The sequence below is a fragment of the Streptomyces sp. NPDC057900 genome (assembly GCF_042887885.1).
Lineage (GTDB): Bacteria > Actinomycetota > Actinomycetes > Streptomycetales > Streptomycetaceae > Streptomyces.
Window position 1 is genome coordinate 1 of the sequence record NZ_JBHVOI010000021.1, and the last position, 41,119, is coordinate 41,119.

At 71.6% G+C, this 41,119-nt stretch carries 34 protein-coding genes and 4 pseudogenes; 9 read left to right on the forward strand and 29 right to left on the reverse strand.

Translation table 11 applies throughout. The features are described from left to right. The 10 genes from ACFVQ0_RS36095 to ACFVQ0_RS36140 form a co-directional block, all read right to left on the reverse strand. On the reverse strand, positions 1 to 875 hold an 875-nt coding region (locus ACFVQ0_RS36095), incomplete at its 3' end, for a homocysteine S-methyltransferase family protein (RefSeq protein ID WP_390093428.1). Between the two features lie 132 nt (positions 876 to 1,007). Then, on the reverse strand, positions 1,008 to 2,216 hold the full coding sequence (gene metK / locus ACFVQ0_RS36100) for a methionine adenosyltransferase (RefSeq protein ID WP_390093429.1): 1,209 nt from the start codon (positions 2,214 to 2,216) through the stop codon (positions 1,008 to 1,010). 80 nt (positions 2,217 to 2,296) lie between these two features. Then, positions 2,297 to 4,423 (reverse strand): condensation domain-containing protein, encoded by a 2,127-nt coding sequence (locus ACFVQ0_RS36105; RefSeq protein WP_390093430.1) that lies wholly within the window; start codon positions 4,421 to 4,423, stop codon positions 2,297 to 2,299. Between the two features lie 182 nt (positions 4,424 to 4,605). Further along, a complete protein-coding gene (locus ACFVQ0_RS36110; RefSeq protein ID WP_390093431.1) occupies positions 4,606 to 5,457 on the reverse strand; it encodes a 4'-phosphopantetheinyl transferase family protein in 852 nt (283 codons plus the stop codon). Positions 5,458 to 5,515: 58 nt separating this feature from the next. Next, positions 5,516 to 7,273: an acyl-CoA dehydrogenase gene (locus ACFVQ0_RS36115; RefSeq protein WP_390093432.1), complete on the reverse strand. Its 1,758-nt coding sequence runs from the start codon at positions 7,271 to 7,273 to the stop codon at positions 5,516 to 5,518. Between the two features lie 264 nt (positions 7,274 to 7,537). Beyond that, positions 7,538 to 7,792: an acyl carrier protein gene (locus tag ACFVQ0_RS36120; RefSeq protein WP_390093433.1), complete on the reverse strand. Its 255-nt coding sequence runs from the start codon at positions 7,790 to 7,792 to the stop codon at positions 7,538 to 7,540. 249 nt (positions 7,793 to 8,041) lie between these two features. Continuing rightward, positions 8,042 to 8,998 carry an aromatase/cyclase gene (locus ACFVQ0_RS36125; protein WP_390093434.1) on the reverse strand — a complete coding sequence of 319 codons (957 nt, stop codon included), beginning with the start codon at positions 8,996 to 8,998 and terminating at the stop codon, positions 8,042 to 8,044. A gap of 25 nt (positions 8,999 to 9,023) precedes the next feature. Beyond that, positions 9,024 to 9,806: a 3-oxoacyl-ACP reductase FabG gene (fabG, locus tag ACFVQ0_RS36130; RefSeq protein WP_390093435.1), complete on the reverse strand. Its 783-nt coding sequence runs from the start codon at positions 9,804 to 9,806 to the stop codon at positions 9,024 to 9,026. Positions 9,807 to 9,808: 2 nt separating this feature from the next. Continuing rightward, the gene (locus ACFVQ0_RS36135) at positions 9,809 to 11,494 is read right to left on the reverse strand and encodes an FAD-dependent oxidoreductase (protein WP_390093436.1); all 1,686 of its coding nucleotides are present in this window, start codon (positions 11,492 to 11,494) and stop codon (positions 9,809 to 9,811) included. Positions 11,495 to 11,566: 72 nt separating this feature from the next. Next, a complete protein-coding gene (locus tag ACFVQ0_RS36140) occupies positions 11,567 to 13,144 on the reverse strand; it encodes a class I adenylate-forming enzyme family protein (protein WP_390093437.1) in 1,578 nt (525 codons plus the stop codon). Positions 13,145 to 13,293: 149 nt separating this feature from the next. Here ACFVQ0_RS36140 and ACFVQ0_RS36145 point away from each other — a divergent pair, with 149 nt between their 5' ends. Both ACFVQ0_RS36145 and ACFVQ0_RS36150 read left to right on the forward strand, forming a co-directional pair. After that, positions 13,294 to 13,797, forward strand: coding sequence for a nuclear transport factor 2 family protein (locus ACFVQ0_RS36145; RefSeq protein ID WP_390093438.1), 504 nt, complete (start codon positions 13,294 to 13,296; stop codon positions 13,795 to 13,797). A gap of 58 nt (positions 13,798 to 13,855) precedes the next feature. After that, on the forward strand, positions 13,856 to 14,314 hold the full coding sequence (locus ACFVQ0_RS36150) for a nuclear transport factor 2 family protein (protein ID WP_390093439.1): 459 nt from the start codon (positions 13,856 to 13,858) through the stop codon (positions 14,312 to 14,314). Between the two features lie 7 nt (positions 14,315 to 14,321). Here the strand turns inward: ACFVQ0_RS36150 and ACFVQ0_RS36155 are convergent, their stop codons facing one another. The 6 genes from ACFVQ0_RS36155 to ACFVQ0_RS36180 are packed head-to-tail and all read right to left on the reverse strand — an operon-like array spanning position 14,322 to position 19,793. Further along, positions 14,322 to 15,251: an MBL fold metallo-hydrolase gene (locus ACFVQ0_RS36155; protein WP_390093440.1), complete on the reverse strand. Its 930-nt coding sequence runs from the start codon at positions 15,249 to 15,251 to the stop codon at positions 14,322 to 14,324. Next, positions 15,251 to 15,514 carry an acyl carrier protein gene (locus tag ACFVQ0_RS36160; RefSeq protein WP_390093441.1) on the reverse strand — a complete coding sequence of 88 codons (264 nt, stop codon included), beginning with the start codon at positions 15,512 to 15,514 and terminating at the stop codon, positions 15,251 to 15,253. The genes ACFVQ0_RS36155 and ACFVQ0_RS36160 overlap by 1 nt, the downstream gene beginning before the upstream one ends. A 54-nt stretch (positions 15,515 to 15,568) precedes the next feature. Continuing rightward, on the reverse strand, positions 15,569 to 16,825 hold the full coding sequence (locus ACFVQ0_RS36165) for a ketosynthase chain-length factor (protein WP_390093442.1): 1,257 nt from the start codon (positions 16,823 to 16,825) through the stop codon (positions 15,569 to 15,571). Continuing rightward, positions 16,822 to 18,087, reverse strand: coding sequence for a beta-ketoacyl-[acyl-carrier-protein] synthase family protein (locus ACFVQ0_RS36170; RefSeq protein ID WP_390093443.1), 1,266 nt, complete (start codon positions 18,085 to 18,087; stop codon positions 16,822 to 16,824). Before ACFVQ0_RS36170 ends, ACFVQ0_RS36165 begins: the two co-directional genes overlap by 4 nt. Positions 18,088 to 18,128: 41 nt before the next feature. Further along, positions 18,129 to 18,929 (reverse strand): thioesterase II family protein, encoded by an 801-nt coding sequence (locus ACFVQ0_RS36175; protein ID WP_390093444.1) that lies wholly within the window; start codon positions 18,927 to 18,929, stop codon positions 18,129 to 18,131. Between the two features lie 42 nt (positions 18,930 to 18,971). Then, on the reverse strand, positions 18,972 to 19,793 hold the full coding sequence (locus ACFVQ0_RS36180) for a BTAD domain-containing putative transcriptional regulator (protein WP_390093445.1): 822 nt from the start codon (positions 19,791 to 19,793) through the stop codon (positions 18,972 to 18,974). Between the two features lie 423 nt (positions 19,794 to 20,216). Here ACFVQ0_RS36180 and ACFVQ0_RS36185 point away from each other — a divergent pair, with 423 nt between their 5' ends. The 5 genes and pseudogenes from ACFVQ0_RS36185 to ACFVQ0_RS36205 form a co-directional block, all read left to right on the forward strand. Beyond that, complete coding sequence (locus ACFVQ0_RS36185; RefSeq protein WP_390093446.1) at positions 20,217 to 20,501, forward strand: peptide deformylase; 285 nt, start codon at positions 20,217 to 20,219, stop codon at positions 20,499 to 20,501. A gap of 402 nt (positions 20,502 to 20,903) precedes the next feature. Next, positions 20,904 to 21,299 carry a PPOX class F420-dependent oxidoreductase gene (locus tag ACFVQ0_RS36190; RefSeq protein WP_390093447.1) on the forward strand — a complete coding sequence of 132 codons (396 nt, stop codon included), beginning with the start codon at positions 20,904 to 20,906 and terminating at the stop codon, positions 21,297 to 21,299. A gap of 70 nt (positions 21,300 to 21,369) precedes the next feature. Beyond that, a pseudogene (locus ACFVQ0_RS36195) lies at positions 21,370 to 21,606 on the forward strand (transposase family protein); the annotation flags it as partial. A gap of 109 nt (positions 21,607 to 21,715) precedes the next feature. Beyond that, on the forward strand, positions 21,716 to 22,174 hold the full coding sequence (locus ACFVQ0_RS36200) for a transposase family protein (RefSeq protein ID WP_390093460.1): 459 nt from the start codon (positions 21,716 to 21,718) through the stop codon (positions 22,172 to 22,174). A 147-nt stretch (positions 22,175 to 22,321) separates the two neighbouring features. Then, a pseudogene (locus ACFVQ0_RS36205) lies at positions 22,322 to 22,614 on the forward strand (site-specific integrase); the annotation flags it as partial. A gap of 66 nt (positions 22,615 to 22,680) precedes the next feature. Here ACFVQ0_RS36205 and ACFVQ0_RS36210 read toward each other — a convergent pair. The 5 genes and pseudogenes from ACFVQ0_RS36210 to ACFVQ0_RS36230 form a co-directional block, all read right to left on the reverse strand. Then, positions 22,681 to 23,628 carry an alpha/beta hydrolase family protein gene (locus tag ACFVQ0_RS36210; protein WP_390093448.1) on the reverse strand — a complete coding sequence of 316 codons (948 nt, stop codon included), beginning with the start codon at positions 23,626 to 23,628 and terminating at the stop codon, positions 22,681 to 22,683. A 76-nt stretch (positions 23,629 to 23,704) separates the two neighbouring features. Further along, entirely contained in the window at positions 23,705 to 24,445 is a 741-nt protein-coding gene (locus ACFVQ0_RS36215; protein ID WP_390093449.1) for a TetR/AcrR family transcriptional regulator, read from the reverse strand. Between the two features lie 126 nt (positions 24,446 to 24,571). Further along, positions 24,572 to 25,863: pseudogene (locus ACFVQ0_RS36220) on the reverse strand (transposase); the annotation flags it as partial. Positions 25,864 to 27,182: 1,319 nt separating this feature from the next. Then, entirely contained in the window at positions 27,183 to 28,202 is a 1,020-nt protein-coding gene (locus ACFVQ0_RS36225; RefSeq protein ID WP_390093450.1) for a 3-oxoacyl-ACP synthase III family protein, read from the reverse strand. Continuing rightward, positions 28,199 to 28,963, reverse strand: a complete 765-nt coding sequence (locus tag ACFVQ0_RS36230; protein ID WP_390093451.1) for a thioesterase II family protein — start codon at positions 28,961 to 28,963, stop codon at positions 28,199 to 28,201. The genes ACFVQ0_RS36225 and ACFVQ0_RS36230 overlap by 4 nt, the downstream gene beginning before the upstream one ends. A gap of 209 nt (positions 28,964 to 29,172) precedes the next feature. Between ACFVQ0_RS36230 and ccrA the strand changes: the two genes are divergently transcribed. Beyond that, a complete protein-coding gene (gene ccrA, locus ACFVQ0_RS36235) occupies positions 29,173 to 30,525 on the forward strand; it encodes a crotonyl-CoA carboxylase/reductase (protein WP_390093452.1) in 1,353 nt (450 codons plus the stop codon). Continuing rightward, positions 30,522 to 32,270 (forward strand): 3-hydroxyacyl-CoA dehydrogenase family protein, encoded by a 1,749-nt coding sequence (locus ACFVQ0_RS36240; RefSeq protein ID WP_390093453.1) that lies wholly within the window; start codon positions 30,522 to 30,524, stop codon positions 32,268 to 32,270. The genes ccrA and ACFVQ0_RS36240 overlap by 4 nt, the downstream gene beginning before the upstream one ends. 69 nt (positions 32,271 to 32,339) lie before the next feature. Here the strand turns inward: ACFVQ0_RS36240 and ACFVQ0_RS36245 are convergent. The 8 genes and pseudogenes from ACFVQ0_RS36245 to ACFVQ0_RS36280 all read right to left on the reverse strand — a co-directional run. Then, positions 32,340 to 34,844 (reverse strand): annotated as a pseudogene (locus tag ACFVQ0_RS36245) (AAA family ATPase); the annotation flags it as partial. Then, on the reverse strand, positions 34,790 to 35,620 hold the full coding sequence (locus ACFVQ0_RS36250; RefSeq protein ID WP_390093454.1) for a 4'-phosphopantetheinyl transferase family protein: 831 nt from the start codon (positions 35,618 to 35,620) through the stop codon (positions 34,790 to 34,792). The pseudogene ACFVQ0_RS36245 and the gene ACFVQ0_RS36250, both read right to left, overlap by 55 nt. Then, the gene (locus ACFVQ0_RS36255; RefSeq protein WP_390093455.1) at positions 35,617 to 37,509 is read right to left on the reverse strand and encodes a polyketide synthase; all 1,893 of its coding nucleotides are present in this window, start codon (positions 37,507 to 37,509) and stop codon (positions 35,617 to 35,619) included. Before ACFVQ0_RS36255 ends, ACFVQ0_RS36250 begins: the two co-directional genes overlap by 4 nt. A 28-nt stretch (positions 37,510 to 37,537) precedes the next feature. Further along, a complete protein-coding gene (locus ACFVQ0_RS36260; protein ID WP_390093456.1) occupies positions 37,538 to 38,365 on the reverse strand; it encodes an acyl carrier protein in 828 nt (275 codons plus the stop codon). 28 nt (positions 38,366 to 38,393) lie between these two features. After that, the gene (locus ACFVQ0_RS36265) at positions 38,394 to 39,083 is read right to left on the reverse strand and encodes a ScbR family autoregulator-binding transcription factor (RefSeq protein WP_390093457.1); all 690 of its coding nucleotides are present in this window, start codon (positions 39,081 to 39,083) and stop codon (positions 38,394 to 38,396) included. A 16-nt stretch (positions 39,084 to 39,099) separates the two neighbouring features. Continuing rightward, positions 39,100 to 39,930 carry a BTAD domain-containing putative transcriptional regulator gene (locus ACFVQ0_RS36270; protein WP_390093458.1) on the reverse strand — a complete coding sequence of 277 codons (831 nt, stop codon included), beginning with the start codon at positions 39,928 to 39,930 and terminating at the stop codon, positions 39,100 to 39,102. 268 nt (positions 39,931 to 40,198) lie between these two features. Then, positions 40,199 to 40,828, reverse strand: a complete 630-nt coding sequence (locus ACFVQ0_RS36275) for a ScbR family autoregulator-binding transcription factor (RefSeq protein ID WP_390093459.1) — start codon at positions 40,826 to 40,828, stop codon at positions 40,199 to 40,201. A gap of 76 nt (positions 40,829 to 40,904) precedes the next feature. Then, positions 40,905 to 41,119, reverse strand: a 215-nt coding sequence (locus ACFVQ0_RS36280) for a carboxyl transferase domain-containing protein (protein ID WP_390092877.1), incomplete at its 5' end; no start/stop codon positions are given.

The window sequence follows — 41,119 nt, forward strand, 5'->3', positions numbered from 1 at the left end:
CCGATCAGCGACAACCCGTAGTCGGTCACGAAGGCCTCCTGCGCATCCGCCAGACCCTCGGGACCCAGCGGGAAATGCGCCCCGTCCTTCGTCAGCACCGGCAGGCCCGCGTTCGGCATACAGAGCAGCGGAATCCGGGAGTGCCGGGCGAGATAGCGCAGATGCTCGTTCATCTCCGCCGGGCCCGTGGAGCAGTTCAGGCCGATCAGGTCGACACCGAGCGGCTCCAGAGCCGTCAGCGCCGCCCCGATCTCCGAGCCGAGCAGCATCGTGCCGGTGGTCTCGAAAGCCAGCGACACCAGCAGCGGCAGATCGCTGCCCAGGGCCTCCAGCGCGCGCCGAGCCCCCAGAATGCCGGCCTTCGTCTGAAGGAGGTCCTGCGTCGTCTCGACGATCAGCGCGTCCGCGCCGCCCGCGATCAGCCCTTCGGCGTTCTGCTGGAACCCGTCGCGGAGCTTCACGTACGGGGCGTGGCCCAGTGTCGGCAGCTTCGTGCCGGGGCCCATGGAGCCCAGGACCCAGCGCTGCTGTCCGGTCGAGGCCGTGAACTCGTCCGCGACCTCACGGGCGATACGCGCACCCGACTCCGAAAGCTCGTACACCCGCTCGGGGATGTCGTACTCACCGAGCGCCGCGGTGTTGGCCCCGAAGGTGTTCGTCTCCACGCAGTCCACGCCGACCGCGAAGTACTCCTCGTGCACCGAACGCACGATGTCGGGCCGGGTGAGGTTCAGGATCTCGTTGCAGCCCTCAAGGTTCTCGAAATCCTCAAGCGTGGGGTCCTGCGCCTGGAGCATGGTGCCCATCGCGCCATCGGCCACCACCACCCGGGTGGCGAGTGCCTCACGGAGTGCTGCGGCTCTGGTGCCCGTCATGACCGGTGGTCCGGGGCAGGTGTGAACAGTCCGGCCGCGTCCGCGGCGACGGAACCGGTGACAACGATGCGCACGTCGGGCTCTCCTCGAAAGTACGGAGCACGAAGGACGGAGGACGAGGGGGCCGGCCGGTCAGAGACCGGCTGCGGCCTTCAGCTGCTGGGCGCGGTCGGTCCGCTCCCAGGTGAAGTCGGGCAGTTCGCGTCCGAAGTGGCCGTAGGCGGCGGTCCGGAAGTAGATCGGCCGCAGCAGGTCGAGGTCCCGGATGATGGCGGCCGGGCGCAGGTCGAAGACCTCCTTGATCGCCTGCTCGATGCGATTCTGGGCGACGGCGCCGGTGCCGAAGGTCTCGACGAACAGGCCGACCGGCTCGGCCTTGCCGATGGCGTACGCGACCTGGACCTCGCACCGGTCCGCGAGGCCCGCCGCGACGACGTTCTTGGCGACCCAGCGCATCGCGTAGGCGGCCGAGCGGTCCACCTTCGACGGGTCCTTGCCCGAGAAGGCGCCGCCGCCGTGGCGGGCCATGCCGCCGTAGGTGTCGATGATGATCTTGCGGCCGGTCAGACCGGCGTCGCCCATCGGGCCGCCGATCTCGAAGCGGCCGGTCGGGTTGACCAGCAGCCGGTAGTCGTCGGACTCCAGCTTGATGCCGTCCTCGGCGAGTTCGGTCAGCACGTGCTCGACGACGTGGTGGCGGATGTCGGGGCTCAGCAGGTTGTCGAGGTCGATGTCGGAGGCGTGCTGCGAGGAGACGACGACGGTGTCGAGACGGACCGGGCGGCTGCCGCTGTACTCGATGGTGACCTGCGTCTTTCCGTCGGGACGGAGGTAGGGGACGGTGCCGTCCTTGCGGACCGCGGTCAGCCGGCGTGACAGCCGGTGGGCCAGGTCGATCGGCAGCGGCATCAGGGACGGGGTCTCGTTCGTGGCGTAGCCGAACATCAGGCCCTGGTCGCCGGCGCCCTGCTTGTCGAGTTCGTCCTCGTCGCCCTCGACGCGCTTCTCGTACGCGGTGTCGACGCCCTGCGCGATGTCCGGCGACTGCGCGCCGATGGACACCGAGACTCCGCAGGTGGTGCCGTCGAATCCCTTGGCGGACGAGTCGTAGCCGATGCCCAGAATCGTCTCGCGGACGAGACCGGGGATATCGGCGTACGCCTTGGTCGTCACCTCACCGGCGATGTGCACCTGGCCGGTGGCGATCAGCGTCTCGACGGCGACCCGGGAGGACGGGTCCTGGCTCAGCAGGGCGTCGAGGATCGCGTCGCTGATCTGGTCGGCGATCTTGTCGGGGTGGCCCTCGGTCACGGATTCCGAGGTGAACAGACGGCGGGACATGGCTCTCCAGAGGTGTGAGGTCCGTTGAACGGTCGAGCGTCGGCGCGGCCGGCCGACCGGGTGGTCGTCCGGCGTGTACGTCATCCGGCGCGTGCGGCGGCGGATTCGAGCAGCCGGGCGAGATCGCCGGCGGACGTCGCGGTGCCGGTGAGCACGATGAGTGGCGGCCGGCCGCCGTTCGCCGCGATGAGCCGGGTGATGCGGTACGCGGCGACTCCGCAGCCGGAGAATCCGCCGAGCACGAGATGCCCACCCGTTTCGACGAGCGGCCTGAGCGCGTCGTACCCGGCTCCGTCATCGAGCGCGGGCCCCAGCAGTACGAGGGCTTCGGGCCCCTGGTACGAGCGCGCGAGCAGTTCGTAGCAGAAGCGGGGGGTGCCGTGCGACGGTACGAGGCAGACGGTGCCGGCGCCGGGGTTCCGGGCCGGTCGCAGGGTGATGAGCGCGGGTGCGTCGGCGTCGGCCGGACCGTCCACCGATGTGGTCGGGGGCGTACCGGTGGCCGTGGCCGTGCTCGCGTCCGTCTCCCCGTCCCCGTCCCCGTCCCCGTCCGTCTCCGTGTCAGCCAGCAGTGCCAGCACCTCGGAGATGGTGGTGGACTCGCCCGCCACACGCGGGAGTTCGTCCAGCAGGAATGCGGCGTGTGCCAGGACGCCGCCGATTCCGGTGGGCTGGGTGTGGTCGTAGGAGACGGTCACGATGAGCCCGCCGTCGCCGTCGCGGTGGGCGACGAGCGTGAGCGGAAAGGCCGTCCGGGCGCCGAGCGTCTCCGGCGGGTCCACCCGGACGCCCTGCGCGGCGAGTTCCCGGACGAGATCTTCCGGGCCGTCCGGCCCGCCCTCGAAGGCGACCAGGCTGCCCACCGCGTCGGGCAGCTCGGCCCGGTCCCCGGTCCAGGCACGGATCTGACCCGCCGAGACCCATTCGTACGCGGCCATGTCCAGGGCCCGGTCACGGAGCAGGCCGAGCAGCTCCGGCACGCTCCCCCGCGGGTCGACGACGACGGACATCGGCAGCGGGTTACGGAGAGCGCCCGGCAGGCGCTCCACTCCGTCGAAGAAGATCCCGCGTCCGGACACCGTCACGCTGAAGCGGACCGGCTCCGCGTCGGCGGTTCCGGCGGCCCGGTAGAGCAGCAGGGCCCAGACGGCTTGCAGCGCACCGCTCTCGGTGCTGCCCCAGCCGGCCGCCCAGGCGCCGAGCCGTGCCGTCTGCACGGCGGTCAGCCGCAGCCGGGTGCGCCCGGTCCCGGACGGGGTCCCGCCGGGCACCGGAGCGGAGGCGTCGGCCACGGGCAGGGGCGAATGCGTGACGTCGGGCGGCGGGACGGCATCCGTCCAGAACGTGCGTGCGGGCCCGGTCCCCTGCTCTGCGAGCCACTGCGCGTAGTCGCCCATGTCGGGGCGGCGTTCACCGCCCGGCAGGCAGCCGCCGGCCAGGTAGGCGCGGTAGAACTCGCGCAGCAGCAGGCGCGCGCTCCAGCCGTCGAGCAGCGCGTGGTGGAAGGTGAGCAGCACCCGGGTGGGCTGGGCCGTGGCCGATACGACGGGGTCGCCGCCCAGTACGGTCACGCGCAGCGGTCCGGGGCGGCGCGGGTCGAGGCCGCGGCACCGGTCGTACTCGACCACCGAGGCCCAGTCCCCGGCGCTGTGCGGCAGCCGTACCACTTCGGCCCTGACCCGGTCGTGCACCACGATCTGCGGCTCGGGGCCGTCGGCGAAGGCGGAACGCAGCACGCTCTCCCGGTCGAAGAGTGACTGCCAGGCCGCGGTGAAGCGTTCGGGGTCCAGCGGCCCGTGCCAGACCCAGCCGAGCTGTTCGACCTGGCGGCCGGTGCCCGGGTGGGCGTCGGCGTCCGCGAGCAGCTCGTGCTGGAGCGGGCTCGGCGTGACGGCGCATACCGATCGGCCGGCCGGCGGCGGGTCCGTGAGCAGGTCGGCCAGGAGCCCGGCCGGGAACTCGCCGGGGGCGCTCATGGTGAGGGCCAGGGTGTGCAGGCCCGGCCCGTGGGGTCGGAGCCGGTGCTGCCAGGCCGGTCCGTCCGGCCGTCCTGCGGCGATCCGGTCCAGCGCGGATTCGAGGCGCCGGGTGTCCAGGGGACCCCGGATCTCCAGGAACGGCGGGACCTCGTAGGGAGGTTCCCCGGGATCGACGACTACGGTGATCGGTCCGTCCGGTGACCTACGTGAGCGATGATCGGCGGTCATGGTGTGTTCGGGGCGCGCACCCCCTCCCTCCCCTCTCTGCGAGCACGGAGCGCGTACGCGAGGCCCGCCCATACGGACCTGATACGACGCTCGGAACCGTCATCCGGCACGTTAGCCGCGCAGGAGAGCGAGGCCGGATTTCTCCACCGGCTCTGGACGGATCCGCGAACGTGGCGGCGGTGTCATCCGTGGTCTAGGAGTCCGGCGACGGCCCCCATGAACCCTCCGTCGAGCATGGTGCGGGCCGCCGTGTCGCGTGAGGTGTCCAGTCCGGAGTCGTGGCAGGCCACGCTGATCAGGTAGCGGCCCAGCACCAGGCGGGTGGTGAACGCCCATTCGTCGCGGGCGGCCGGTGTTCCGTCGGGGGCGAGCAGGCCGCCCGCGCCGACGCCGAAGCCGAATTCGGTGAAGCCGAGGCGCAGTCCCTGGCCGAGCGCCTTGGTGTAGGCCTCCTTCAGGGTCCACAGCCGGAGCAGCTGAGCCCTCTGTTCGGCCTCGGGCAGCGCGGCGAGATCGGCGCGTTCGGCGGGTGTGCAGACGTGGTCCTGGAGGAGCTCGAACGACATGTGCCGCTCGGCGGGTTCGGCGTCGACGCCGATCCTGCCGCTGCGGCTGATGCCGACGGCGATCAGGTCGTCGGTGTGGGTGAGGCTCACGTCGATCTGGTCGAGCCCTCGCAGATAGGGCCGTCCGCCGATCTTGTACGCGAGGTCGAGTTCGGCGGGCCGGGTGCCCAGCGCGGCCGCGGCCGTGAATTTGGTGGCCAGCCTGGAGGCGACGAAGCGGTAGCGGATGGTGGGGTCGGTGGTGCGGCGGTAGCGCTGCCAGTCCCGGCCGAGCAGCGGGCGCAGCGAGGGGTCGGCGACGGCTCCGGTGAGCCACTCCCCCCAGGTGGTGTGCACCACGGCGTTGCCGCGCAGGTCCATGCCTTCGCGCACCAGGTCCCACGGCCCGTCGGGGCCGCTGACGTGGATCGGCTCGGTGATACGTATGGTCGCGCCCGGTGCCGCGGTCATCTGCTCCGTCTGCGTCAACGGTCTTTCCTTCCCTGCGTCGTTGCCCGCCTGGTCCTCGGGCGTGGGTGCCGCTGTCTCACTGGGCGAGGGTGATGCCGTCCAGGTCGCAGCTGCGGCCCGTCCGGAAGCGGCGGACCAGTTCTTCCATGACCTGTGCCAGGCAGCCGTCGGGCAGTTCGGGCACGGGGATGGCGAGCCGTTCGCCGAGGCGGGACAGCGCGAGCAGTGCCCAGGCCGGATTGGCGAGGAACGGGTCCCGGCCGTCCTGGCCCTCCCACACGCCGAGTACCGCGGCGGCCGCGACGATGAGGCTGTAGCGGTCGCTGAGTACGCAGACGGCGGGGTCGGCGAGCGCCGTGGTGCCGTACGCGGGCAGCCGGCGGCACTCCTCGCGCAGGGCGCGGAGTTCGGTGACGAAGCCCTCGGCCAGTGCGGCGAGCACGGCGATCTGTCCGCCGAGGCCTCGGTACGAGGCGAGGCGGTCGGCGGAGCCGACGAGGGAGGCGGCCATGAAGTCGCCGCCGCCCGCGAGGCCCAGCAGCCGGTAGTCCAGTACCGGGAGTTCGGCTCCCTCGCGGAACAGCTCCGGCGGTGGTTCCTCCTCCTGGAACCAGGAGTGTTCGGCCAGGCCGCGCAGCTGGGGGACGATCACGGACTGGCAGGAGGCGGTTCCGGCGTGGCCGAGTCCGGCGACCGGCAGGTCCCGTACGAGCTTGCCGAGCGCGCCGTACTCCGGGCTGTCGTGCTCGTAGCCGCGCGCTCCCAGGACGGTGGCGAGCTCCTCCAGGTTCTCGCGCAGCAGGTCGGGCACGACGTACTTGACTGCGGCGGCGAAGACATGGGCCCGGTCGGGCAGCAGGCTCAGGGCGCGCAGGACGACGGTGGCCATGCTGTCGCAGGCCAGCAGGTCGGCGAAGACGCCGGCCAGCGGCTTGTGCCAGCGGCGCGCGATGGGAGCGCTGCGGCCGGTGGTCGCCGCCCGTACCGCGGAGTGCAGGACGGTGTCCGCGGCCGCGGTGACGACACCGCAGATGAGGCTGCGGTTGACCTGGAAGGTGCGCAGGGCGAGGGCCACGCCCTCGCCCGTGCTGCCGACGCGAGCGTCGCCGGGGACGGTGTGGTCGGTGAACTCCAGCCCGGAGAAGAGCGCGCCGCGCATGCCGGGGGTGGTGACGCGCGGCAGGTGCCGCACGGCCGGGGTGTCCTGCCGGGCCGGGTCCAGGAGCAGCACCGAGTGGCTGTGCGGTCCGCGGGCCGGGTCGGTGCGGGCGTAGACGACCTGGGCGTCGGCGCGCGCGGCGTTGATGATCACGTCCTTGCGCCCGTTCAGCCGGTAGCCGTCGGGGGTGGTGCCGGCGGTGAACTCGTGCCGCAGGATGGCGTTGGAGTGGGCCAGTTCGTGGTGGAGGATCGTGGCCCGGCCGCCGCCGAGCAGCAGGTCGGCGGTGTTGCGCCGCTGCGCGGGGGTGCCTGCCGCCCAGATGGCGCCGGTGGCGAACAGCGAGGTGATGCCGTAGCCGAAGCCGAGGGCGACGTCACGGCGGAAGACCGGTCGCAGGACGCGGGCGAGCAGGTCGGCGCGGGTGAGCCGGCCGCCGTACTCGACGGGTACGAACTCGGCGCCCAGGTCCGTACCGGCGAGGAGCTCCTCCGTGGCGGCGGGCGGGGCGCTCCGGGCGTCGGCGGCGAACAGGGCGCGCAGCCCGTGCGGGTTCGCGGGGTCGTAGGGGTCGCCGAGCAGCGCTTCGAGCCGGGACGCCCGGGTGCGCGCGTCGGACTCCCACCAGCTGTGACCGGTGGCCGTGGTTCCGGTGATATCGGCGGTGGTGGTCATGGCAGCGGGAGTCAGCTCCGTCGTCGCAGGGTGCGCGCCAGATATCGCGCCGGTAGGCACGACTCTGACGGGCACGCCTCGTGCGGCACCGGAGCCGTACTCGACGGATCGTCTGCCATTCCTCGATCGTTCACCGAGTCACCCGGAGCCGGATCCCAGCTGGTTCCCGGCTCACTTCCGAGCGTGGCTCAGGTACGGCTCAAGCCGGATTCGAGCGGATCCCAGAAGTATTCGGGTGACGCCCCGCGGCTCCACCGGTCCCTCCTACCCCGGGACCGGGACGGACAGCTTGCGGGTGACGAACGCGTCGAGGGCCGCGATGGAGCAGAAGTACTCCAGCTCCAGGTCCTCGTTCTCGACGGTGATGCCGAACTCGTGCTCCACGAAGGAGACGAGCCGCATCGCGAACACCGAGCTGACGAAGCCGAGCTCGAAGATGTCGTCGTCCGCCTTCAGGTCCTGCACCGGGAAGAAGCGGGACAGGTATTCCGCGATCCGGGCTCTGTTGTCCGTGCTCATCTCTTCATCCGTCCTGATGTCATGGAGCGCGACGCCGGGTGGCCGGCCGGTGGGTCAGTGGTGAGTACACGCACCACTGGCCCGCCGGCCGGCCGAGGAGAGGTCCGGCGCGCCACCGCTGCCGCCCCGGTCCCCTCCGGGGGAAGTCCGTCGCGGCAAGCCTCACAGCGGCGGCTGGAGCGGGACCGGAGCAGCGGTGGACGTCGGACCGCGGCGGGCGGTCAGTCAGGATTCGGCAGGAGGATCCGGTCACAGCACGTGGATCGCGGACTCCGCGTGCCGTTTGGCCAGGTTGAGGGTGGCCGTCGAGTTCCGGCCGAGCGCCTCGCGCACGTAGCGGCGGGCCTGGGCCAGGTCGGCGCCCTCACCGAGCACGCTCTCGATGGCCTCCTCGCGCAGCACCACACTGTGCTGGGAAATGACCGTCACACCGGACTCGTCGGGCAGCACCGACCACTCGCCGGTGTGCGCGTCCATCAGCGCGGGGGTGGTGGTCTGCTTGTAGACGATGCGGCCCGCCTGCGGGAAGCAGACCCGTACCGACTCCGTGGTGTGGGTCGAGCCGTCCGCGGTGCGGGTATCCATCGCCATGACCTGGACGCCGGGGGTGTCCTCCGTCAGTTCGAGGCGGGCCACGTGCGGCACCAGCTCCGGCCAGTCGCTCACCCGGTACAGGAAGTCGTAGACCAGCTCGGACGGGCCCTTGACCCGTACGGCGTCCTCGAAGGACAGGACGAGTTCGTCGAGCCTCGGCCAGCGCTCGGCCAGCCGCTTCACATGGTCCAGCTCCGCCACCGAGTTGGTGTCGATCGCCAGCTCCACCCAGGCCACGTCCTCCGGCCGGTCACCGGTCACCGTGAAGTCGTGCAGCAGGGTCAGCACACTGGTGCCGCCCGCCCGCTCCTCGACGGTCCAGGTCCCGTTCATCGTCTCGACCGGGGCCTGCGGGTGCTGCTGGCGGAAGTCGATCCGCCGCGCCTGCGGGTCCTGGACGCGCCGTGAGATCCACGACCGGACCTGCCCGTTGGCCGTCGCCCACATCCGCAGCCGCTCGTTCTGCCCGTCGAAGTCCAGCCGCTCCACATGGACGTTCGGCGGGAGGAACAGCGGCCACTGCACCGCGTTCGAGATCAGCCCGTACGCGACCCCCGCCGGTGCGGCCACCTCGACCGAATGCGCCGTGCGGTACACACGCTCACTCGACACCACACATCACCTCTTCCTCACAGATTCAGAAATTGCCAAGTCCGCCACAGACGTTGAGCGCCTGTGCGGTGATCGATGCGGCGGACGCGGAGGCCAGATAGCCGACCAGTCCCGCGACCTCTTCCGGTGTCGAGTAGCGGCCGAGCGGGATCTTCGCCTCGAACTGCTCCTGCACGACGTCCTCCGTGGTGTCCCAGGCCGCCGCGTACCCCTGGCGCACCCGCTGCGCCATCGGCGTCTCGACGTAGCCGGGACAGACCGCGTTGACCGTGACGCCCGAGGGGGCCAGCTCCCTGCCCAGCGCCTTGGTGAAGCCGACGACACCGTGCTTGGAGGCGCTGTACGGGGCGCCGAGCAGCACGCCCTGCTTGCCGGCCGTCGAGGCGATGTTGATGATCCGCCCGTGTCCGGTGTCCGTGAGGCCGCCGTTCTTCAGCACCTCGCGCGTCACCAGGAACACGCTGTTGAGGTTGGTGTCGATGACGTCGTACCAGAGCTCGTCGGCGATGTCGGCGGTCACGCCGCCGCCGCTGCGCCCGGCGTTGTTGACCAGCACGTCGACGCGTCCGTATGCCGCGACGGCGGCGCTCACCAGCTCGGCCACGGACTCCCGGGAGCGGACGTCGGCCGCCAGTCCGTCGGCCGCCAGGCCCTCGTCCCGGAGGTCCTCGACGGTCTGCTTCACGTCCTGTTCGGTGCGCGCGCACAGGAAGACGCGGTGTCCGGACCGGCCGAGCTGACGGGCCACCGCAAGTCCGATGCCGCTGGTGGCTCCGGTGATCAGGGCTACGGGTTCGTTGTCGGACACGGTCAGTGCTCCTTCAGCCGGTGGGTGGGGGCGGGGAGGACGAGTCCCGGTTCGGGCCGGGCCGCGTCGGCGAGCAGGTCCGCCGGCCGCAGCGGGGCGAGCGCCCGGCCCAGGGCGGCCCTGGTCAGGACGTCGGCCCGCGCGGCGGTGTAGCCGTCGGGGCGCACCAGCAGCCAGTTGCCGGGTGCCAGGGCGAGCGCCGCGCGCAGCCGCCCGTCCGGGTCGGCGAGCGGGGCGGGCCCGTCGGGGCCGGTGCCGCCGACGGTGCGCACCGACAGCCACTCGGAGTACTGGGCGGCGGCCGTGATGGCCACGCCCACCGGGACGTCCCCGGGGCCGGTGCCGCCCGCGGCGAGCAGCAGGGACCAGCGGGGGTCGCGGAGTTCGGCGCGCAGTCCGGCGCAGCCGGAGTCGTCCGGGTCGTGGACCTGGGCCTGGGTGACCCGCTCGCCGGGTCCGGGCACCTGGGCGGGTCCGGCGCCGGTGGTCAGGGCGGAGTCGCCGTAGCCGATGCGCAGCCCGGACATGCCGCCGAGCACCTTGCGCTGAACGGCCCGGCGCAGCGGGGTCACGTTCCGTACGAAGGTGAAGACGACGGGCAGCGCCACAGAGGCGAACATGTTCTTCAGCTGGACGAGGAAGGTGGCGGCCCGGGTGGAGCCGAGCAGGGCCCGGCCGATCGGCACCCGTTCCTGGCTGTAGGTGTCCAGGAGTTCCGGGCCCGCGTGGCCGTGCTCGACCATGGCCAGCTTCCAGCCGAGGTTGTACGCCTCCTGGATGCCGGTGTTCATGCCCTGCCCGGAGGCGGGGCTGTGCACGTGTGCGGCGTCCCCGGCGACGAGGACGCGACCCTCGCGCATCCGTTCCACCATCCGCTGCTGGAAGGTGAAGACCGAGGTCCACTCGCTCTCCCCGACCCGGACCCGGCGGCCGAGCCCGGCCGACAGCTTCTCGGTCAGCCGCTCCTCGACGGGGCGCGGGTCGGTGCCCCGCCCGGCGGGTGCGGTGTCCAGCAGCCGCCAGTGCCCGTCCCGGGCGTAGGGCACCATCATCAGTGCCTGTCCGCCCGTGTGGGCCCAGTAGATGGTGTCGGGCGGCAGGTCGGTCTCGACCGGTGCGTCGGCGAGCATCCAGGTCTCGCCGGCTCCGCCGAGCAGTTCGAGCCCGAGCAGTTTGCGTACGGTGCTGTGGCCTCCGTCGCAGCCCACCAGCCAGGACGTCTCGACGCTCTCCTCCGTGCCGTCCGGCCCGCTCAGGGTCGCCCGCACGGAATCGGCGTCCTGCTCGAAGCCGGTGAGCCGCACCCCCCACTCGACCTCGACACCGAGACGGGCCACGGCCTCGCGCAGCACCTCCTCCGTCTCGGTCTGGCCGATGACGAGGGTGTACGGGTACGAAGTCGGCATCGTGGCGTAGTCGGCCTCCAGCCGCACGAGACGACGCCCCTCGGCGTACATGGTGAACGCGCGGTTGCGGCGGCCCCGTACGAGCATGTCGTCGACGATGCCCATCTGGTCGTACGTCTCCAGGGTGCGCGGGTGCGTGGCCACGGCCCTGCTGGTGCGGGCGGGACCGGCGGCGGCGTCGACGAGCCGCACTCGCAGGCCCCTGCGGGCCAGTTCATGGGCGGCGGTCAGGCCGACGGGTCCGGCGCCCGCGACGATCGCGTCGGGCCGGTCGGTGGTCATGCGCTCTCCTCGGCCGGCTGGCTGACGAAGGTCACCATGGTCTGCTCCTGGTGGTGGGGCGGATGCGGGCGTTCATGCGGCGGCGCGTGTCTTCAACCGCTGCCGCAGCGCGCGTCGTTCGGGCTTTCCGGTGGGGGTGCGGGGCACCGCGTCCAGTGCCTCGGTCAGGCGGATCCGTTCGAAGTCCGCGAGCCGCTCGTTGGCGCGTGCGGTGACCGATGAGAGGACGTCGGGCCCCGGGGCCCGCCCGGACTCCTCGTGCAGGACGATCCCGGCCCAGACGAGACCGCCGTGCACGTCGTCGGGCCAGTCGGCGACGATGCAGTCCGCGACTCGCGGGTCCTCGCCGATGACCCGTTCGACCTGGCTCGGCGAGACGATCTCGTTGTCGTACTTGAAGATGTCGTCGAGCCGGTCCACCAGGCGCAGCTCTCCGTCGTCGTCGAGGTAGCCGACGTCGCCGGTGGAGAACCAGCCGTCCTCGTCGATCCGGGACGGCTGTGCGTCACCGAGGTAGCCGGCCATCAACTGCGGGCCTCTGACCTGGACCTCCCCGGTGGACCAGACCTCGACCGGGGTGCGGGAGTCCACATCGACAAGGCGGCACTCGGTGCCGGGGACGGTCCCGCCGACCTCACCCGTCCGGTAGCGCTCTGGCCGCTGGCAGTGCGTGAGCGGAGAGAGTTCGGCCATGCCATAGCCCTGGATGACGGGGACGCCGAGCCGGTCGCGCAGGGCGCGCGCCGCCTGGGGCCGCAGCCCGGAGCCGCCGGACAGCACGGCCGTCAGCCGGGGGCCGCCGGGCGGGGGCCCCGCGGCGGCGGTCAGGCGCTCGTCGGTGGCGAGGCGGTGCAGCCGGGCGGGGAGTCCGAAGTAGTGGGTGGCACCGGCCTCGGCGGCCGCGGCGAGCGACGCGAACGGATCGGGGTCCTGGCAGAGCACCTGGCACGCCCCGGCGTACATCGCGGAGTTGAGGTGCATGACGTGGTAGAGCGGCAGGTGGTTGAGGGCGACGGAGTCCGCGTCCAGGCGGTGGGCGAGGGCGGTCTGCTTGGCGTTGGCGACCAGGTTGCGGTGGGTCAGCAGGACGCCCTTGGGGCGGCCGGTGGTGCCGGTGGTGAACTGGACGCAGGCGATCGCGCCCGGGTCGGACGGGCCGTCTTCGCGCGCGTGCGGGGCCGACTCCAGTTCCATGTGCAGCGACACCGTGTCACCCGGTGTCACCCCGTCCGGGGCGTCGGTCACCACGATCGTGCGGAGCCGAGGCAGTACCCCGCTCAGCTTGGTGAGGATCTCGGCGATGGCCGCGGGGACGAACGCCACCTCCACCCCGGCGGTGGCGAAGACGTGCCGCAGCCCGTGCTCCCCCATCAGCGGGTTGACCAGCACCGCCGTCGCACCACTGCGGACCGTGCCGTAGTAGGTGGCGATGAAGACCGGATCGAGGACATGGGCGACGCCGGTACGTACCCCGGTCCGGCCCCCGTTCTGCCGCCGCAGCCAGGCGGCGACGCGATCGGTCAGCGTGTCCAGCTCGCGGAAGCCGAGTGCCGTGTCCGCTGTCCGTACGGCGATGCCGTCGGGGTCGCGCAGAGCCGCTCTGCGCAGCAGGCCGTCCAGCGGAAGGTCCGGAAAGACAAAGTTCGGCATCCTCGTTCTCCTCCGGCTGGTCGGGGCGCGGCTGCCGATTCACCGGCTGCTGTTCACACGTTCGACCAGGACGCTTGAGGAATCTTCGAAGAGCGCTCGATCTGTGCCACAGAGAGTGTCCGTATCCGATGGAACGGAGGGCCGGTCACATGACCACCGAGATACTCAGCCGCACCCGAGCCACCACAACCGACACCACAGCCGTCTTCGAGACACCCGCCGAGGTGCTCACAGAGGCGGAGTCCGGCGTCCTGTACGCGCAGATCCAGCAGTTCTACGCACGCCAGATGCAGCTCTTCGACCTGCACGAGGCCGAGCGCTGGGCGGGGACGTTCACCGAGGACGCCGTCTTCGACGTGCCGACACTGGACGAGCCGGTCCGCGGACGCCTCGCCCTGGCGTCGAACGTGCGGCGCAACAAGGCCCAGCAGGAACGCAGCGGGGAACGGTTCAGGCACTGGATCGGCATGCTCGACCTGCGGCCGCAGCCCGACGGGACGCTGCACACGCGCTGCTACGCGCTGGTGTACGTGACGCCCGGTCAGGGCGGCTCCGCGGTGCACCGGGTATGCGTCATGGAGGACGTACTCGTCCGCTCGCGGGGCAAGTGGCGCACCCGCCACCGCGTCGTGACCCGCGACGACCTCGGCTGAGAGGTGTCACCTCCGACCGGCGGCGAGCCGGCCCGGCCCTGAGACCAGGAGACGCAGTATGACGACGTACGCGACCGAGCCGCGGCTCGGCACCGACCGGACCGCGCTCTATGTGGAGGTCCAGCAGTTCTACGCCCGGCAGGTCCGGCTGCTCGACGATCTGCGGGCGGAGGAATTCGCCGCCACGTTCACCGAGGACGGCGTGTTCGCACAGTCACCCGGCATCCCGCGGGTGCGAGGCCGCGAGGCCATCGCGGCGGCGCTGCGCACCGCGCACGCCCGCCGTTTCGGCACCGAGCCGGTGCGCTGCCGGCACTGGCACAACATGCTGCGCGTGGACCCGGGACCGGACGGCACCCTGGTCACGCACTACTACACACTGATGATGGTCAGCCGCCCCTGGGACCCGGCGCCGGTCATCGCGCCGAGCAGTGTGGTGGAGGACGTGCTGGTGTACGAGGACGGGGAGCTGCGCACGCGTGAGCGGCGCATCACCCCCGACCACCAGTCGTTCTGACGCCGCCTCAGGCGTGGCAGGCCGGCCGCCCGCCGTGGTGCTCCGACATCTCGCGGAACAGCGCGGGAATGTCCAGCGGATCGCCGGGCGCCGCGCCGAGCTCCTCCGCGTAGGCGCGGTGCAGGTTGGGCACCAGCCGCTCGGCGTCCAGCAGATCGGCGTACGCGCCGGGGCCCGCCTCGCGCGCGAGCTGGAGCGGGGTGAGCCGGGCGGCCAGCCCTTCCCGGGCGAGCTGCTGGAGGCGCAGCAGGTATCCCTCGTTGTCGTCCAGCAGCGCGGGGCCGCCCACCGGTCCGTGGCCCGGCACGACCGTGCGGGCGCCGAGTGCGCGCAGGGTCCGCAGCGCGGCCAGGGAACCGGAGACCGACCCCATCGGGCAGAACGGTGTGGCGCCCGACATGACCAGGTCGCCGGTGAACACCACCCGCTGCTCGGGCAGCCACACCACGGTGTCGCCGGTGGTGTGCGCGGTCCCCGGGTGGATCAGTTCGGCCCGCAGGGAGCCCACGTACAGCGTCATGCGGTCGCTGTAGGTGACGCTCGGCGGCACCACCTCCAGGTCGCCCCAGCACACGTCGGGCCAGAGCCCGGCCATGTGCAGCCCGGCCGCCGCGATGTCGGCGCGCGCCCGTTCGTGGCCGATGACGACGGCCTCGGGGAAGACGAAGTTGCCGAAGGTGTGGTCGCCGTGGAAGTGGGTGTTGACCACCAGACGCGGCGGGCCGCCCGCGACCCGCAGCACCTCGGCGCGCAGCCGCCGGGCCCGTGCCTCGGTGGCGACGGTGTCGACGAGCAGGCCGGTGCCGCCGTCGACGATCACTCCGGCGTTGTTGAGGCACCAGCCGCCGTCCGGCTGGACATAGGCGAAGACGCCGTCGGCGATCTCGGTGAGCCGGGGCGCGCCGGTGCGCGGCTCCTGCGGCCCGTCGCCGCTCATCAGGCGGCGATCCGGGCGGCCAGGGCGCGGTTGACCAGGTCGAGGTACTGGCGCGGGGTCTCGGCCTCGTCCAGCGCCTCCTCGTCCAGCAGCACGTCGTAGTCGCGCTCGATCACGCCGGTGGCCTGCAGGAGGGCGAGCGAGTCGTAGCCCAGGTCGAGGAAGAGGGTGTCCAGGACGTCGCCGTCCAGGTCGATGCCCTCCCCCTCGCCCGCGCAGGCGCGCAGCAGGGTGGTCAGTTCGGTGAGCTCCAGCCGGTCCACAGAAGTGCCTTTCTCCTCGGTGTCGATTCAGAACGTCCGGCGGCGGGGACGTGGTCAGCGCGCGGCGCGCACCACGGTGGCCGCGTTGAAGCCGCCCCGGCCGCGGGCCAGTACCAGTGCGGTCCGCAGCACGGCCGGGCGCGGCCTGCCGGTCACCAGGTCGACGGGGCAGTCCTCGTCGACCCGTGCGGTGCCGGTCGTCGGGGGGATCACCTGGTCGCGCAGGGCGAGCAGGGCGGCCGCCAGGTCGAGCGCGGAGCCGCCCGCGGAGAGCCGGCCGGTCATCGACTTGGGTGCGGTGACCGGCACCCCGTACGGGCCGAACAGCGCGGCCAGCGCCTGTGCCTCTGCGCGGTCGGCGTCTCGTTCGCCCGCCCCGTCCGCGAAGACGACGTCGATGTCGCCCGGGGTGACACCGGCATCCGCCAGGGCCAGTTCGGCGGCGGCCAGGAGCCGGGGTTCCCCGGTACCGGGTGCCGGGTCGAACGTGGCGGCGCAGCCCGCGATCGTGCCGTGGACGGTGGCACCGCGACCGCGCGCGGCGTCCCCGTCCTCCAGGACGAACAGGGCGCCGCCCTCACCGACGACATGGCCCGACGCCTCGGCGTCGAAGGGCAGGTAGGCCCGGTCGGGGTCGTCGCCGGTGCTCAGTGCGCCGTCTGCCAGGTGGGCCGTCCAGCCCCAGGGGCAGAGCGCCGAGTCGACTCCGCCGGTGACCACGGCCCGTATCCCCTTGCGCAGCTGGCGGCGGGCCTGGGCGACGGCGTCGAGGCCGCCCGCCTGCTCGGAGACGATGACTCCGCTGGGGCCTCGCAGCCCGTGCCGGATGGAGATCTGGCCGGAGTTGGCGGCGTAGAACCAGGCGAACGACTGGTAGGCGCCGACGTGCCGGCTGCCCTTGCTCCACAGCGCCTGGAGCTCGTGCTGCCCGAACGCGAAACCGCCGGTGCCGTTGGCGGTGACCACGCCGACCGCGTAGTCGGGCAGCCGGGCCGGGTCGAGGTCCGAGTCGCTCAGGGCCTCGGCCGCCGCGGCGAGCGAGAACCGGGTCACCCGGTCGGTCTGCGGCAGCAGCCGGCTCGCGACGTGGTCCGCGTCGACGAACCCGGTCACCTCCCCGGCCAGGCGCGCGGGATAGCCGGAGGCATCGAAGCGGGTGACGGGCCCGATGGCGTTCTCGCCCCGCAGCACGGCCGCCCACCACTGTTCGGCGCCGACACCGCCGGGCGCTACGACACCGATGCCGGTGACGGCCGCCTCCACGCCCCGGACACCGATCAGTCCCGCTTCCTCGGGAGCCACGGCGGTCATGCGGCCACCCCCAGCCGGCGGGTGGTCAGCACCATCGCGCTCTGGAAGCCGCCGAATCCGCTGCCGACGCTGAGCACCGTGTCGGTGCGCTGCTCCCGTGCGACCAGCGGTGTGTAGTCGAGGTCGCACGCGGGGTCCTGATCGTGCAGATTGGCCGTCGGCGGCACGATGCCGTGCTCGATGGCCAGGGCGCTGGCGGCGATCTCCAGGGAACCGATCGCGCCGAGCGAGTGACCGATCATCGACTTGATCGAGCTGACCGGCACCCGGTGGGCGTGCTCGCCCAGGCTGAGCTTGAACGCCGCCGTCTCGTGCTTGTCGTTCTGCTTGGTGCCCGATCCGTGGGCGTTGATGTAGTCGACGGACGTGCCGTCGAGCCGTGCCTCGTCGAGGGCGATCCTGATCGCCTCGGCCATCTCGTTGCCGTCCAGGCGCAGCCCCGTCATGTGGTACGCGTTGGACCGGCTGGCGAAGCCCGCGATCTCCGCGTACACATGGGCGCCGCGCCGCAGCGCGTGCCCGTACTCCTCCAGGATCAGCACCGCGCTGCCCTCGCCGAGCACGAAGCCGTTGCGGCTGCGGTCGAAGGGGCGGGAGGCGGTCTCCGGTTCGTCGTTGCGCGAGGAGGTGGCGCGGATCGCGTCGAAGGACGCCAGGGTGATCGGGGTGACCGGTGCCTCCGCGGCGCCCGCCACCATCACGTCGGCGCTGCCCTCGCGGATGAGTTCGGCGGCGTGGCCGAGCGAGTCCAGGCCGGAGGTGCAGCCCGTGGAGACGACCGCGACGGGCCCCTGAGCGCCGACGTCGCGCGCCACCTCTGCGGCGATGGAGCTGGGCACGAGGTAGTCGGTGAGCCGCGGCTCGGCCCGGGTGTGATCCAGCAGCCAGTGGCTGCCGTTCTCACTGATGTGCGCGTAGCTCTCGTCCAGCCCGGTGCTGCAGCCGACGGCGCTGCCCAGGGTGACCCCGGTGCGCTCGGCCCGTATCCCCGCTGTCAGTCCACTGTCGGCGACCGCCTCGCGGGCGGCGACAAGGGCGAACTGGGCGGCACGGTCCAGGCGTCGGGCCTCCTGCGGGCCGAAGCCGTGGTCCGCCGGGACGAAGTCGGCCTCGGCCGCGATCTGCGAGCGGAACGAGGAGGCGTCGAAGAGGGTGATGCGGCGGGTCGCGGTGCGGCCCTCGGTCAGCAGCGACCAGAACGCCTCGGTGCCGACCCCGCCGGGGGCGACCACCCCTATCCCGGTGATGACGACGCGTCTCATCGGCTGTCCCTCATGTCTGTCCTCCTGTGATCGGCGGCGGGTCAGCCGCGGGCCGCGGCGACGACGCGGGCCGGCCGGGTGCGCCGTACGACGCGGCAGGCGCGCCCGAGCAGCCGCGGCAGCTCGTGGCCGCGTACGAAGAAGTGGTCCCCCGGCACGGTCCGGGTCACCGTCGGTCCGGTGGTCCAGTGCCGCCAGCCCGCCATCACGTCCGGCCGCACCAGCGGGTCGTCCGCACCGGAGACGATCAGCATCGGCACGGACAGCGGCGGGCCCACCACCGGTTCGTGGGCGTTGATCCGCAGCGTGTGGGCGAGGGCCAGGTCGTCCCGGAGCACCGGCAGCACGGCCCGGTGCCAGAGCCCGCCGGGCTTCGCTCCCTCCGGGAGGGTGCCGGTCTCGGCGAGCAGCTCCAGCAGCTGGTCCTCCGGCCCCCAGGCGGCGTCCGACAGCACAGAGGCGGCGTCGGGGGGCGGGCAGGCGCCGAGGGCGAGGAGCGCCGGACCGGGCAGCCCGGCCTCGTGCAAGGCGCGGGTGACGGTGTAGGCGACCATCGCGCCGAGGCTGTGCCCGTACAGCACGTAGGACCCGTCCGGTGCCTCGGCGAAGGCGTCCATCACATCGGCCAGCAGCGCCTCGCGCCCGGTGATACGGGGCTCGCGGCGCCTGGCATCGCGGCCCGGCAGCAGCCTGGGCAGCGACTCCACCCCGGGCCCCAGATCACCGGGCCAGTTGTAGAACGCCGAGACGCCGGCTCCGGCGTGCGCGAAGCAGTGGAGCCGTACCGGCTGTTCCTCGCACATCTGCCGTACCTCCTGGGTGGGTTCGCCGGTCGGTCCCAAGGTCGCCGGTCCTCCTCGACAGGGCCTGGAGACCTGCTCGGATCAGGCCGCGTACAGATCGAAGGTGGAGCCGCGGCGCGATCCGCTGAGCGTGTCCAGCGCCGGGTCGACGGTGAGCATCGCCTGGTGCAGCCGCTGGAGCTGCGGCGAGGGCTCCACGCCCAGGTCCTCGATGAGGCGGGTGCGCAGCCTGCGGTAGACGTCCAGCGCGGTGGCCTGGCGGCCGGATCGGTACAGCGCCACCATCGCCTGCGAGTGCAACCCCTCGTGCTGGGGGTGACGTGCCATCAGATCAGTCAGTTCGGCGAGGAGTTCGCTGTGCCTGCCGGTTCGCAGATCGGCGTCGATACGCCGTTCGACGGTCACCAGCCGGCTCTCCTCCAGCCGCAGGACCTCGATCTCCAGAATCGGCCCGACCCGTACGTCCACGAGCGCCGGCCCGTGCCACATCCCCAGCGCCTCGCGGTACAGGCTCGCGGCCCGCCCGTCCTCGCCCTCGTCGAAGGCGCTCTGCCCCGCCGACACCAGCTGCTCGTACCGGTGCACGTCGACGGACTCCTGCGGGATCTGCAGCAGATAGCCACCGTGCCGGGTCGCGAGCACCTCCTTGACGGCGCCGGGCGCGTCCGGCCCCATCGCGGTACCCAGCCTGCGGCGCAGCTGAAGGATGTACGTCTGCAGGGTGGTCATCGCGCTCTGGGGCAGATCGGTGCCCCAGATCTCCTCCATGAGCGTGGGCACGGGCATGACCCGGCCGGGGTAGAAGGCGAGCAGCGACAGAATCTGCCGCGGCTTCCCCGCGGTCGGAACGATCGACACCCCGTTGACGTCGGCACTCAGCGGGCCCAGAACCTGAATCTCCACGATTTCCTCCCCGTTGCCCGGTCGATTCCCCAGGCCTGTCCGACGGATCGAAGGCGGACGGGGCCCTGGCCAGAAGCTGTTGGCGTTCCGCACGCTAGCCCCGTTCACCCCACCCGCCCACAGACCTCGACCTGCGCTCTAGCGGCCCTCCAACGAACCGCCACCGCGGGTGCTCGGCCGGGACCGGTACAGACCCTCCCGGCCGACCGGGACGGGGTCGTCGGCCCGGACCCCGTCGTGTGGGGCACCGAGACGTCCATGACCGCCGAGGCTGCCCCGCTGCGGACCGCGCCGGACCGCAGGGAGGAGAACGGCATGCGTGTTTTCACCTGGACGACGTCCACCCCGGCCCTGCACGCCCGAAACCGTCTTGAGTGGAGGTTCCACACGTCCCGAACTCAACACGACCCCCGGGGAGTGCAGATGACCGAGATACAGCAACCCAGCCGGCGGATGCGTGAGATCGGCGTCGTTCAGTACGGCGCCCTGGTCCTCGCCGAAGTGTCCAAGCCCTTCGACCTTCCCGCAGAGCGCGAGGGCGCCGAGGGGTGCATCGACCAGTTGTTCGCCGCCATGGAACGGACCGGACAGGTTCACCCCTTCGCCAAGGGCATGGGGCTGGCCGCCCCGCAGATCGGCATCGGCCGGGCCGCGGCCGCCGTCCAGCCGCCCGGCCCCGGCAGTCACGTCCGGGCCTACGAGCAGTAGGCGCCACATCGAGCAGCGGAAACGTCCGCTCTGATCATCACGTCAGAGCAGCCACGAGATCGCATCCCACCCACCCCGGCCTGAAGGCCGGGATGCCCGGCGAAGACCAAGGATGGACTCTAACGGGCTGACCCGCGATACGGCCCGTCAAAGCGTCGAACATCTCCTACCGACGGGCAGGATCTCCGCTGGGCCCGCCGTCACCGTCTCTTCACCAGTCCGCACACCGCGCGATCATCAGCGGCGGCCGCGCTCGTCTCCGCGCCGTCTCCGGTAGCAATGAGGTCCGGTGCCGTGGCAGAGGTAAGCAGCCCTCGGCCCTGTGGTGGGAAGCATTCGATCTCCATGCCTGTTCTGCATCAGCAGTGAACAACTCGGAGTGCTGAACAGAAGGGTGGGGCTGTGTCGGCAACGTTTAACGAGGGGACGCGCAAACTGCTGGACGGGAGGAACTTCGCCACTGTCGCGACGCTGAACCGGGACGGTGGGCCGCAGACCTCTGTGGTCTGGATCGCGAGGGACGGAGACACGGTGCTCTTCTCCACTACGGCGGGGCGCCAGAAAGCCAGGAATCTCGCCCGGGACCCACGGATCAGCCTTACCGTCTTCGATACCGAGAACCCGTACCAGTCTGTAGACATCCGGGGCACTGCCGAGCTGGTCGAGGACCGAGAGAAGTCGCTGCCTCGCACGCTCTCGCAGAAGTACCTCGGTGAGAACCCGCCCGCCGAACCGGAGGAAGTACTCCGGCTTATCGTGCGGGTGACGCCGAACAAGGTCACTGGCTTCTCCGCCTGATAACGGACTGCCCCCCCCCGCGATTGATCTTGGTCACAGGTGGGCACATGGCGAGCTGGGCGAGCTCGCTATGGAGCTCGACGCGCGCTGGGAGGCGCGGTGCGATCCCGGACGCCGGGACCGGCGCGGGGGTGTAAGGCAACGGGACTCCGGAGCCGGGCCGAAGTACGAAGTGGTCTTCGTCAACCGGCTGCTGGCCACGCTGGTGCATCTGCGGACCGGGCTCACCCATGCGGCACTCGGCGTGATCTACGAGGTGGGTTCGTCCACCATCGGCCGGGCGAGCGCCGAGATCCGACCCCTGCTCGCCGAGCGTGGCTTCGCCGTCCCCAACCAACCCGGGCTGCCGGCTGCGCACCTTGGAGGACGTGTTCGCCTACGCCGAGGCCGAGAACGTCACCTTGCGAATCGATGGGATGGAGACCCAGGTCCGCCGCCCGAGAGCAGACAGACTCGGGCGGCGGGCGTTCGTCTCCGGCAAGCGCAGGCAGAACACCGTCAAGACGACGACCATCAGCAACGGCCAGGGCCACACCTTGTGGTCCGGGGCCACCCGGCCCGGCAGAATGCATGACCAGACCGCGATGCGCACCGAGGGCATCGCCGAGCAGTTCCACCAACGCCCCGGCGTCAAAGCCGAGGTCGACGACGGCTACCGGGGCCTGGCAAACGAGTCCCCGAACAGGTCTCGGCCCCGCCGAGGAAGACGAAAGGCCACGATGCTGTGCCAGGCAGGAGGGTGGTGGTTTCCGGATAGAGGCTGTCCATGCTCTCGGTGGAGAGGTAGCTGCGGGGACAAGGCCGCCGTGTACCCCTCGGGTCGAACTGCCCGCCCACCGGGGTCTGAGGAACATCCATGTCAGATCGTGCGCTAAGCCTCCGTCGGCCCTGGTGGGCGGCCAGCTGGTCGGTGGCGGCGGGATCGGCCTGAAGTTGTTCCACAGATAACGCCCTATTACCTGCGGCATCGCCGGACCGATCTGCGGCGACGTCGCCGCGCCGCTGCGCGAAGCGACCCCGTTATCTGTGGCAAGGGGGAAGCGGTTCCCGCCGTCGTCCAGCTCCGGTCCGGGAAGTCGCTGACCGTCCGCGCGGCCGGCGATGTCTTCCTCGGCTCGCTCGCCAACCGAACACCGCCCGCAGTTACGGCACCGGCGTCTGGAAGACCGCCGAACGACTCGGCGAGGACCGGCCTCTGGCGGCTGTCGCCGATGACGAGATCGGCGAGGCGCTGGAAGTGCTGTGGGGCACTGCGGCGGCCAACACTTGGAACGCTCGCCGCGCGGCGGTGCTGTCCTGGCTCGGCTGGTCAGCCTGCTCGCGCCCGGCGACAGTCGCCGATGAGCGCTGGCTTGCGCCCCCGTTGTTGCGAGTAGGGGAGCTACTTCATGTGAGTGGCGAACCAGTCCAGCATTTCCTTGGGCTCGCGCTGGAAGTGCAGGTAGCCGTCCCAGCGGGCGGTGGTTCCGTGGACCCAGACGAGTTTCTTGTCTTCGATCGGGATGTTGTCGAACATCGCCTGGACGTCGTCGGGGCGAGTCATCAGGTCGTCGTGAACCTGGTAGAGGAAGGTGGGGATAGTGACACTCTTGGCGGCCTCGACCGGCGACATCTCGGAGAAGGGGAAGCTGACGACCAGGCGGACCTTTTCCTCCAGCTCAGCGATACGCTCGGGCATGCCCAGCATCTCCAGCGTGCGCTGCATGGTGACGCCGACCGACAGTGGCTGCGGGGAAACGATGCAGCGCACGCCTTCGAAATGCTCGGGGTACATCTGCATGGCGAACATGGTCGCGTTCGAGCCCTGGCAACGGCTGAACAGGCCGATGGTCATGGCCTTGAGGTCTTCGCGGGCGCGCACGTACTGCAACGAGCCGACGACGTCGCGGGCTTCGAAGCGGCCGCCGCTGCCGATGCCGCCGTTGCCGGTTCCGCTGTGGCCGAGGTTGCGCATGTCGTAGGTGAGGACGTTGTATCCGGCCTCGTGCAGGATGCGGTAGTCGGGCACGAAGTCGACCTCGAAGTCGTTGCCCGTGCTTGCACCAATCGACCTCCAGGGCTCCAGGTGCGCGGGGAAACCGTAGCGGTTGAACCACAGGGGGTGGTTGGCGATGATCAGCTTGTCCGATCCCTCGCAAGGGATATACCAGGCTTCCAGCGGCACGCCGTCCATGGAGGGGAAAGACACCTCCTGGTAGGCCAGGCCATAGTCGCCCGGGGTCTTGAGGATCGGCGAGCGCATGGGGTGGCCGAAGCCCTGGGCGATGCCATCCAGGATGCTCTGGATCTCCGCTTCGCTATGGGCCTGTTCCTGGTGGATGAGGCTCATGTGCTTCTCTTTCATGTCGGGTCAGCAGGTCGAGGGGACCTGCCGGTTGTGTGGCCCGCCGTTCTGGAGAGCCCCTTCAGGACGGGTCGCCGCCTGCCGCGTGGCTGGGCAATGAGAGCTGGGCCAGCCATTCACGCAGCAGTGTGGTTTCCGAGGCACGGAGCGTGCCGACGGGGCCATGTGGCATCTCTGCTTCCAGTTGCGCGGCAGCTCGCACGAGCTGCGGCGTCACGGAAGGCGCTCCGGGGACGGTCGGCGGGCTGATGACGGCCGCGGTGACGGCGTCACGCACGATGGCTGACAGGGAGTCGTCGGCAGTCGCGCGGGTGCGGATCAGATGCAAAGTGACCCCTACCGCAGCCGAGGCCACCATGTCCGCGGCAGTCTCGGTCGGCATGCGCAACCGTCCGGCTCTCTCCAGGTCGCGCATCATCGTCACGAGAACGGCGTGTGCGTGATCCGCAGGGACTGTACGGCCGTCGATAGGGCGGCCGTACATGATCGTGTAGAGCGCGGGGTTCGCCACCCCGAACTCCACGTGCATGTCCCAGCCGCGAAGAAAGTCCTCGACCGGATCCCCGGTCGTCTCCAGGGCCTGCTTGCCGGTCAGATAGCGGCTGAACCTGTCCGCCGCCACCTCCCGCAGCAGCCCGTCCTTGTCGCCGAAGTGGTGGTACAGGGTCGGCGCTGCAACGCCGGCCGCGTCGCACACTTCGCGGGTCGAGAACTCCCCGCCGGCCGATGCCGCCAGAAGATCAGCGGCTGCGTCGATGATCAGCGCGCGGGTTCGCCGGGCCGGTGAAGCTTCCTTCGTCATGTAGCAACGATATATAAGAATCTTCCGAAAAGGCAACTTAATCATATCGACGCTATAGGAGATCCGGAGTCCGTTCGCCCCGTCGTCCCGGCTCCGCCTCAGGTCATCGCGCTTCCCACCAGGGGGTCAGGCCGGATCAGCAGCATCCTTGTCACGCAGAGGCCGTAGCCCGCCGGGCAGGTCGGGAAGCTGGAAGGAGTACCTGCCGAGCATGTTGATGTGGTGACGCAGGAACGGGGAGAGCCGAGCGGCGCCCTCGTCCCGGACGTCGAAGTCGTCGGCACGGAGCTGGGTGAGAACGGCGTCCATGTAGTGGGTGTTGAACAGCACGAGAGCGTTGAGGACCAGGCCGAGTGCGCCGATCTGGTCCTCCATGCCGTCTTGGTAGCGCTGGTAAAGCTGCCCCGCCCGGATGTGGAAGATCTTCCGGGCGAGCGCGTGGCGGCATTCCTGGAGGTTGGCCTGCACCTTGATCTGCCTGCGGTAGCCGGGCTCGTCGGCCAGGCGCAGGATGTGCAGGGTCTTGGCGATCCGCCCGTAGTGCGCGATCGCGTCCCCGAGTGGGGTGGGGCGTCCGTCGCGCGACAGCACCCGGATGACGTCGTAGGCGCGAACGGCCCCGGTGTGGATGGAGCCGATGATCCGCAGGATGTCCTCCCAGTGGCGCTCGATGCGGGCGAGGTCGATCCGGCTGCGGGCGGCGTTCTTGAAGGCGCCGTAGTCGGCGGCGCGGTCGATGCGCCACATCTTCTGGGCGGGCAGGTCTGCGAGCTGGGGGGCGTAGGCGAAGCCGGCCAGGGTGAGCAGCCCGAACACGATGTCGCTGTACGAGGCGGTGTCGGTGACGATCATCTCCGGGCGCTTGCCGCCGTCGCGGTCGTAGAGGACGTCGAGCACGTACAGCGAGTCTCACGGGGTGCCGGCCACCACTTTCCCGCCGAGCCCGGCAGCCTGGTCGTTGATCATGTTGAGCCAGGTCGCGCCGCCCCGGCGCCCGAAGTACTTCGGGTTCGGCCGCGCGTAGACGCTGGGGACGGGGACGACGAACCGCATCCCGTCCACCGAGGCGACCAGGCCCCCGCCCCACGCCTGCGCCAGCCCTACGGATGCCTGGTGGTCGATGAGGGTGGCATTCGCTGCACGGTAGGTTGCCAGCCGCAGGTACGTCTGGTCGACGTGGGTCAGCCTGCCGTACTTCAGCGCGTCCGCGCCGCCCATCACCGGGGTGTAGCCGATGTTGCAGCCGTGGGCGACCAGCAGCGCGGCGATCGTGACGTGCGGTCCTTCAACCGGGCCTCGCCGCCGGTGACCGAGGTGAACGCCTGGTCGGCGCCGGTCCAGGAGAAGACCTCCAGCCGCACCTCGGGCAGGTCCACCCGTGGCAGCATCGCGTTTACCGCCGCCCGCAGGTCCAGCACGCAGCGCCCGGCACTCGGCTTCTCCGTGCAGCCCTGGCGCATGCCGACATCACAGGCCGAAGCCCAGTTGAACAGCTTGCCGCTGCCTCTCCACGAGGCGGCTTCCAAGCGATTCTGGGCCGCCGGGGTGCCCCGGGTTGCCTGGGGCCTGTGTAGCACACTCGACGCCCTCATTCCGGGAGACTACGTCCTGTCAGTCAAAGCGCAGTCAGGCAACTTCTGGGTGGACACCACTTACCACCTGGAGGCCGTTTGCCGAGAAGTCACGACTCCGATTCGCTGTGATCGTCCTGGTCGAACGTACGGAAGCTCGCTGCCCGTGGACTGCAGGGTGTAGCCGTTTCCCTCGAACTGGTGCGGCACTCTGGGCTTCTGCTCGATCACCTCACCCGTGTCCTGGTCGACTAAGGCCAGTCGTCGGGCCCTCCGAGGTGTCCTCCCTCTGGCCAACCCGGCATGAGTCGACGGCCGCAGACAGAGCGTCAGCTAAGGGGCTATTTTTCGCCCCCTACAGGGCGGTTTTTCGCCCCTTAGCCTCACGTTTTCGCAGGTCAGAGGCACTGTGCCCTTCTGTCAATAAACGCGCGCGCGTCTACCACACCAGCCCCACGTCCTCAACCACCCACACCATGACCCGGTGCCAACGTTCACCTCCTGGCCGTACGAGGCGCGGAAAAGCCAGCAGCAACAAGGAGCTGTGGCACGTCGGCGACCGCGGGTGGGAGGTGGGGGTCGTCTGGCGGAGCAAGCTACGCGCGCGGCGGTGTACTTGCCTGCGGACCTTAGGCGGCAGCAGCGTTGCTGCGTCTCGGGTGGCGCGGACCGTGACGTACAAAAGCATGAAGGCGTGGCCGGGGCCGGTGGAGCCGGGCCGGGCCACCCGCGCGCCGCATACCGCGCGGCGGCTTTCGTCGTGGCGGGCGGTCGGGGGCCGGGGTAGTGAAGGGGGCCGGTGGTCGATTGCCGCAGGGAAGAAAGCAGGGGCTCAAGCCACCGGTGCGGCGCGGTGAGGGTGGGCGGCGGGCGAAGAGCTGACCGCCACGCGGCTGCGCTGATATTGACCTTGGGGAGGTCTTCAGTCGGCGCGGGGTGTACGCGTCTACTGCGGCAGGGTCGGGGGGGCAGGGAGCGCATGGCGATCGAACCAATGACCGACGTCGGGAGTGGGGCACGTTTGCGATTGCCTCGCGCCCGCGCCGACCGGGCCCGCCCGCCGGGGCGCGAAACCGCCCCTCCTCCTTGTCACCGCGATCGAAACCGGTCCTGCCCGCTGAACGCACGACACCTCAACATCCGGAGCTCACCAGCCCCCGAGGCCCTCAACGGCCCCAGCGCAGCAGAGCGGTGCCCAGTGTCATTCCGCCGCCGAATCCCGCCATCAGCACCAGGTCGCCGTCGGACGGCTCGCCCGCGCGCCGGGCCTCGTCCAGGGCCAGCGGTATCGAGGCGGCTCCGGTGTTGCCGTGTCGCTCCACCGGGAGGTGGACACGCGCCGAGGTCAGGCCGAGTCCGGCGGTGACGGTCCGCAGCATCTCGCCGTTGGCCTGGTGGGGTACGAAGTGGTCGACCGCGTCGGCCGTCACGCCGAAGGCGTCGAGGGTGCCCGCGACGGCGCCCGGCAGCTCCCGCTCCACGAAGTCCCGTACGTCCCGGCCCCGCATCCGGAAGAAGTGGTCCCCGCGGGCGACGGTCTTCTCCGACGCGGGCTTCCTGCTGCCGCCCGCGGTGACACCGATCAGCCCGTGCAGATGGCCGTCGGTGCGCATGCCCGTACCCAGGAGCCCCCGGCCCCCGGTCACCGGACCGAGCACCACGGCGCCCGCACCGTCCCCGAACAGGGGTGCGGTTCTGCGGTCTTCGGGGTCGATGATGCGGGAGTAGACCTCGCTGCCGATGACGAGCGCCAGGCGTCGCCGCCCATCGGTCTCGGGCACGGCCAGCAGCCGGGAGCCGGTGTGCAGCGCGGCGACGAAACCGGCACACACCGCGTTCAGGTCGAAGGCCGCCGCCCGGTGTGCGCCGATGCGGTGCTGTACGAACGCGGCCGTGGCCGGTTGCGGGTGGTCGGGGGTCGAGGTCGCGACGACGATCCATGCCAGGTCATCGGGGTGCGCCCCGGCGTCGGCCAGGGCCCGTACCGCGGCCTCGGTCGCGAGATCGGAGGCGGCCTCGTGATCCGCGGCGTAGCGCCGCTCCCGGATGCCGGTCTTGCGCTCGACCCATTCGGCGGTGACCCCGGCACGGGCCGCGACCGTCTCGTTGCTGACGATCCGTTCGGGCAGGTACGAGCCGGTGCCGATGATCCCGATGCCGCTCGGGGCGGGCGAGTACACGGTCATGCCGGCGCCGCCACCGGCGTACGGGCCAGCTGCTCCCGGATCGTGTGGAGCACCGCTTCCTGCTGCCCGACGAGGAAGAAGTGCCCGCCGGGCAGGACCCGCAGGCCGAACCCGGACCGGGTGTGGTTCACCCACGCCCGTACGTCCTCGACACGCGCCTTGGGGTCCTGGTCGCCGGTGAACGCGGTGACGGGACAGTCCAGGGGCGGACCGGGGCGGTAGCGGTAGCCGCGCAGCGCCCTGTAGTCGGCGCGCAGCGCGGGCAGGATCATGCGCAGGGTCTCCTCGTCGTCGAGCAGGGAGCCACCGGTCCCGTTCAGCTTCCGGATCTCCTCGACGACCTCCTCGTCGGTGCCGGGCTGCCACTCGTCACCGCGGTCCAGCGAGGGAGCGCGGCGGCCGGAGACGAACAGATCGGTGGGGCCGCGGCCCGCCGCCTCCATCCGGCGGGCCACCTCGAAACCGATGGCGGCGCCCATGCTGTGCCCGAACAGCGCGTACGGCCGGTCCGCCAATGGCTCCAGCTCCTCGGCGATCCGGTCGGCCATCGTCTCCAGGCCGGTCACGGCCGGCTCGGAGCGGCGGTCCTGCCGGCCGGGGTACTGGACGGCCAGCACCTCCACCTCGGGTGCGAGCTCCCGCGCCACCGGGAAGTAGAAGCTGGCCGAACCACCGGCGTGCGGCAGGCAGACCAGCCGTACGGGTGCGTCCGGAGAGGGACGGTAGTTCCTGAACCAGGGGCTGTCGGGGAGTGCCGTCATGAGTTCTCCTAGCCGATCCGAGAGAAGCCGCGATACAGGCCCAGGATGGCTGCGCGCACCACCCCAGGGCCTCCCCTAACCGGCCCCTACGACCCGGCGTACGCGTTCAGGGGGCGGACAGGGGTGCTCCGCGGCGGCGCCGTGTCCCACGCTGATGAACGGTGGCCGGCTTCGCCCTCCTCGGCTCTCAAGAGAATCAGGGAATTCACGTGGACGAGATCATCAACGCCCTTCTCTCCGAGGACGCGACGCCGCAGGACTTCGCGGGCCTTCGGCTCCCGGAGACCTATCGCGGCACCGTTGTCCGCAAGGAGGACGCCGGCATCTTCGAGGGGATGTCCTCCGTCGACAAGGACCCGCGCAAGTCACTGCATCTGCAGGACGTACCGACCCCCGAACCGGGGCCGGGCGAGGCCCTCGTCGCCGTCATGGCCAGCGCCATCAACTACAACACCGTGTGGTCGTCGATCTTCGAACCGCTGCCGACCTTCGGGTTCCTGGAGCGGTACGCCCGCCGGTTCCCGGCCGCCGCCCGCCACGACCAGCCGTACCACGTCCTCGGTTCCGACCTGGCGGGCGTGGTGCTGCGCACCGGTCCCGGCGTCAACGCCTGGCACCCCGGCGACCGGGTCGTCGCGCACTGCCTCTCGGTGGAGCTGGAGTCCCCCGACGGCCACAACGACACGATGCTCGACCCCGAACAGCGCATCTGGGGCTTCGAGACCAACTTCGGCGGCCTGGCGCAGCTCGCGCTCGTGAAGTCGAACCAGCTGATGCCCAAGCCCGAGCACCTGACCTGGGAAGAGGCCGCGTCCCCGGGACTGGTCAACTCGACCGCGTACCGCCAGCTCGTCTCGCGCAACGGCGCGGGGATGAAGCAGGGCGACAACGTGCTGATCTGGGGCGCGAGCGGCGGACTCGGCTCGTACGCGACCCAGCTGGCGCTGGCCGGCGGGGCCAACCCGGTCTGTGTCGTCTCCAGCGACCAGAAGGCGGAGATCTGCCGGAAGATGGGCGCGGAGGCGATCATCGACCGCAACGCGGAGGGCTACCGGTTCTGGAAGGACGAGCACGACCAGGACCCGCGCGAGTGGAAGCGGTTCGGCAAGCGCATCCGTGAGCTGACCGGCGGCGAGGACGTCGACATCGTCTTCGAGCACCCGGGCCGCGAGACCTTCGGCGCGAGCGTGTACGTGACCCGCAAGGGCGGCACGATCGTCACCTGCGCGTCCACGTCCGGCTTCAAGCACGAGTACGACAACCGCTATCTGTGGATGTCGCTGAAGAAGATCGTGGGCTCGCACTTCGCGAACTACCGCGAGGCGTGGGAGGCCAACCGGCTGATCGCCAAGGGGAAGATCCACCCGACGCTCTCCAAGACGTACCCGCTGGAGGAGACCGGCCAGGCCGCGTACGAGGTCCACCGCAACCTCCACCAGGGCAAGGTCGGCGTCCTGGCACTCGCCCCGCGCGAGGGGCTCGGCGTACGGAACGGGGAACTGCGCGAGAAGCACATCGACGCCATCAATCGTTTCCGGCAAGAGGAGGCGCGGACCTCATGACTGCGCGACAGACCACCACACCCGTCACGGGCATCGTCGGCCTGGGCTCGACGGGCGAGGCACTCCTGCGTCTGCTGCACCGCGCGGGCCACACCGTCGTCGCCGTGGACAGTGACCTCGACGTCCTGGCCCGGACGGCCGGCCGGCTCAAAGCCGCCCTCGCCGCGGAGGACGGCCCGGAGCGCCCCGATGTCACCTTCACCACCGATCACTCGGCGCTGCGCGCGGCCGGCCTGGTCATCGAAGCGGTGCCGGACGAACGGGCCGTCAAGAACGAGGTGCTCGGCAGGATCGTCGCGGTCTGTCCGCCCGGCACCCCCGTGCTGACCACCACGGCGTCGCTGTCCGTCGCGCGGCTGGCCGTCGCCACCGGCCGCCCGGACGACATCGCGGGGCTGCGGTTGTTCACCCCGCCCGTCGCCGGCAGCCCCGTCGAACCGGTACGGACGGCGCTGACCTCCCCGGACACCGCCGCCGCCGTGGACGCGCTGGTGGCATCGGCCGGTCTGAACCCGGTCGCGGTCGGCGCCCGGCCCGCCGCCGACGCCACCGCGCTGATCCTCGGGTTCCTCAACCGGGCCGTCATCCTCTTCGACGAGGGGTACGCCACCCAGCACGACATCGACACCGCCATGCGGCTCGGCTGCGGACTGCCTGCGGGCCCCCTGGAGACGCTCGACCACATCGGCCTCGGGACCGCGCACACCGCGCTGACGGAGCTGTGGCGGCGCACCGGCGACTGTGCCTACGAACCCGCCCCGCTGCTCAGCCGCATGGTCGCGGCCGGACGGCTCGGCCGGACGAGCGGCGACGGGTTCTACACGTACGACGAGACCGGCACCGCGACCGGCTCTGCGGCCGACGGCCCCGGCGACACGGGTGCCTCCACCGTCCGGCGGGTCGGTGTGCTCGGCTCCGGCGCGATGGCGCGCGGGATCGCCGAGGTCACGGCGGGAGCCGGGTACCCCACGGTCCTCGTGGCCCGCACCGCGGAGAAGGCGGGCCTGGCGCTGAAGGCCGTCGACGAGTCCTTCACCCGGGGCATCCGGCGTGGCCGGGTCACCGTGCAGGCCAAGGCCGCCGCCCAGGAACTCCTCACCGGCGCCCATGACATGACCGCGCTGGCCGACTGCGATCTGGTGATCGAGGCGGTGGCAGAGGACACCGACGTCAAGCGCGCGATGTTCGCCGCGCTCGGCGACGTCTGCGCGCCCGGCACCGTGCTGGCCACCACCACATCGAGCCTCTCCGTAGCCGATTGCGCCGATGCGGCCGGCCGGCCCGCCGACGTCGTCGGCATCCACTTCTTCAACCCCGCGCCGGTGATGAAGCTGGTCGAGCTGGCGCATACCGGGACGGTGGACCGGAAGACCCTGGCCACGGCCCGTGCCTTCTGCCGCACCCTCGGCAAGACGACGGTCGCCTGCCCGGACCGCACCGGCTTCATCGTCAACAGCCTGCTGTTCCCCTACCTCGGCGCGGCCCTCGCCCTGCTGGAGCGGCACGACGTGGACATCGCGGAGACGGACCACGCGATCCGGTCCGGATTCGGCTACCCCATGGGGCCGTTCGCACTGCTCGACACCATCGGCCTCGACGTCTCACTCGCCATCCAGAACCGGCTGTACGAGTCCTTCAAGACACCCGAGCACGAACCGGCCGCTGTCCTGGAGGAGTTGGTGACCGCTGGACTGCTCGGCCGCAAGAACGGACGGGGGCTGAGCACCTCGGTCCCACGTCGCTGACCGTTCCCCGGCCCCGGTCCCCGTCCGGCGGGCCGGGGCCGGGGAACGCGCCGCCACGAGCTCCGCCAGCTCCCGGCGGGACTTCACGCACAACTTGCGGTAGATCCGGGTCAGGTGCTGCTCCACCGTGCTGGTGGTGACGTACAGCCGGGCCGCGATGGCCCGATTGGTGCAGCCGTCGGCCGCCAGCACCGCGACCCGCCGCTCGGCGTCGGTCAGCCCGGCGATCGGATCCGCGGCCGCGGCGTCCTCACCGCGCAGGGCCCGCAGAGCGACATCGGCGGGGGTGCTCCAGCCCGCGGCGCCCTGCGGCTCAAGCCGCCAGTCGGCCAGCAGGTCCCGGCAGGCGTGGAAGTCGCCAAGAGCGGCCTCAGGACGCCCCACGGCCAGCTGATAGTGGCCCCTGGCCAGCAGATAGTGCAGCCCGGCCCGGGTACGGAACATCGCCGCGGGCACGGGGACACGCAACCGCGCGGCCGCCTCCTCGTACGCGCCCCGGCGGGTCGCCGACAGCACCGCCGCGGACAGCGGCATCCCGATGGCCACCCCCCAGGCCCCCGGCGACAGCAGCGACAGCGCCCGGCCCGCGTGCTCGGCCGCGAGGTCGTGCTCGCCGGTGCGCCCGTGCACCACGGCCGCCGCGGCGGCGGCCACCGCCCGGCGGGCAGAAGTCGCCCGCGTCCGGTCCCCGCCGGCGAGCAGCGCACGCCACCGGGCGACCCGTCCGGTCTCCCCCGTCTGCAGCAGCGCCGACAGGACGGCGGCGACGGACGCAGGGGGCGCGTGGTCGTAGACGATCGACTCCAGCACCCGCTCGGCGGCCTCGTCCCGCTGCTCCGCCGCGCCTTCGGCCGGCTCCCGGCCGGTCTCCGCCGCGTCGTGCGGGAACGACCCGGTGCCCGCACCCGGATAGACGTACGCCAGCGCCGCGGCCGGCTCGCCCGGCCCCGCGGGGCCGGGCGGTTGCGCCAGCACCCGCGCGGCCCCGTCCGGACGCCCGTGCCAGAGCAGCAGCCCCACCGCGCCCTCCGTGTCCGTGGCGGCCCCGGTGCCGAGGCTCCGTTCGAGGTCGGGCAGGTGCCGGATCACGGCTGCCGGATCGGTCTCCCACTCGGCGCGGGCCAGCATCGTCAGCAGCCCGGCCTCCTCGTGGCCGCCGGCCCGGCGGGCGGCACGCAGGAAGTCCGCGGCCTGCCGCGCCCCGCCGCAGCTCATCGTGTGCCGGGCTGCCTCCGCGAGCACTTCGGCGGCCCATCCCGGACCGGGCCGGCCGCCGGCCGTATCGGCGGCGACCAGGTGGCGGGCGACCGTGGCCGGTTCGGCGCCGTTCTCGTACAGCATCCGGCCTGCCGCGGTGTGCAGCCGGTGCGACTCCTCGGCGGACAGCTCCTCCAACACGGCCGCCCGTACGCCCTCGTGGCGCAGCCGTCCGCCGTCGAGCAGCCCGATCGCGTCGAGCTCGTCCAGGCAGGGGCCGACAGCGCGTTCGGGGGTCTCCAGCAGCCGGGCGAGCAGGGTGAGCGTCGCGGCTTCGGCGAGCACGGCCAGGCCCCGCGCGGCCGACACCGTGGGAGCACCGGCTCCCCGCAGACAGCCGGTGACGCCGCGCCGGAACGCCGTGCCCGCCACCGGACGGGAGGGGCGCACCGGTTCGCAGTCCCGGTGGTCGTCGAGCAGCCCGCGCAGCAGCCGCAGGTTCCCGCCGGTGAAGCGGTGCCAGTCGGGGGCGAGCCGGCGTGCCGCCGGCAGGTCCATCGCGCCGCCGGAGGGCGCGGCCAGGAAATCGGCGACCCCCTCCCTGTCCAACGTCGTGAGCGGTACGGCGGTGCAGCGGGGGTGTCTCAGCAGTTCGGCCAACGGCAGCGGCAGCGGGGGCCGGGAGCAGGGCTGCGGGCCCCCGCTCATCACCAGCAGGATCCGGCTCGTCGCGAGCCGTCCGCACACGTACAACAGGCATCGGGCGGAGGCCTCGTCCACGTGGTGCACGTCGTCGACGAGGATCACCACGGGGGTCTCGGCGGCGATTTCGCGCAGGGCCTCGTGGAGCACGGCCGGGTCGTCACCGCGCTCCCCGCGCTCGGCGGCGCCTTCGAACGGGTGCCGCGGTGCGGCCAGGAGGTGGCGTTCGGCGTCCGGTCCGGCGCCGCTGAGCAACTGGCCCACGATCCCCGCAGGCAGATCTGTCTCGGCCGGGGACGCGGACGCGTTCAGCACCAGCGCGCCGGTGCGCCCGGCCTCCTGCGCGAATGCGCGCAGCAGGTCGCTCTTGCCGGTGCCTGGGCTGCCGGTGACGAGCGCCGCGCGGCCGTCGCCCCGCCGGGCAGCCTCGAAGAGCTCCCCGAGCAGGCCGAGTTGTGCGCCCTGCCGCGCCAGCCGCACCGGCCACCCCCATGTCGTCGGGCCGCCCTGATGGCCGCCGTCCTCTCCTTGGCAGTCTGCACAGGAACATGGAAGCCTCGCTGGTACCTGACCGGAGCCCCGCTCGAACCGCTGGTACGGGCCCCGGCCGGGGCCCGTCGTCAGACCGCCACCGGGTCCGGCAGCGCCAGCAGCCGGGGCGCGCTCCGGTCCCACGGGAACCCGTGGTGCAGCTGGAAGTCGGACGGCACATCGGTATCGGCCGCCACGGCGACGGCCGCCAGCACATCGGGCACCGGCTCCAGCTCGATGAACCGCCACGGCAGCGCGGTCTCGGTCTCGGGCGGCCGGAAGCCCCGTACGCCCCGGTCCTCGGCCAGGGTGAACGCGAAGCTGTCGAAGGGCAGCCCGAGCCCGAGGCCGCGCGCCTTGGAGTACGCCTCCTTCAGCGTCCACAGCCGCAGCACCCGGCGGTTGCGGGGGCGGCCCGGCGCGGCCTGGGCCACCCATGCCTGTTCCTCGTCCGCGAAGGTCTCCACGATCGCGCTGAATCCCTGGTCGCCGCGGTCGAGGCGCTCCACGTCCACCCCGATCCGATGGCGCCGGACGACGCCGAGGAAGTTGTGGCCGGTGGTGTGGGACAGGTTGAAGTCCAGCTCCCGGCCGCCGCGCGGCAGCCCTTCGACGGGCTTCTGCAGGAACGGCCGCCCGCGCGACGACCGCCAGATCACGGCCTCCGCCTCCGGCACCCCGCCCTCCAGCGCCAGTACCCGCCGTACGAGGGTGTGGGCGACGAGGTACTGACGCCGGTCGCGCTCGAAGAGGAACCGGCTCGCGATCTCCTGCTCGTGCTCGTCCAGCCAGTGGGTGGCCAGGGTGGTGGCGACCCCGGGAGTGAGTTCGTCGTTGGGGCAGAACCACAGTTTGACGGGTTCGGGCCGGCCGGGCTCGGTCCCGGTGACGGAGTGCCCCGGCGCGGCGAGGCCGTTCATCCGTCCCTCCCCGTCTCCTCCGCGGCCACCTGGAGTCCGATCCACAGGGGACGCCGCAGGAAGGCCGAAGGGGGCAGCGGCACCAGGGCGCCGCCGGGTCCTGGCCGGGATTCCAGGGCGGCCCAGTCGACGTCGAGCCCGGACAGCCACAGGCGCGTCAGCTGCTCGATACGGCCGCCGCGCCACAGGGCGCCGAGGAAGTCGCGGGTCTCCGGCGCGTCGCCCAGGCCCAGCGCATCGGATCCGCCCGTGCGCAGATCCACGTACCGCACGCCGCTTTCGGGGACGCCGCCCTGGGGCGTACGGCTGTTGTGCACGTCGTCGCCGGCTTCCCCGGCCTCCGCGTTCCGGGCCACGAACCCCCTGAGCGAGCCCACCAGTTGGGGGATGTCCCGGGCGAGGAGCGCGATCCGGCAGGGTTGTGCCGCGCGGCCGGCCCGCAGGGCGCGGGCCACATCCGCGAGTGCCACCCGTTCGTCACCGGTGCTGGTGTTCCCGGTCCCGCCGTTGTCCGAGGCGAGCCAGTCCGCGAGCCGGGCGGCGTTGGCGGCGAGATGGCCGGGGGTGGGGGCGGACAGCAGGATCAGCTCTTCGCGTTCGACGGTGTCGTCCCACGCGTCGTCGTGGCCGGACCGCGGCTGCCGACCCGGTACGAACTCCTCCAGGACGGCACGGGCGTCGAACGGGCCGCCCGCACCGGTGACCTCGACGACGGCCGTCCGGGGAAGCTCCTGGCCGGACGCGTCGCGGGGCCGCGGCCAGGAGGTGGCCGTGTCCCCGGCACGTACGGGCGCGAGCGTGCCGTGCCGCAGCTGGAGCACAGCAGCGGTCAGCGCCGCGAGACCGGTGACGGCCCCGGCGTGGCCCACCCGGCAGGCAGTGGTCCCCCGGGTCTCGCGCAGGCCCGGCGTGCCGGTCAGGGCGCCGGTCCGGGCGACGGCGCCCGTCGAGGTGGAATGCACGACGGCGTGCACATGGTCACCGTCGGAGAGGGCGCGGGCGAGCGGCTTGAGCACCACCGCGCCGACCCCCTCCCCCGCGCCCTGCCGGCCGCGCGAGGGATGCAGCAGCAACTCGACCCCGCCGGCCACGGCTGCCGCGCACTCCCCGCGCCGAAGCGCACCGACGGCGAGGTGCACCGCGACGAGCGCGGAGGACTCGGCGGTGTCGACGGCCTGCGCCGGTCCGCTCAGCCCGAGCAGACCGGACAGCCGGCCCGCCATACTCCAGTGGCCGCTCTCCGGCATCTCCCGACCACCACGCGCCCAGGCCTCTGCCGCCACCAACGCGTAGTCGGCGGCGCTGACCCCGACGAACACCCCGACGCCGCGCGGCGCCCCGCCGGGACCGGTCAGGGAGTCGAGCCGGGTGCCGGTGCAGCCGGCGTCCTCCAGCGCCTCCCAGACGGTTTCGAGGAAGAGCCGCTCCTGGGGGTCGATCAGGCTCGCCCGCCGGGCGGTCAGCCCGAAGAACTCCGCGTCGAAGTCGGCGACCCCGTCGAGGAAGTGTCCGCGCTGCCCGGCACCGAGGGGCGACCCGCCGGGACGGGTGAGCGGCGCGGCCGACGAGGTGTCCCGCCCTTCGCGCACGTTCTGCCAGTAGAAACGCAGATCGGGGGCGAGCGGGTACCGGCCGGAGATCCCGACGACGGCGAACCGGTCGTCGATGTCCGGGAGATCGGCGCTGTGCAGAACCCGCGAGGGGGCCGGGTCCGCAGCCGGTGACTGGGCCGGTGACGGGGCCGGCGGCAGGGCCGTTGACGCTGCCGGTGACGGAACCGGCCGGGGGCCGGGTGGGGGCGCTGCCTTCAGTTCGGAGAGCAGCTGTACGGCGTGCCCGCGCTCCAGGGTTCCGGCTTTGAACCGGATGAGTATTTCTCGTTCGTCCATGGTCTTCCGCCTGTTCGAGCCCGCCTGCTCAAGCCCGCCCGGGCAGCAGCGTGAGCGCCTCGTCGATGGTGAGCCGGTCGTCCCGTACCGCGTCGAGCAGCGCCTGCACCCCCAGCGGCTCCGGAGCCGGAGCGGCCGGGGCGCTGGTGACGGAGGCGATGTGCGAGGCGACGGACGCAAGATCGGGGTGGTCGTAGAGCGTGACCGCCCGCTCGCTCATGCCGTACGTACGGTTGATGACCGCCACGAACTGCGCGCCGATGATGGAGTCCACCCCGAGCAGCCCGAAGGCGGCGGTGGGGTCGATGTCCCAGGGGTCGCAGCACAGGAGGCGGGCGAGCTCCTCCCGCAGGAGGTCGAGGATCTCCCGCGCCCCGGGGTCGGAGGACGCCGTCGTCGGAACGGGCCCGCCCGGCATGGGTCCGGGCCCTGACCCGGCAACGGACGCGGGCGCCGGTACGGGTGCCGGTACCGGTGCCGGTACGGGTGCCGGCAACGGCATGACCCGGAACCCGGGCCCGAACGACGGCTCGTCCGCGTCCTGGGAGGCCCGTACCCCCAGCTCACGCGCCATGTGCCGGGCGAAGTCCAGCGGGGTCGGATGGTCGAGCAGCGCGGAGGCCTTCACGGCCGTGCCGTACCGGGCGTTCACCGTGGCGACGAACTCCACGGTCAGCAGCGAGTCGACGCCCAGCGACCGGAAGGTCTGCTCGGGATCGATCTTCTCCGGCTTCAGCCGCAGTGCGTCGGCGAGCGCCGTGACGAGATCGGTCACCATGTCGCGGGAGGTCTGACCTTCATGGGACATGGCCTGGGGCTTGGCCTGGGACATCGAGTGGGGCATGGGATGGGGCATCGGAGGGGCTCCAAAAAGTCTGTCCCGGCTAGCCGGCGAGGAAAGTATTCGAAGGTGCGTCCGAACAGAGGTACTCGCCGCCCGTGCTGAACCGCGCGGCAGGAACCGGCGGCCGGGTGCGGTAGTTCGCGACGTCGTCCGGCGGTACCAGAGCCGACAGCAGCGGCTCCCACAGCGCGGCGACCCGGTCGCTGAGCTGCTGGTACGGCATACCGGTGCCTGCCAGTACCCCGATGCCGCACACCGTCGCGGCCAGCAGCGTCGCGGGCCCGCTGCCCGTCGCACGGGCCCGCAGCTCCCCCGCCTCACGGGCCTGGCCGAGGAGGCGCAGCACCTCGGTGATCCAGTCCTGATGGAAGTCGGTGACGGGTGGCTGCCGCCCGGCGCACTCATTGGTGATCCGGAAGCTGGCCCGGATGACCGGGTCGTCGTGGAGCGTCCTGGCCAGCCAGTGCGTCATGTCGATGAGCATCTGCACCGGCGGTACGCCCGCCTCCCAGTGCTCCCTGACGAAGCCCTGCAACATGGCGCGCCCGTGCTCCTGCACCGCGTCGGCAAGCCCGTCCTTGGAGGAGAAGTGGAAGTACAGCGCCCCCTTCGTCATCCCCGCGGCCCCGGCTATCTGCCCCAGCGTCGCGTTGGCATAGCCGTTCCGGTTGAACATCTCGGCGCCCGCGTGGACCAGCTTCTGGCGGGTCCGCTGCGATCTGGCCTGCATCACGGCCACCTTCTCCTCAGCCGACCCGGCTGAGACGCTCGCTGCCGGCAGCGACCGCATCGAGGGTGGGCTCCGGACCTGACATCAGGATCGAACGCTGCAGCCGCCGCAGCCCGGCGGACGGCTCGAACCCCAACTCCCGTACCAGAACGGAGCGCAGCCGCTGATAGGCGTCGAGCGCCTCGCTGCGGCGCCCGGAGCGGTGCAGCGCCAGCATGAACTGGCCGTGCAGATTCTCGTGGGTGCGATAGCGGCTGACCAGCACGGTCAGCTCCCCCAGCAGCTCGCGGTGGCGGCCCAGCCTGAGATCGGCCTCGATGCGCTGGTCGAGCGCACAGAGCTGGGTCTCCTCCAGCCGCCGGATCTCCATCTCCAGCTGCGTCCCGGCCTGGACGTCGGCCAGCGCGGAGCCGGTCCACAGCGCGAGCGCCTCGCCCAACTGCCGTGCGGCGCCCGGGAAGTCGCCCGCGTCCATCGCCCGGTACCCCAGGCCCGCCATCCGCTCGAACTCGCGCACATCGCTGGCGCCACCGCCGGTGTTGAGCAGGTAGCCCCCCGGCGTGGTGACGAGCACGTCCTTGGCGGAGCGCGGCGGGGCCCCTTCCGGGTCCTGTCGAAGAGCGGTCGCGATCAGGTCCCGCAGCTGGAGTACGTAGGTCTGCAGCGTGGTACGCGCGCTGCGTGGCGGGCGGTCGCTCCACAGTTCCTCGATCAGAGTGGCCACGGGCACGACCTGGTCGGCGTGCAGCGCCAGCAGGGCCAGCACCTGACGCGGCTTCGGTGCCGTCGGCGTCACCGAGAGCCCGTTCTCGCGGACGGCCAACGCGCCCAATACATCGATATCCACGCCGTTTCCCCTATTCGTGCATGAATCGTGAGCCACTCGGAAGTACCTTGAGTAAAAAACAGGACACACGGTTTGTCAATATCAAACCGTCTACGCTGTTTTATTTGGCCTCGGCCGAGCCCATCAGCAGTCGCTGACCTGGAGGTTCACAGATCGCGCAAAAAAGAGAACCCTCCGCACCCAGGGGTACGGAGGGGAGGTCCGGCAGGTCTCCTGCCTGTCGGACCCTCAAAACAGCATGATCAGTACGTTGGTTGCCCGGCCGGCGTCACGGTGTGCCGGCGGCGGCCTCCCTGGGGCGGACTGACCTGCAAGGACTCTGCCGACTCGCCAGCCTCGGCAGCATCAGATCCCAGAATCCGGTGATCGTCTCCGCGGACAGCCACTCCTTGTCCTCGCCGCCGAGCACCTCAAGGCCCACGGTCACTGCCACGATGGCGGACGAGGCGTCGGCCGGTGACACCCCTTCGGCCAGTCCGCCTTCCGCGTCGGCCCGCCGCAGCATGTCCTCGATCCACCGCTGCCACCCCAGCCGGAGCCGGGGCTCCTCCCTCCAGGCCAGGTCCCCGCCCAGCTCGAAACCGGCCTGGATCACGATGTCCTCGGCCAGCCTGCTCATCAACTCGTGCGTGGTGTCCACGAGTACCTGCAGGGCGCCGTCTCCCCCGTTCGCCGCCTCTTCGGTGATCCGGCGCACGGTCTCCGCCGCCTCGTCCTCGACGGCCTGGGCGAGCATCTTCTTGTTCTCGAAGTGGAAGTGCAGCGCACCGTTGCTCACCCCGGCCCGGCGGCTGATCGCGGCGAGCGAAGCAGGGGCGAAGCCCTCCTGCGTGAACACCTCGGCGGCGGCGTGGATCAACGACTGACGTGTGCGCGCCGCGCGGTCCTGCTTGACCATCAAATGTCTCCTGATTACAGGGCTCAGCGGCTTGGCCCCCAAGGGAGCGGACCCACCGCGCCCCGCCGTTCTCGATCTACTGCGGGGGGTTGCCGTGTTTACGGGACGGCAGGTCTGCGTGCTTGGTGCGGAGCATGGCCAGTGAGGCGATCAGGACCTCGCGGGTCTCTGCGGGGTCGATGACGTCGTCGACCAAGCCGCGCTCGGCGGCGTAGTAGGGGTGCATGAGTTCGGCCTTGTACTCCTTGACCATGCGGGTCCGCATGGCCTCGGGGTCCTCGGCGTCGGCGA

Excerpts from the sequence above, each read along its gene's own strand:
- metK (WP_390093429.1), bottom strand. The coding sequence starts at position 2,216 with ATGTCCCGCCGTCTGTTCACCTCGGAATCCGTGACCGAGGGCCACCCC.
- ACFVQ0_RS36105 (WP_390093430.1), bottom strand. The coding sequence starts at position 4,423 with ATGACCGCCGATCATCGCTCACGTAGGTCACCGGACGGACCGATCACC.
- ACFVQ0_RS36115 (WP_390093432.1), bottom strand. The coding sequence starts at position 7,273 with ATGACCACCACCGCCGATATCACCGGAACCACGGCCACCGGTCACAGC.
- ACFVQ0_RS36120 (WP_390093433.1), bottom strand. The coding sequence starts at position 7,792 with ATGAGCACGGACAACAGAGCCCGGATCGCGGAATACCTGTCCCGCTTC.
- ACFVQ0_RS36135 (WP_390093436.1), bottom strand. The coding sequence starts at position 11,494 with ATGACCACCGACCGGCCCGACGCGATCGTCGCGGGCGCCGGACCCGTC.
- ACFVQ0_RS36140 (WP_390093437.1), bottom strand. The coding sequence starts at position 13,144 with ATGCCGAACTTTGTCTTTCCGGACCTTCCGCTGGACGGCCTGCTGCGC.
- ACFVQ0_RS36145 (WP_390093438.1), top strand. The coding sequence starts at position 13,294 with ATGACCACCGAGATACTCAGCCGCACCCGAGCCACCACAACCGACACC.
- ACFVQ0_RS36150 (WP_390093439.1), top strand. The coding sequence starts at position 13,856 with ATGACGACGTACGCGACCGAGCCGCGGCTCGGCACCGACCGGACCGCG.
- ACFVQ0_RS36155 (WP_390093440.1), bottom strand. The coding sequence starts at position 15,251 with ATGAGCGGCGACGGGCCGCAGGAGCCGCGCACCGGCGCGCCCCGGCTC.
- ACFVQ0_RS36165 (WP_390093442.1), bottom strand. The coding sequence starts at position 16,825 with ATGACCGCCGTGGCTCCCGAGGAAGCGGGACTGATCGGTGTCCGGGGC.
- ACFVQ0_RS36170 (WP_390093443.1), bottom strand. The coding sequence starts at position 18,087 with ATGAGACGCGTCGTCATCACCGGGATAGGGGTGGTCGCCCCCGGCGGG.
- ACFVQ0_RS36185 (WP_390093446.1), top strand. The coding sequence starts at position 20,217 with ATGACCGAGATACAGCAACCCAGCCGGCGGATGCGTGAGATCGGCGTC.
- ACFVQ0_RS36200 (WP_390093460.1), top strand. The coding sequence starts at position 21,716 with ATGGAGACCCAGGTCCGCCGCCCGAGAGCAGACAGACTCGGGCGGCGG.
- ACFVQ0_RS36210 (WP_390093448.1), bottom strand. The coding sequence starts at position 23,628 with ATGAGCCTCATCCACCAGGAACAGGCCCATAGCGAAGCGGAGATCCAG.
- ACFVQ0_RS36215 (WP_390093449.1), bottom strand. The coding sequence starts at position 24,445 with ATGACGAAGGAAGCTTCACCGGCCCGGCGAACCCGCGCGCTGATCATC.
- ACFVQ0_RS36225 (WP_390093450.1), bottom strand. The coding sequence starts at position 28,202 with ATGACCGTGTACTCGCCCGCCCCGAGCGGCATCGGGATCATCGGCACC.
- ACFVQ0_RS36230 (WP_390093451.1), bottom strand. The coding sequence starts at position 28,963 with ATGACGGCACTCCCCGACAGCCCCTGGTTCAGGAACTACCGTCCCTCT.
- ACFVQ0_RS36240 (WP_390093453.1), top strand. The coding sequence starts at position 30,522 with ATGACTGCGCGACAGACCACCACACCCGTCACGGGCATCGTCGGCCTG.
- ACFVQ0_RS36250 (WP_390093454.1), bottom strand. The coding sequence starts at position 35,620 with ATGAACGGCCTCGCCGCGCCGGGGCACTCCGTCACCGGGACCGAGCCC.
- ACFVQ0_RS36255 (WP_390093455.1), bottom strand. The coding sequence starts at position 37,509 with ATGGACGAACGAGAAATACTCATCCGGTTCAAAGCCGGAACCCTGGAG.
- ACFVQ0_RS36260 (WP_390093456.1), bottom strand. The coding sequence starts at position 38,365 with ATGCCCCATCCCATGCCCCACTCGATGTCCCAGGCCAAGCCCCAGGCC.
- ACFVQ0_RS36265 (WP_390093457.1), bottom strand. The coding sequence starts at position 39,083 with ATGCAGGCCAGATCGCAGCGGACCCGCCAGAAGCTGGTCCACGCGGGC.
- ACFVQ0_RS36275 (WP_390093459.1), bottom strand. The coding sequence starts at position 40,828 with ATGGTCAAGCAGGACCGCGCGGCGCGCACACGTCAGTCGTTGATCCAC.